The sequence below is a fragment of the Snodgrassella gandavensis genome (genome assembly GCF_914768025.1).
GTDB classification, from domain to species: domain Bacteria; phylum Pseudomonadota; class Gammaproteobacteria; order Burkholderiales; family Neisseriaceae; genus Snodgrassella; species Snodgrassella gandavensis.
Window position 1 is genome coordinate 1 of the sequence record NZ_CAJZCE010000002.1, and the last position, 56,915, is coordinate 56,915.

Annotated in this window: 60 protein-coding genes (1 of these 60 running past the window's edge); 30 read left to right on the top strand and 30 right to left on the bottom strand. The window is 45.4% G+C overall.

The genetic code is table 11. The annotated features are described in order from the left end of the window. Positions 1-380: 380 nt before the first annotated feature. Together MJ764_RS01785 and MJ764_RS01790 are read right to left on the bottom strand one after the other, a co-directional pair. Entirely contained in the window at positions 381-683 is a 303-nt protein-coding gene (locus tag MJ764_RS01785) for a hypothetical protein (RefSeq protein ID WP_239324101.1), read from the bottom strand. Between the two features lie 514 nt (positions 684-1,197). Then, entirely contained in the window at positions 1,198-1,464 is a 267-nt protein-coding gene (locus tag MJ764_RS01790; RefSeq protein WP_239324103.1) for a hypothetical protein, read from the bottom strand. Positions 1,465-1,706: 242 nt separating this feature from the next. On the opposite strand from MJ764_RS01790, the gene MJ764_RS01795 reads away from it, so the two are divergent. Further along, positions 1,707-1,949: a hypothetical protein gene (locus tag MJ764_RS01795; RefSeq protein WP_239324105.1), complete on the top strand. Its 243-nt coding sequence runs from the start codon at positions 1,707-1,709 to the stop codon at positions 1,947-1,949. A gap of 24 nt (positions 1,950-1,973) precedes the next feature. Then, on the top strand, positions 1,974-2,336 hold the full coding sequence (locus MJ764_RS01800) for a GmrSD restriction endonuclease domain-containing protein (protein ID WP_239324107.1): 363 nt from the start codon (positions 1,974-1,976) through the stop codon (positions 2,334-2,336). 260 nt (positions 2,337-2,596) lie between these two features. On the opposite strand, the gene MJ764_RS01805 is transcribed toward MJ764_RS01800, so the two are convergent. Further along, positions 2,597-3,829 carry an MFS transporter gene (locus MJ764_RS01805; protein ID WP_239324109.1) on the bottom strand — a complete coding sequence of 411 codons (1,233 nt, stop codon included), beginning with the start codon at positions 3,827-3,829 and terminating at the stop codon, positions 2,597-2,599. A gap of 486 nt (positions 3,830-4,315) precedes the next feature. Here MJ764_RS01805 and greA point away from each other — a divergent pair, with 486 nt between their 5' ends. Next, positions 4,316-4,792 carry a transcription elongation factor GreA gene (greA, locus tag MJ764_RS01810; protein ID WP_100089410.1) on the top strand — a complete coding sequence of 159 codons (477 nt, stop codon included), beginning with the start codon at positions 4,316-4,318 and terminating at the stop codon, positions 4,790-4,792. A gap of 90 nt (positions 4,793-4,882) precedes the next feature. Here the strand turns inward: greA and yhbY are convergent, their stop codons facing one another. Beyond that, on the bottom strand, positions 4,883-5,173 hold the full coding sequence (gene yhbY, locus MJ764_RS01815) for a ribosome assembly RNA-binding protein YhbY (protein ID WP_239324111.1): 291 nt from the start codon (positions 5,171-5,173) through the stop codon (positions 4,883-4,885). Positions 5,174-5,572: 399 nt separating this feature from the next. Between yhbY and MJ764_RS01820 the strand changes: the two genes are divergently transcribed. The 6 genes from MJ764_RS01820 (at position 5,573) to MJ764_RS01845 (ending at position 13,226) form a co-directional block, all read left to right on the top strand. Beyond that, positions 5,573-6,124: a hypothetical protein gene (locus MJ764_RS01820; RefSeq protein WP_239324114.1), complete on the top strand. Its 552-nt coding sequence runs from the start codon at positions 5,573-5,575 to the stop codon at positions 6,122-6,124. A 268-nt stretch (positions 6,125-6,392) separates the two neighbouring features. Next, positions 6,393-7,013: an RlmE family RNA methyltransferase gene (locus MJ764_RS01825; protein WP_239324116.1), complete on the top strand. Its 621-nt coding sequence runs from the start codon at positions 6,393-6,395 to the stop codon at positions 7,011-7,013. Between the two features lie 137 nt (positions 7,014-7,150). Further along, entirely contained in the window at positions 7,151-9,067 is a 1,917-nt protein-coding gene (ftsH, locus tag MJ764_RS01830; RefSeq protein ID WP_476749655.1) for an ATP-dependent zinc metalloprotease FtsH, read from the top strand. Positions 9,068-10,045: 978 nt separating this feature from the next. After that, positions 10,046-10,906 carry a dihydropteroate synthase gene (gene folP, locus MJ764_RS01835; RefSeq protein ID WP_239324120.1) on the top strand — a complete coding sequence of 287 codons (861 nt, stop codon included), beginning with the start codon at positions 10,046-10,048 and terminating at the stop codon, positions 10,904-10,906. 264 nt (positions 10,907-11,170) lie between these two features. After that, complete coding sequence (gene glmM, locus MJ764_RS01840) at positions 11,171-12,514, top strand: phosphoglucosamine mutase (RefSeq protein WP_239324122.1); 1,344 nt, start codon at positions 11,171-11,173, stop codon at positions 12,512-12,514. Positions 12,515-12,551: 37 nt separating this feature from the next. Continuing rightward, entirely contained in the window at positions 12,552-13,226 is a 675-nt protein-coding gene (locus MJ764_RS01845; RefSeq protein ID WP_239324124.1) for a DedA family protein, read from the top strand. A gap of 74 nt (positions 13,227-13,300) precedes the next feature. On the opposite strand, the gene plsY is transcribed toward MJ764_RS01845, so the two are convergent. Then, a complete protein-coding gene (gene plsY, locus MJ764_RS01850; protein ID WP_239324126.1) occupies positions 13,301-13,903 on the bottom strand; it encodes a glycerol-3-phosphate 1-O-acyltransferase PlsY in 603 nt (200 codons plus the stop codon). Positions 13,904-13,961: 58 nt separating this feature from the next. Here plsY and folB point away from each other — a divergent pair, with 58 nt between their 5' ends. Both folB and MJ764_RS01860 read left to right on the top strand, forming a co-directional pair. Further along, positions 13,962-14,315 (top strand): dihydroneopterin aldolase, encoded by a 354-nt coding sequence (folB, locus tag MJ764_RS01855; RefSeq protein ID WP_100089402.1) that lies wholly within the window; start codon positions 13,962-13,964, stop codon positions 14,313-14,315. 38 nt (positions 14,316-14,353) lie between these two features. Beyond that, positions 14,354-14,974, top strand: a complete 621-nt coding sequence (locus MJ764_RS01860; protein ID WP_239324128.1) for an NAD(P)H-hydrate epimerase — start codon at positions 14,354-14,356, stop codon at positions 14,972-14,974. Here MJ764_RS01860 and MJ764_RS01865 read toward each other — a convergent pair. After that, the gene (locus MJ764_RS01865) at positions 14,963-15,589 is read right to left on the bottom strand and encodes an NUDIX hydrolase (protein ID WP_239324130.1); all 627 of its coding nucleotides are present in this window, start codon (positions 15,587-15,589) and stop codon (positions 14,963-14,965) included. The genes MJ764_RS01860 and MJ764_RS01865 overlap by 12 nt on opposite strands. A gap of 315 nt (positions 15,590-15,904) precedes the next feature. Further along, positions 15,905-17,290 carry an oxygen-independent coproporphyrinogen III oxidase gene (hemN, locus tag MJ764_RS01870; protein WP_239324132.1) on the bottom strand — a complete coding sequence of 462 codons (1,386 nt, stop codon included), beginning with the start codon at positions 17,288-17,290 and terminating at the stop codon, positions 15,905-15,907. 270 nt (positions 17,291-17,560) lie between these two features. Between hemN and fnr the strand changes: the two genes are divergently transcribed. Next, complete coding sequence (fnr, locus tag MJ764_RS01875) at positions 17,561-18,301, top strand: fumarate/nitrate reduction transcriptional regulator Fnr (RefSeq protein ID WP_420853915.1); 741 nt, start codon at positions 17,561-17,563, stop codon at positions 18,299-18,301. Between the two features lie 131 nt (positions 18,302-18,432). Here fnr and MJ764_RS01880 read toward each other — a convergent pair whose 3' ends face one another. The 5 genes from MJ764_RS01880 to MJ764_RS01900 form a co-directional block, all read right to left on the bottom strand. Further along, positions 18,433-19,215, bottom strand: coding sequence for a BUD32 family EKC/KEOPS complex subunit (locus tag MJ764_RS01880; protein WP_239324136.1), 783 nt, complete (start codon positions 19,213-19,215; stop codon positions 18,433-18,435). A gap of 68 nt (positions 19,216-19,283) precedes the next feature. Next, the gene (locus MJ764_RS01885; RefSeq protein ID WP_239324138.1) at positions 19,284-20,597 is read right to left on the bottom strand and encodes an NAD(P)/FAD-dependent oxidoreductase; all 1,314 of its coding nucleotides are present in this window, start codon (positions 20,595-20,597) and stop codon (positions 19,284-19,286) included. 79 nt (positions 20,598-20,676) lie between these two features. Continuing rightward, a complete protein-coding gene (locus MJ764_RS01890) occupies positions 20,677-21,558 on the bottom strand; it encodes an ABC transporter permease subunit (protein WP_239324140.1) in 882 nt (293 codons plus the stop codon). Next, entirely contained in the window at positions 21,551-22,519 is a 969-nt protein-coding gene (locus tag MJ764_RS01895; RefSeq protein WP_239324142.1) for an ABC transporter permease subunit, read from the bottom strand. The genes MJ764_RS01890 and MJ764_RS01895 overlap by 8 nt, the downstream gene beginning before the upstream one ends. Before the next feature lie 19 nt (positions 22,520-22,538). Beyond that, on the bottom strand, positions 22,539-23,669 hold the full coding sequence (locus MJ764_RS01900; RefSeq protein ID WP_239324151.1) for an ABC transporter ATP-binding protein: 1,131 nt from the start codon (positions 23,667-23,669) through the stop codon (positions 22,539-22,541). A 524-nt stretch (positions 23,670-24,193) separates the two neighbouring features. Between MJ764_RS01900 and coaBC the strand changes: the two genes are divergently transcribed. Continuing rightward, entirely contained in the window at positions 24,194-25,390 is a 1,197-nt protein-coding gene (gene coaBC, locus MJ764_RS01905; protein ID WP_239324153.1) for a bifunctional phosphopantothenoylcysteine decarboxylase/phosphopantothenate--cysteine ligase CoaBC, read from the top strand. A gap of 74 nt (positions 25,391-25,464) precedes the next feature. Then, positions 25,465-25,926: a dUTP diphosphatase gene (gene dut / locus MJ764_RS01910; RefSeq protein WP_239324154.1), complete on the top strand. Its 462-nt coding sequence runs from the start codon at positions 25,465-25,467 to the stop codon at positions 25,924-25,926. Positions 25,927-26,067: 141 nt separating this feature from the next. Here dut and ppk1 read toward each other — a convergent pair whose 3' ends face one another. The 9 genes from ppk1 to aroQ all read right to left on the bottom strand — a co-directional run bounded on the left by ppk1 (position 26,068) and on the right by aroQ (position 34,790). Then, positions 26,068-28,131: a polyphosphate kinase 1 gene (gene ppk1, locus MJ764_RS01915; RefSeq protein WP_239324157.1), complete on the bottom strand. Its 2,064-nt coding sequence runs from the start codon at positions 28,129-28,131 to the stop codon at positions 26,068-26,070. A gap of 85 nt (positions 28,132-28,216) precedes the next feature. Further along, positions 28,217-28,834 carry a serine acetyltransferase gene (locus MJ764_RS01920; RefSeq protein WP_239324159.1) on the bottom strand — a complete coding sequence of 206 codons (618 nt, stop codon included), beginning with the start codon at positions 28,832-28,834 and terminating at the stop codon, positions 28,217-28,219. A gap of 6 nt (positions 28,835-28,840) precedes the next feature. Continuing rightward, a complete protein-coding gene (locus MJ764_RS01925) occupies positions 28,841-29,113 on the bottom strand; it encodes an oxidative damage protection protein (RefSeq protein ID WP_239324160.1) in 273 nt (90 codons plus the stop codon). A 61-nt stretch (positions 29,114-29,174) separates the two neighbouring features. After that, positions 29,175-30,512, bottom strand: a complete 1,338-nt coding sequence (argA, locus tag MJ764_RS01930; RefSeq protein ID WP_239324161.1) for an amino-acid N-acetyltransferase — start codon at positions 30,510-30,512, stop codon at positions 29,175-29,177. Beyond that, complete coding sequence (locus MJ764_RS01935; RefSeq protein WP_239324162.1) at positions 30,509-31,309, bottom strand: hypothetical protein; 801 nt, start codon at positions 31,307-31,309, stop codon at positions 30,509-30,511. Before MJ764_RS01935 ends, argA begins: the two co-directional genes overlap by 4 nt. Positions 31,310-31,433: 124 nt before the next feature. Next, a complete protein-coding gene (prmA, locus tag MJ764_RS01940) occupies positions 31,434-32,330 on the bottom strand; it encodes a 50S ribosomal protein L11 methyltransferase (protein WP_239324163.1) in 897 nt (298 codons plus the stop codon). Between the two features lie 90 nt (positions 32,331-32,420). Continuing rightward, positions 32,421-33,779, bottom strand: a complete 1,359-nt coding sequence (accC, locus tag MJ764_RS01945; RefSeq protein ID WP_239324164.1) for an acetyl-CoA carboxylase biotin carboxylase subunit — start codon at positions 33,777-33,779, stop codon at positions 32,421-32,423. Between the two features lie 46 nt (positions 33,780-33,825). After that, complete coding sequence (gene accB / locus MJ764_RS01950) at positions 33,826-34,290, bottom strand: acetyl-CoA carboxylase biotin carboxyl carrier protein (RefSeq protein ID WP_239324166.1); 465 nt, start codon at positions 34,288-34,290, stop codon at positions 33,826-33,828. Positions 34,291-34,331: 41 nt separating this feature from the next. Then, positions 34,332-34,790: a type II 3-dehydroquinate dehydratase gene (gene aroQ / locus MJ764_RS01955; protein ID WP_239324167.1), complete on the bottom strand. Its 459-nt coding sequence runs from the start codon at positions 34,788-34,790 to the stop codon at positions 34,332-34,334. Between the two features lie 1,014 nt (positions 34,791-35,804). Here aroQ and queA point away from each other — a divergent pair. The 6 genes from queA to pntB all read left to right on the top strand — a co-directional run bounded on the left by queA (position 35,805) and on the right by pntB (position 42,123). Beyond that, complete coding sequence (gene queA, locus MJ764_RS01960; RefSeq protein WP_239324168.1) at positions 35,805-36,845, top strand: tRNA preQ1(34) S-adenosylmethionine ribosyltransferase-isomerase QueA; 1,041 nt, start codon at positions 35,805-35,807, stop codon at positions 36,843-36,845. A gap of 11 nt (positions 36,846-36,856) precedes the next feature. After that, the gene (gloA, locus tag MJ764_RS01965; RefSeq protein WP_239324170.1) at positions 36,857-37,249 is read left to right on the top strand and encodes a lactoylglutathione lyase; all 393 of its coding nucleotides are present in this window, start codon (positions 36,857-36,859) and stop codon (positions 37,247-37,249) included. 226 nt (positions 37,250-37,475) lie between these two features. Further along, entirely contained in the window at positions 37,476-37,793 is a 318-nt protein-coding gene (gene sugE, locus MJ764_RS01970) for a quaternary ammonium compound efflux SMR transporter SugE (RefSeq protein ID WP_100120589.1), read from the top strand. Positions 37,794-37,941: 148 nt separating this feature from the next. Then, the gene (locus MJ764_RS01975; RefSeq protein ID WP_239324171.1) at positions 37,942-38,883 is read left to right on the top strand and encodes a siderophore ABC transporter substrate-binding protein; all 942 of its coding nucleotides are present in this window, start codon (positions 37,942-37,944) and stop codon (positions 38,881-38,883) included. Between the two features lie 309 nt (positions 38,884-39,192). Then, positions 39,193-40,731 carry a Re/Si-specific NAD(P)(+) transhydrogenase subunit alpha gene (locus MJ764_RS01980; RefSeq protein WP_239324173.1) on the top strand — a complete coding sequence of 513 codons (1,539 nt, stop codon included), beginning with the start codon at positions 39,193-39,195 and terminating at the stop codon, positions 40,729-40,731. Between the two features lie 12 nt (positions 40,732-40,743). Then, complete coding sequence (gene pntB, locus MJ764_RS01985) at positions 40,744-42,123, top strand: Re/Si-specific NAD(P)(+) transhydrogenase subunit beta (protein WP_239324174.1); 1,380 nt, start codon at positions 40,744-40,746, stop codon at positions 42,121-42,123. A 413-nt stretch (positions 42,124-42,536) separates the two neighbouring features. On the opposite strand, the gene mog is transcribed toward pntB, so the two are convergent. Beyond that, positions 42,537-43,112, bottom strand: a complete 576-nt coding sequence (mog, locus tag MJ764_RS01990) for a molybdopterin adenylyltransferase (RefSeq protein WP_239324175.1) — start codon at positions 43,110-43,112, stop codon at positions 42,537-42,539. 70 nt (positions 43,113-43,182) lie between these two features. Here mog and moaC point away from each other — a divergent pair, with 70 nt between their 5' ends. Both moaC and MJ764_RS02000 read left to right on the top strand, forming a co-directional pair. Next, positions 43,183-43,668, top strand: a complete 486-nt coding sequence (moaC, locus tag MJ764_RS01995) for a cyclic pyranopterin monophosphate synthase MoaC (RefSeq protein WP_239324177.1) — start codon at positions 43,183-43,185, stop codon at positions 43,666-43,668. A 1,068-nt stretch (positions 43,669-44,736) separates the two neighbouring features. Further along, entirely contained in the window at positions 44,737-45,480 is a 744-nt protein-coding gene (locus MJ764_RS02000; RefSeq protein WP_239324178.1) for an XRE family transcriptional regulator, read from the top strand. A 549-nt stretch (positions 45,481-46,029) separates the two neighbouring features. Here MJ764_RS02000 and MJ764_RS02005 read toward each other — a convergent pair. Continuing rightward, positions 46,030-46,302, bottom strand: coding sequence for a DksA/TraR family C4-type zinc finger protein (locus tag MJ764_RS02005; RefSeq protein WP_239324180.1), 273 nt, complete (start codon positions 46,300-46,302; stop codon positions 46,030-46,032). Between the two features lie 653 nt (positions 46,303-46,955). Here MJ764_RS02005 and MJ764_RS02010 point away from each other — a divergent pair. Then, on the top strand, positions 46,956-47,285 hold the full coding sequence (locus tag MJ764_RS02010) for a four-helix bundle copper-binding protein (protein ID WP_239324181.1): 330 nt from the start codon (positions 46,956-46,958) through the stop codon (positions 47,283-47,285). Positions 47,286-47,481: 196 nt separating this feature from the next. On the opposite strand, the gene dapB is transcribed toward MJ764_RS02010, so the two are convergent. Together dapB and MJ764_RS02020 are read right to left on the bottom strand one after the other, a co-directional pair. Beyond that, complete coding sequence (dapB, locus tag MJ764_RS02015) at positions 47,482-48,294, bottom strand: 4-hydroxy-tetrahydrodipicolinate reductase (protein ID WP_239324183.1); 813 nt, start codon at positions 48,292-48,294, stop codon at positions 47,482-47,484. Between the two features lie 4 nt (positions 48,295-48,298). Beyond that, positions 48,299-48,682: an outer membrane protein assembly factor BamE gene (locus tag MJ764_RS02020; RefSeq protein ID WP_239324184.1), complete on the bottom strand. Its 384-nt coding sequence runs from the start codon at positions 48,680-48,682 to the stop codon at positions 48,299-48,301. 129 nt (positions 48,683-48,811) lie between these two features. Between MJ764_RS02020 and fur the strand changes: the two genes are divergently transcribed. The 3 genes from fur to dapD are packed head-to-tail and all read left to right on the top strand — an operon-like array spanning position 48,812 to position 50,890. Then, entirely contained in the window at positions 48,812-49,246 is a 435-nt protein-coding gene (gene fur, locus MJ764_RS02025; protein ID WP_239324185.1) for a ferric iron uptake transcriptional regulator, read from the top strand. Positions 49,247-49,273: 27 nt separating this feature from the next. After that, entirely contained in the window at positions 49,274-50,056 is a 783-nt protein-coding gene (gene aat, locus MJ764_RS02030; protein ID WP_239324186.1) for a leucyl/phenylalanyl-tRNA--protein transferase, read from the top strand. Positions 50,057-50,071: 15 nt separating this feature from the next. Next, a complete protein-coding gene (gene dapD / locus MJ764_RS02035; RefSeq protein ID WP_239324187.1) occupies positions 50,072-50,890 on the top strand; it encodes a 2,3,4,5-tetrahydropyridine-2,6-dicarboxylate N-succinyltransferase in 819 nt (272 codons plus the stop codon). Between the two features lie 113 nt (positions 50,891-51,003). Here dapD and MJ764_RS02040 read toward each other — a convergent pair whose 3' ends face one another. The 3 genes from MJ764_RS02040 to MJ764_RS02050 all read right to left on the bottom strand — a co-directional run bounded on the left by MJ764_RS02040 (position 51,004) and on the right by MJ764_RS02050 (position 52,111). After that, on the bottom strand, positions 51,004-51,297 hold the full coding sequence (locus tag MJ764_RS02040; RefSeq protein WP_239324188.1) for a hypothetical protein: 294 nt from the start codon (positions 51,295-51,297) through the stop codon (positions 51,004-51,006). 2 nt (positions 51,298-51,299) lie between these two features. Then, positions 51,300-51,707, bottom strand: a complete 408-nt coding sequence (locus tag MJ764_RS02045; RefSeq protein WP_239324193.1) for a phage holin family protein — start codon at positions 51,705-51,707, stop codon at positions 51,300-51,302. Between the two features lie 89 nt (positions 51,708-51,796). Next, positions 51,797-52,111, bottom strand: coding sequence for an ElaB/YgaM/YqjD family protein (locus MJ764_RS02050; RefSeq protein WP_239324195.1), 315 nt, complete (start codon positions 52,109-52,111; stop codon positions 51,797-51,799). A gap of 222 nt (positions 52,112-52,333) precedes the next feature. Here MJ764_RS02050 and MJ764_RS02055 point away from each other — a divergent pair, with 222 nt between their 5' ends. Beyond that, on the top strand, positions 52,334-53,197 hold the full coding sequence (locus MJ764_RS02055; RefSeq protein WP_239324197.1) for a phosphoribosylaminoimidazolesuccinocarboxamide synthase: 864 nt from the start codon (positions 52,334-52,336) through the stop codon (positions 53,195-53,197). A 677-nt stretch (positions 53,198-53,874) separates the two neighbouring features. On the opposite strand, the gene MJ764_RS02060 is transcribed toward MJ764_RS02055, so the two are convergent. Next, positions 53,875-54,114, bottom strand: a complete 240-nt coding sequence (locus MJ764_RS02060) for a hypothetical protein (RefSeq protein WP_239324199.1) — start codon at positions 54,112-54,114, stop codon at positions 53,875-53,877. A gap of 505 nt (positions 54,115-54,619) precedes the next feature. Between MJ764_RS02060 and MJ764_RS02065 the strand changes: the two genes are divergently transcribed. The 3 genes from MJ764_RS02065 (at position 54,620) to MJ764_RS02075 (ending at position 56,462) form a co-directional block, all read left to right on the top strand. Continuing rightward, positions 54,620-55,417 (top strand): polyamine aminopropyltransferase, encoded by a 798-nt coding sequence (locus tag MJ764_RS02065; protein WP_239324201.1) that lies wholly within the window; start codon positions 54,620-54,622, stop codon positions 55,415-55,417. 68 nt (positions 55,418-55,485) lie between these two features. Beyond that, entirely contained in the window at positions 55,486-55,821 is a 336-nt protein-coding gene (locus tag MJ764_RS02070) for a (2Fe-2S) ferredoxin domain-containing protein (protein ID WP_239324203.1), read from the top strand. Positions 55,822-55,826: 5 nt separating this feature from the next. Beyond that, complete coding sequence (locus MJ764_RS02075) at positions 55,827-56,462, top strand: alpha/beta hydrolase (protein WP_100138494.1); 636 nt, start codon at positions 55,827-55,829, stop codon at positions 56,460-56,462. Between the two features lie 291 nt (positions 56,463-56,753). Here MJ764_RS02075 and MJ764_RS02080 read toward each other — a convergent pair whose 3' ends face one another. Beyond that, a protein-coding gene (locus MJ764_RS02080) for a TetR/AcrR family transcriptional regulator (protein WP_239324205.1) crosses the window boundary here: on the bottom strand, positions 56,754-56,915 show its end. Its footprint extends 444 nt past the window's final position; only the last 162 of its 606 coding nucleotides appear in the window; its start codon lies off the right edge, out of view — the gene reads right to left on this strand; its stop codon occupies positions 56,754-56,756.

The following is a 56,915-nucleotide window of genomic DNA, read 5'->3' on the forward strand; positions in this document are numbered from 1 at the left end:
CAGCAGAGTAATAGTTTATCCCGCTAACGAGAAATACGCACAAATTCCAGCTCAATATCTTGTAGATGAACGCGGACGTTATATAGATGAAAATGGTAATCTTACTGATCAACCTGTAGAAAATCCTTACTATCGAGATTATATGAAGCATCACAGATAATATCATTCAGAGATGGAATTTAAATAGTCCGGTAGAATAAGACTATCAATTATATGATCTCTCTGATTATGGTGAGAAACTGCAAAAGAACTGGTGCAATGGAATACCGGTGGGCTGATACTGAATGCCATCGGCGCAGGATTGGCCACACCAATCAATATTTTAGGGGATAGTTACAGTACAGCACTATAGGATAAATATTTGATTGCTAAAGTAGAAATTAAAACACAGCATTTTTATCCCAGATGAAATGTGCTACAGGAATCCATTTGTGGTCTTTTTCTTCAAACCAAACAGTAAGATTTTCTTCATTACTGCTAGCCCATGTTACTTCCCTAATTTTTATATCTCTGCTCCTTATTTCTTTTTGTGTAAATTGTTTGGATAGTCCTGCTCTAAATTCGGTAATAAAACCGTCTTTTTTACCCAGAATAAAAGTTTTATCCCATAAGGGCGGATATTTTTTTATCAGGCTATCTACAGGTGTTTGTTCTATCAGATTGAAATTGATAAATTTTTCCATAGTATCTCTATTGGTTCTATTTAACTCTTTATTGACTACTATGTGATTCTCCCGATTATTCTCTTCTATTACTTTAATTTTATTGCACGAAGATAGTAGCAGAATAAATAATATAATGAATATATAGTTCTTCATAATTTTATATTAGATAAAAAGTTGTATCAGGTAACATGGTGTTTAGCTGATTTAGAATATAATCTAAATGACGTTTCCGTAATTCATTTCCTACATTCATTACGCTGGGGTAATCCAGTTTAAAGCCTCCATTAATGCGATTATCATCATGATATTCATCTGAATGTCCAATGATTGGAATATTCCCCACAGTGTGCCCAAATTCATGAGCAATAGGAAATTGATAATACTCTTTCAAACCAAAGTAACCCCTATATTTTGATTTAATATCTTCGGTATCTAAGCTAATTATTCTTTGATCCCAGATTACATAACTTATTTCAAAACCTTCCGGAGCTATTTTGATTACATTTACTGTCCAGTGAGGATTTGTTGATACCTATTTGATGTCAAAATCTACGGTGAAAACACTATTTTTATGTTTTACAGCAAAGCTAGATAGTCCCTTAATTTTTAACTTAAAATAATTTCCCCAAATTTTGCTAATAAGAATATCAGCAGGTTGATGGAATTTTCTTGTTTCCCTTATGGTCCAAGGGGTAGCTCGGGTAGACCAGTTATATTGCCATTTTTCCTGAATAAGAATGGTATTTCTATCTTCTTCTATGAAAATATCTATTCTTGCCGTTCTTTTAATAGTATTCATAATTAGAAGTTTAGTATCATTAAATCAATTTAAATATTTAAATTTGAAAAGCAAAATATATCTAACTTTTGAATTAATACTTATTTTTGAGTGTATGCCATAATTGATATTTGTGTAAAGTAATGAAACTATTAGTATGGTTTAACTGAATTGCTGTCTGACTGGTTTGTTACTAAGTAGCCACAGAGTTGGGCATATTAGTCTTTTAACAATACATTTGAGTAGAAAATGAGCCTATTTTAATGCTGCTCAGTGCACTACATGTATCCACGCCAATGTTGGCGTATAAGCACTGGCTCTATGGGGTTTTGTATGCACTTAATTCGATGCAGGAAATCATGGCTGATCATTATCTGCAACGGCTGGAGCATCTGGCCCGTCAGTTTGTTTATGGCCGTTTTCTCAATAGTGGCACTGGTGCAGATTATTATCATATGATTTATAAAAATGGCAGCTATCCGCTGTTTTTAAAGGACAATCAGTAGGCGCTGGCGTGATTTAAGTATGGCATGATTGAAAACAATCTGGTGTTTAATTGTCTAGATTATCTGATTTGGTGGGAGGCAAAAGCGGCAAGTGATGCTGATGAGGTTATTGAAAGTTTTAAGTTTACCCAGCGTAGTTCTGTTGAGTATTTTTCGCCGCAGTATCCCATGGATGGAAAAGATGGTTTACCGGATACCATACTTCATTATTTTGGTAATCTCTGCTTAATCAGTCACAGTAAAAATATACGCCTGAGTAATTTTTCGCTAATGATAAGGCAGGAATATTTTGAGAAGTCAATACAAGACAACAGTATTGGTTCACTTAAATTATATGAAATGCTTAGCTTAATGAGGGAAGAAAATTCATGGGGCGAGGCGAAATAAAAGCGCACGAACAATGCATGCTGAAATTTTTTGAAAAAGATTCAACAATCAGCCTTAGAGGCCAATCTGATTAAAGTGCGCTTAGCTGAATGGATATTTAAGAATAAATACGGTTAGTATTGCTTATGTGATAAGAACAATTAAATTGTATTATTTAATCGTGATTGATAAGAAAATTTAGTTTGTATGCAGAAAAGATGAAATCAAATGGTTATTGCGGTAAATTGTGCTTAAGGGTTTATTGATTTCAGCCATAGAGATTACAATTTATTTCTGTTTGGGAATGAAATAAAACACAATAGTGCAGCGAATGTCAGTATAGCTACAGCGCACCACACAGCACTCCATCCGTAGCCATAGGCGATACGAGCAATGATAATAGGGGTTAGAAACGAAGTGATAAATACGGTAGTACCAACCATACCCAAGGCTGTCCCTGCACGTTCAATGCCTGCTTTTACTGCTACCTCGGTATAAGCAATACCATGCCATGCATGGCCAAATAAACCAGTTAGCACGACAAATACAACACCCATATATGTATTATTCACCATTAAACAGAGCATCAAGGAGGCTATTCCTCCAAGTATGGCGTAGTATTTTAATAAGGGGATACGATTCTTTTTTCTGTCTGTATAGTAGCCTGACCAAATCCTGAGTATTCCGCCGCCAATCTGCACAATAATGAGAATAACAGAGATTGATGTTAAACCTATATGTAGGATATCGCGCATATAGATACCGCCAAATGTAAGTACTGCCATTTGAGGTACTGTTAGAAAACCCGCGGCCATAACGACCTTCCAGACTTCAATACTTTTCAGTGGTGAGGGAATGGTAAGCGTTGATTTGGATGCATTTTTTGATTCGGCATGTTTGGCGTTGATAAACAACACAACCACAAGACCAACGCTCAAGCCTGCGATGGCTAACACGGTAAACATCAGTTCAAAACCATATGAATGGGCCAACCAAGGCAGTAGTCCTGTACCAATCGCTCCGCCAACCGGGATTGCAGTTTGGCGAACACTCATGGCAAATCCACGCTCACTATCATCAAACCATGACATGACTGTTCTGCCTGATGAGGAGTTAATACTACCGCTGAAAGCCCCAGTTATTGCTAGGGCTGCGCCCAAGTGTAGATACTTGACACCTTCAGGCGAAGCCTCTGGTGTAAGTGATATGGCGATTAAGGCATATACTATCGCTGATGACCATAAGCCGAGAATCAGAACTTTTTTGTCACCTAGTTTATCTGTGAGTAGCCCCCAAAGTATTTCTGAAGCCGCAACTCCTAATCCCATTGAACCTAAAACAAAACTAAGCTCGTATAATGAAAAATGATAAGCATCTCGCATTAAAATTCCGGTAATAGGAATGCCTGCAAAACCCATGGCAAATGTTGCTTGTGCTAGAACGCCAATTGCAAGCACAAACCAACGATAATTATTTTTTTTATCCATTTCTGTTTTGTATTCTTCCAATACCATACGAAATAGTATGTGTTTTTTTATACTATGCCGTTTTTGTATATTGGTAAACGAAATTTGTTATAATTTTTATTATTATGTAAATAATATTTGTGTTACCACGTCAGTTTGTATGTTTTTTTAATATAATGGGCAGTAATAATAGATAATGCAGTTATTAATGGTTTTGGCTGTCTCTCTGTGCGCGCAATACAGGAGAATCTATACGATATCGACATTGCTGCGATCATAGGCTAAACACCAAGCCGATGTTGTACTGGAATTAACGGGTGTATTTAATGATGGTAAGAAAGTACGGCTCATTTTAAAGCATGAAGGTAAGGATGCTTATCTTTGTACCTGTAAAATAAGCATTGCTATTTTACACTGGTCTGATAAAATATCACTTATGGAACAGCGCAAGCCGCCAAAATCGGGCGGCTTGCTTTTTGTTATTAATACGAAATACCGTTGGCGCATTTAGCTGCGGTATCTTGGAGAAATATGATGCAAAAAATTCCGTTGACCGTAATTGGTGCCGATTTGCTGAAGCAGGAGCTGCAAGAACTCAAGAGTGTGGCTCGTCCTGCTGTGATTGAGGCTATTGCTGAGGCACGTTCACATGGCGATCTGTCGGAAAATGCAGAATACGAAGCTGCTAAGGAAAAACAGGGCTTTATTGAAGGCCGGATTGCTGAAATTGAGCATAAGCTCTCACTGGCGCACATTATTGACCCGAAAGAAACCAATGCCGATGGTAAAGTGGTATTTGGGGCAACAGTAAAAATGCAGGATCTGGAAACTGAGGAAGTGGTTAGTTATCAGATCGTTGGTGAAGATGAGGCCGATATTAAACAGGCAAAAATTTTTGTTGGTTCACCAATAGCCCGCGCGTTGATTGGCAAGGAAGAAGGCGATGTGGCCGAAGTTCAGGCACCGAGTGGTGTGCGTGAATATGAGATTCTTGAGGTTTTTTATATTTAAGCAGGCGGTTTTTAATCAGTTGTCTGTTGTCTTAGGTTAAAATGCTAGGACAAAATAATTAAGCGATTCATGGTAATGAATCGCTTTTGTTTATTCAGTTGTTTCAACTTTACGGCGGTACAACACCAGTTGTTTGCCGATGTGCTGTATCAGCTCGGCGCCTGTGGCGGTGCACAATGCTTCGGCAATGGCAATCCGGTGTGCACGTTCGTCACCGGCAACCTGTACTTTAATCAGCTCGTGTGCTTCGAGATTGCGGTTGGTTTCGGCGATTACTTCGGCTGTTAGCCCGTGCTGCCCAATTAATACGACCGCATGCAGTTGATGCGCGCGTGCTTTTAATGCCATTTTATCTTTACTGCTTAGTTTTTCAGTTGCCATTTTGGTTTCCATATTGCTAAAACCTACCTATCCGGTTGGCGGATACGCTGGTTGAATTCAGATTGAGCTATTTTAAATGAGGCAGCCAATTTTTTATAGTTAATATCAAGCTGATTTTATGTAATAGGTATGTTATTTGTGTGTTACTAGCTAATTGACTCTGTCAGAATATGTTGTATAAGTAATATGAGGTTGTGAATACATGTGAGGAACTGGTAAGCAGAAGTTTGTCTGTTGGGTATAACTGAATAGTTATTTGAAATATGTGTTGATTTTATCTTTTTTTGATAATATATGTTTAAATTATTGAAGTTGCTTCAGGTTGAGTGTCATGTATGGCTCTGAACTGTTTCTGTTTTGAATATTTTAAACTTTGATTGATGCTGTTTTGAATTAATAATGATGAAATTTCAGCGTGTATACAGTGGGACATTGTGGGTGCTGGACACCATTTTTTTCAGACTGTTTGCGTGGTACTGGTTAATGGGATTGTTTATACACGTTCTTTCCTATACTGAAGCGCGGGACAGTATGAGAAAAGAATCTATGTTTCCTTTTGATGTGGCGGTATTTCAGGCTGATGGTTCTTTTGAAGGTATCAGTTATACGGCAGATAGAGACGTCAGGTCTGCAAATACCTCCTATCTGGCTCCTGTGCCTAAGGGGCATAAGCAGTATGGTGAATATAGTTCGTTTAGTTATCAGGTGATTGAGCAGCGGTCACAGCAGCAGTTAATCCAGACAGTTTCTAAAGATGATGAGCGCACTACATGGGCAACCTATGTGGCAGCCCATGATTCGATTATGCCGTTAACCACCAGAATATATGCTTTTGATTATATGCCGGCTTCTGCCGCTGCGGCTTTTATTGTAGTGCAGTTGCTGAAGTGTTTTATCCGCTATCTGATTTGGAGAAATCAAATCAGGTTGAGCTGTGCTGCTGAGTATTAACGGCTGAATCAATTTTGTATGCTGAGTAGGTTATTTGTATTTTGTTTTGTTAATCAGTATTTTGCTTAAAGCACTGCTGGCAGTATGATGCAAAGAAGATAGATTCAGGTTTGAGGTAGAGGTGGTGAGTTCGGTTTGTTTTGATGGTTGGCTAGGATAATCTGCTGCTGTTTTAGGCTGCTAAATTTATCAGTTTTGCTGCTGGTATGCTCTGTATTCTGCTGCGATTTCACGATACAATGTGAAGGTTTTTTCAAGAAATTGCATCATGGGTGTTCGTTCTAAATCTTCCAGTGCATGGCTCAATGAGCATGTTAACGATCATTATGTTCATTTGGCTCAGAAAGAAGGCTATCGTGCACGTGCAGCCTACAAGCTGCTGGAAATCAATGATAAGGATCATCTGATACGGCCGGGTGCGGTGGTGGCAGACTTGGGCAGTGCGCCCGGCAGTTGGTCGCAGGTTGCAGCTAAACTGGCCGGTAAGCAAGGGCAGGTGTTTGCGCTGGATATTTTGCCAATGGAACCAGTGCCAGGTGTGCGCTTTATTCAGGGTGATTTTCGTGAGAATGAGGTACTGGTGCAGTTTGAAACGTTACTGGATGGCTGTGAGTTAGATCTTGTAATTTGTGATATGGCACCCAATATGTCAGGCAATAACATTACGGATCAGGCGCGCAGTTTGTATCTGGCAGAGTTGGGTCTGGAGTTTGCACAGGCACATCTGAAACAGGGTGGTGATTTTCTGGTGAAGGTGTTTCAGGGCAGTGGTCTGCAAGAGTTTCAGCAGGTAATGAAAGATAGCTTTGCACAGGTATTGATTCGCAAGCCGAAAGCTTCACGTGACCGTTCCAGTGAAATTTATCTGCTCGGTCGCGGTAAAAAATAGTTATGATGGCCAAGGCCTGAGGGTATTGGCTGTGTTGACTATTCTGAACAACAATTAATTAACCTCCTTAGGAGTTTCTGACAGTGCGGAATACCGTAAAGAATCTTTTTGTCTGGCTGGTGCTGGCGTTAATTTTAATGGCCGCATTCAATGCCATAACTGAGAAAAAAGAGAGTAAACAGAAGATTGAATACTCTCAGTTTATTCAGCAGGTTAACAAGGGTGAGATTGCCAGCGTAAATATTGAAGGTTCGGTAGTTAATGGCTTTCAGTTAAAAGGGTTGCGCAATGATAAATCATCTTTTACCACTAATGCTCCTACGCCACTGGAGAATGGTTTAATTAATAATCTGCTGGCCAAGAATGTTCGGGTTAATGTGATTCCGGAAGAAAAGCCCAGTATTTTAACTAATCTGCTTTACAGTATGTTGCCAATGCTGTTGTTGATTGGGGTGTTTTTCTATTTTATGCGCTCTATGCAGGGCGGCGGCGGTAAGGGCGGTGCTTTCTCTTTTGGTAAAAGCCGTGCCCGTCTTCTGGATAAGGAAGCCAATAAAGTTACTTTTGCCGATGTGGCTGGTTGTGATGAAGCCAAGGAAGAAGTACAGGAAGTTGTGGATTATCTGCGTGCTCCGCAGCGTTACCAGACGCTGGGTGGCCGTATGCCTCGTGGTATTTTGATGTGCGGCAGTCCGGGTACAGGTAAGACTCTGTTGGCCAAGGCTATTGCTGGCGAGGCGCAGGTACCGTTTTTCAGTATTTCCGGTTCAGATTTTGTGGAAATGTTTGTTGGTGTAGGTGCTTCACGCGTGCGCGATATGTTTGAGCAGGCGAAGAAAAATGCACCCTGTATTATTTTTATTGATGAAATCGATGCGGTAGGCCGCCAGCGTGGTGCCGGCTTGGGTGGTGGTAACGATGAACGTGAGCAAACTCTGAATCAGTTGCTGGTTGAAATGGATGGTTTTGATAGCAATACGACAGTGATTGTGATTGCAGCCACTAACCGTCCCGATGTGCTTGATCCTGCACTGATGCGTCCGGGTCGCTTTGACCGGCAGGTGGTCGTACCCTTACCGGATATACGTGGTCGTGAACAGATTCTGAAAGTACACGCAACTAAAGTGCCTTTGGATAAGTCTGTGGATTTGCCGGTGCTGGCACGTGGTACTCCTGGTTTCTCTGGCGCTGATTTGGCCAATCTGGTAAATGAAGCTGCACTGTTTGCCGGTCGTCGTAACAAGACCAAAGTTGATATGAGTGACTTTGAAGACGCCAAAGATAAAATTTATATGGGGCCGGAACGTCGCTCTATGGTGATGCATGAGGATGAAAAGAAAGCCACTGCTTACCATGAATCTGGCCATGCGGTTGTTGCTGAGACGCTGGATTTTACTGATCCTGTGCATAAGGTGACGATTATGCCACGTGGTCGTGCACTGGGGCTGACGTGGCAGCTACCGGAACGTGATCGCATCAGTATGTATGAAGACCAGATGCTCAATAAGATTTCAATTTTGTTTGGTGGCCGTATTGCTGAGCAACTGTTTATTGGTCGTGTTTCTACCGGTGCTTCTAATGACTTTGAACGCGCTACTCAGCTTGCCCGTGACATGGTGACGCGTTATGGTATGTCTAAGAAGATGGGGCCAATGGTGTATGGTGAAAATGAAAACGAAGTATTTCTTGGGCGTTCGGTAACTCAGTCGAAAAATATTTCTGAAAAAACCATGCAGGAAGTGGATGCTGAAGTACGTCGTATCCTTGATGAGCAATATGCTGTTGCTTACAAAATTCTGGATGAAAATCGGGATAAGATGCATGCCATGGCCAAAGCTTTGATTGAGTGGGAAACCATTGATCGTGATCAGGTGCTGGAAATCATGGCTGGCAAAGAGCCTAGTCCACCGAAAGATTTCAGTGAAAATGTGGTTAAGGATGCTGAAGCTGAGCAACCTGTTGCTGAAGAAACTGCTGCAACTGATTCTGAGGCAGAAGCTGTAAGTGATGCTGAAACTAAAGCGTCAGAACCAGAGCAGAAATCACAGCAATAATGTAATTGAGTTTTCAACGGCAGCTATAGCTGCCGTTTTTTATACCTATTTTTTTATGATAATGGGCATGTGGTTGTGATGGTTTGGTTAATATATGACATTCTATAATCTGCATATACGCTTAGTGAAATGGCTTAGGCAGTTAAACAAGCATTGGAAAACAGGCTGGCTGAAAGATGATAATTTTGCCTCAGCTAGCAATAGGGAATGCTAAGGCAATATGATTGTTAGCAGCCCGGATAAATCCGGATAGTTCAGTTATGGTGATAAATTAATAATTTTATTTAATTGTTTGTGGATTGATGCTGCGATTCGATTTGATTGAATATATGCCAATTTTATGGATGAAAGTATTTGGATAGTAGATTCTGGTACTGGTTAACAATAAATAATATTGGCCTGATATATATTATTGATATAAGTATGTAAATCTGTAAATTTAATATTGTTTCTGATATTGGGTATGATGTTGGGGCGATTATTGCACTCAGGCCATGATTTCTTTTTAATCCTGTATCGGCGGTGTTTGCGCAAGCAATCTGCAAGTAAACAACAGTGTTGGCAAAGGTAGTGGCAATAAGATAATAGTGGTTTAAATCAATATTATTGCAGGATTATTCTGATACTATGCTGTTTTTGTATAGGCAGGAAATTCTGGCTGGTATGAAGTAACAGACGGGGAATGTTGGATGTCAGGCAAGTGTTACTTGCTATGTATAAGCATAGGGCTGGTATTTGGTGTTAAGTATATGACTTTGGATGTTTTCTAAATGATTGTTACGCTGATGATTGGCGCTATGTGATATTTAGCCGGGTATGGTTAGCGTCGATTAGGTATTTGTTTAACTCATAACGGATTTGATGCTGAAAAATGCCGCAGGCTGGTTTGAGGTACTTTGCAGTTGATAGCGGTGCTATCAGCAGTGAGTGCAGGCAAATGCAGTTGTATTGGCTATTGTTGAAAGATAATGATTGATTATGGATAGTTCGATGCAAGTCTACTGGCAGTGTGGCCGGTTTCAGATTGATCTGGTTCAACCTAAAATTATGGGGATTGTTAATTTAACGCCGGACTCGTTTTCTGATGGTGGCCGTTACAATGCTTCGTTGACGGTGGCGTTAAATCATGCTGAGCAGTTGCTGAAAGATGGGGCTGATATTCTGGATATTGGCGGGGAAAGTTCACGTCCGGGCTCGGCTTTTGTGTCGCCGCAGGAGGAGTGGGCACGTATTGAACCGGTATTGCGTGAATTGATCACTTGGAATGTGCCGTTAACGGTGGATACGCGGCGTGCATGGGTGATGCGTCAGTTATTCGAACAGCAGCTTGTGGACGGGATTAATGATATTCAGGCACTGGAAGATGCTGATGCTGTGACTTTGCTGGCGCAGCAGCAGGATGTGGGAATATGTCTTATGCATATGCAGGGGCAGCCGGAGAGTATGCAGCATAATCCTGTTTATGAGGATGTGGTGCTAGAGGTTGGTCGGTATTTGCAGCAGCGGGTGCAGGTATGTGAACAGGCTGGTATCACCCGCAGGCGCCTGACGGTAGACCCGGGCTTTGGTTTTGGCAAAACCCTTGAGCATAATATTGCGTTGATGCAGGATTTTGCAGTATGGCAGACACTGGCGGGGTGTCCGGCGCTGATTGGTGTGTCGCGTAAAACGATGATTGGTTTGCTGACTGCTGAAACAGACCCGCAGCAGCGGGTTGCTGGCAGTGTTGTGGCGGCAGTGGCAGCAGTGGCACGCGGGGCTGCGATTGTACGGGTGCATGACGTACGTGAAACCCGGCAAGGTTTGCAGGTATGGGCTGCTTTGGGTGCTCGTGTGTAATGAAAGAATATTTGCTTTCTCTGTATAAGCTGTTTTTATGATTTTGTTATTCTGGAAGTATTCGGATTATAAATAAAGGTGGCTATAAGATATGTATTGGCGATAGGCAGATGATTCAGTGTTCGGGTTCATGCTTTGGCTGGAAAAGTATGCTGTATTTGGGGATGTTGGTTGAATAAGTTTTCAAATAGTATTTTATTTACTGACTGAACGGCTATGCCTGTTCTACAATACCAATCTTGTTTTAATTGGTTGGAGCAGGTGATGGCAAAGAAATATTTCGGTACTGACGGGATACGTGGTGAGGTAGGCAAGTTTCCGATTACGCCTGAGTTTGTACTGAAATTGGCTTATGCCGCTGGTCATGTTTTAGTGCAGCATGGAACTGATCATCAACCTACAGTGCTGATTGGTAAGGATACGCGTATTTCTGGCTATATGCTGGAAGCGGCGATGGAGGCCGGTTTTACTGCGGCAGGTGTGAATGTGCTGCTTACTGGGCCTCTGCCTACGCCGGGGGTGGCGTATTTAACCCGTGCGCTGCGTCTGGATTGCGGGGTGATGATTTCTGCTTCACATAATGCTTATCACGATAATGGGATTAAATTTTTTGCTGAGGGTGGGGTGAAGCTAAGTGACCATCTGGAGCTGGAAATTGAAGCAGAACTGGAAAAACCAGTGCAAACGGTGCCTTCCAGCCAGCTTGGCCGCGCTAGGCGTATTAATGGTGCGGTTGACCGTTATATTGAATTTTGCAAGTCTACTTTTCCCAGCCATCTGAATTTGCGTGGTTTGAAGCTGGTGGTAGATACTGCCAATGGTGCAGCCTATGCTGTGGCTCCCAAGGTTTTCCATGAGCTGGGTGCGGATGTGGTATGCATTGGTGATAAGCCTGATGGCTATAATATCAATCAGAAAATCGGTGCCACCTATACTAAATCATTGCAGGCAGCAGTATTACAGAATGAGGCTGACTACGGTATTGCGCTGGATGGTGACGGCGACCGACTAATGATGGTGGACAAGGTTGGCAAGGTCTATGATGGTGATGCGCTAATTTATGTTATTGCCAAGGCACGTGCTGCAGCTGGTTGTCTGCATGGTGGTGTGGTTGGCACGGCTATGACCAATCTGGCGATGGAACAGGCATTTAAACGGCTGGACATTGATTTTGTCCGCGCTAAAGTAGGTGACCGTTATGTGCTGGAACAGTTGCATCAGCACCGATGGTCGCTGGGAGGTGAGGCCTCTGGCCATATTGTTTGTCTGGATAAACATAATACTGGTGATGGGATTATCGCAGCTTTACAGGTCTTTGCAGCCTTGCAGGATTTACAGCAGGATTTGGCCAGTATACTTACTGACTGGCAGCCTTTTCCGCAAACCATGATTAATGTCCATATTGAACCGGATCAGGACTGGCAGAGTATTGCTACACCGGTGGCAGATGAGGTGACTGCACAACTTGGCGAAAATGGACGTGTGGTACTTCGTCCATCAGGAACAGAACCGGTGGTGCGGGTGATGGTGGAAGCACGCCAAACTGAAGTTGCGCGGCAGGCAGCCGAAAAAATTGCTGATGCAATTGTGGCGGGTTTGGCGGATTAAATCTGTCCGGCCAAAATGAGAGAAGAACGGGCATTTTATGTTTGCATTGCTGGAAGCTTTTTTTACTGAATATGGCTATGCAGCGGTATTTCTGGTATTGGTGGCCTGTGGCTTTGGCGTGCCGATACCGGAAGATGTAACGCTGGTTACTGGTGGTGTGATTGCCGGTCTGGGGCACGCGAATGTGCATACGATGTTTTTGGTAGGCATGGCTGGTGTGCTGGTAGGTGATGGCCTGATGTTTACTGCCGGACGGGTATTCGGTCATCGTATTCTGAAATTCCGTTTTGTACAGCGGGTAATGACGCCGAAGCGTTATGCTCAGGTGCAGGATAAGTTTGATAAGTATGGCAGCCGGGTGCTGTTTATCGCTCGTTTTCTGCCGGGATTGCGTACGCCGATTTATATTACGGCGGGTATCAGTGGTAAGGTTTCCATTCTGAAATTTTTGCTGATGGATGGTCTGGCCGCGATGATTTCGGTACCTGTGTGGGTGTATCTGGGTGAATATGGTGCGGAAAATATCGACTGGCTGATGCATAAGGTGCATCAATTTCAGGCAGTTGTGTATATTGTCATTGGTATTGGTGTGCTGGCTTTGCTGTATTACTGGTGGAAGAAACGCCAGCGTGTGCAGTTTTTTAAACGCAAGATTGCTGAAATTCGTCAACGTCGGCGTAATCGCATGCAGCAAAAGCAAAATTTGAAATAAACTGCTGAATTTTCGTGTTGATAAAAAAGACAGTTGTGATAACTGTCTTTTTTGTTGGCTGTTTGCTGTGTGTTTTATTTGCTTTGGCCGATTTTGCTTTCACGCCCGCTGAATAGGTTTTTAATATTACTTTTGTGCCGGTACAGTACGAGTAAATCAATCACAATAACGGCAAAGACCCAGCTTGTTTGCGGTATAAACCACCAGGCGATAAATGGGCTGATCAGGGTGGCAATCAATGCGGCCAGTGAAGATACTTTGAAGCCGAAAGCGATGACAAGCCAGACAGCAGCGCAAATCAGTGCAGTTGGCCATGATAAGGCCAGTAGCACGCCCAGTGCCGTAGCCACGCCTTTGCCTCCTTTAAATTTGAAAAATACCGGCCACATGTGGCCGATAAGAACCGCTATTGCCACGATGGCAATGGTGCTGTTGTCTAATTGCCATGTGGATTGATAGCGCTCTGCCAGCCAGACGGCCAGCCAGCCTTTGAATGCGTCGCCAAGCAAGGTAAGGGCGGCAGCACTTTTTCTGCCGCTACGCAGGACATTGGTGGCACCGGGGTTGCCTGAACCGTAGCTGTGCGGGTCGGGCATGCCCATGCAGCGTGAAACAATAACGGCAAAAGACAAGGAACCCAACAAATAGGCACCGATAATTGCAAAGTAGTTAGCCATAAAGCGGTTTCTTTAGTCTACAATCTAAGGGTTTGCATTTTAGCCCAGTGAGTTGGACATGGATACTATCTTTTTACATGGCATGAGTGTGCAGACGCTGATCGGTGTGTATCAGTGGGAACGGCAGCAGCAACAGACTTTGCTGCTGGATTTGGATATTGGTACCGATTTTCAGCAGGCTGCGCAAAGCGATAATATTGACGATACGATTCATTATGCTAGAGTCGCTGAGAATTTGCGTGAGGCATTGGCTGAACAGGAATTTCTGTTGCTAGAAGCGCTGGCTGAATATGTGGCGCAATTTATTCTGACTCGTTACGGAGCATTGTGGGTGCGGGTGAAGGTTGTGAAGCCGGGTATTCTGGCCGGAGTCAAAGAGGTGGGTGTGCTGATTGAACGCCAGTGTACCTGAAGTGATCATTGCCTGCCTTGCTTGGAAAAGGACGTGATATGCATACACCGGTATGGACTGTGACGCAGATGAAGGCATGGGAAGATGAGCAGAATAAGGCTGGTTTTAGCTATGCCCGAATGATGGAGCATGCGGGTAGCCGCGCCGCAGAGGATTTAATGAGGCGTTTTCCGTCTCCTCAGCATACGCTGGTGCTTTGTGGTAAGGGTAATAATGCTGGTGATAGTTTGGTGCTGGCACGGAGATTGATACAGCAGCACTGGCCGGTAACTATTATGTGGTTACAGGGACAGCAGTTATCTGTTTTGGCCGCAGTCAATCAAGCAAGTTTACCCGTTACGATAGAGTATGCGGATATCGCGCAGTTGGACACTTTACTGCCATCGGTGCAGGTAGTGGTGGATGCGGTGTATGGCACTGGTTTTCATGGGGAACTGCCACAGATTGTCAGGCAATGCTTTGCTGCGGTGGCTCAGGCTGATGTATTTCGGGTAGCATTGGATATGCCCAGTGGGGTGGCCGGTGATGGAGATACGGTGGCCAGTGGCAGTTTTCAGGCACATCTTACCTATGCTTTTCAGGCGTTGAAACCCGCACATTGTCTGGCACAGGTTCGACAGTTATGTGGAGAGGTGCTGTGTATTAATTTACAGAACTGATGTCATTTGCCGATACCATGCTTCATAACATTGTGCCACGTGCAGTAACATACAGGCGGTGGCACCCCAGATATGCCAGTGTTGGTAATGCAAATGGTAAACGGGAAGCCGGTGTTGCTGATAACGCATGATGCTTTGCTGGTATTGGCTACTATCCAGAACGATGGATAGGGGAATGGCAAATATTTCGCTGACTTCAGCATGGTTGAGCTGCCATTGCAGGTGTGCACTGCTCCAGGCTAGAACTGGGACGACTTTAAAGCCGCTGGGAAGATAGCATGGTGGCAGGGTACCGGCCAGATGCCACTGGCTGCGAATCAGGCCGGCTTCTTCTGCGCTTTCGCGAAATGCAGCTGTGATGCTGTTTTCATTATCTTCCAGTTTGCCGCCGGGAAAGGCGATTTGTCCGCTGTGCTGACGCAGTTGCTTGCTGCGTTGGCTTAGCCAGATTTGTGTGGCGCCATGATTCCAGTCGAAAGGCATGAGTACCGCAGCTCGCCGATAGATAACAGGCAGTTGTTGCAGCAATTGTTGGCGCTGATTGAGTATTGCCGAGGTAGTGGTGGTACTGGCATAATGCAAAAACTGGTTCAGGCTATCTGATGAAGTAAACATATTCATATACTAAGAATATTGGCCGTTTGATGTATTTATATATATATTGATTAGGCGTAATTGACAGAATGATCTATAGGGATAGGGAATTGTGTCTGAAAAGATGTCGGAAGTAAATTGGGCTAATCAGCCGCGGTGTTATAAAAATTAAAACCAGTTCATAAACAGCGGGATTTGCCATAGGAACTGGTTTAGTTTTTAACCGTCAATGTGATTTGTTGTTAAATAAACGGCATAATAGCAGCTTATGCTATTTGTTTGTTTGCACCATTATTTGGTGCAGTTAAACAGGTGGTGGCTAGTGTTATTTAATTGTTATAGTGTGCGCGAATACTGGGCTTCTGTGCGTTTCTGACGTAAATGATAGTCAAATACCATAGCGATATTGCGAATCAGCAGACGTCCTTTCGGGGTAACCTGTAGTTGCTGATCGGTAAGATTGAGCAGACCAAGCTGTGCCAGTTGCTGTAAATCAGCCTGTTCAGTTGCGAAATAGGTTTGAAAAGGCTGTTGCATGGCCGCACTATAGTCATGATAGTTGAGCTGGAAGCGACACATTAAATCCTGTATCACTTGTCGGCGCAATAAATCATCTGCGTTAAGCTGATAGCCACGCATAACTGGCAGGCGGTTTTCATCCAGTGCCTGATAATAGGCGGTTAGTTCTTTTTCATTCTGGCTGTAGATATTGGCTATTTTGCCAATACTGGATACGCCAATGGCAATTAAATCGCAGTCGGCATGGGTTGAATAACCCTGAAAATTGCGTTGCAGACGTCCTTCTGACAGGGCAATAGCCAGTTCATCATCCGGTTTGGCAAAGTGATCCATGCCAATAAAGATATAGCCTTGCTGTAACAGGTATTGTACGGTATTTTGCAGGATATCCAGTTTGACGCTGCTGTCTGGTACAGCTGCGGTATCAATCCGCCGCTGGGGTTTGAACAGGTGCGGCAGGTGGGCATAGTGATACATGGCAATGCGGTCTGGCTGTAATTGCAGTACATGCTCCAGAGTGCAGCGCATGGAAGCTTCTGTCTGATGTGGCAGACCATAGATTAAATCAACGCTGACTGACTGAAAGCCATTACGGCGAGCGGCTTCAATTACGGCACGGGTTTCAGCTTCACTCTGAATGCGGTTGACTGCCTGCTGTACGGCGGGGTTGAAATCCTGAATGCCGACACTCATGCGGTTAAAGCCAAGTTTGCCCAGATGGGCAACTGAACTGGCGGTAACTTTGCGTGGGTCGATTTCAATGGAGTATTCACCCTGACTGGTTAGGGTAAAGTAGCGGCTGATGCTGGCAAAGATGTGGCTTAGCTGGTCATCGTTAAGAAAGGTGGGTGTGCCGCCGCCGAAGTGCAGTTGTGCCAAGAGCGGCTTGCTTTGCCAGTTTTGCGCCAGAAGTGCCAGCTCTTTGTCCAGATACTGGATATAGAGGTCTGCACGGCTGGTATCTTTGGTAATGATTTTATTACAGCCGCAATAGTAGCAGATGGTATTGCAAAAGGGTACGTGCACGTACAAGGATACGGGCTGGCTACCGATGTGCTGCTGTAGGGCAGTCTGTAACTGTGCCGCCGTGAAAGTGGTATTAAAGCGGTCAGCAGTAGGGTAGGATGTGTAGCGCGGGCCCGAAGCGGGTAAGGAAGCAATAAGAGAGCGGTCAAACTCTATGTTGATGTGTGGTGTGTTCATGAGGTAGTAATAATTATTTTTGTTGAATGGCTTAGTGAATGAAATAGATAGGGTGATAACTATTTATGGTAGAATAAGTATATGTAGCAGTAAAGTAAAGCAGGAAATATGTAATAAGCCTATTTTATATTAGAGCAGGGTCTGATATAAAATTCAATTCACTCCGTCAATAATGTGTAAGGTTATTTAGAGAATTTTTGATTTATATCAATGTATTGGTTAGGTGATGATCGTTGGAAAAGTGTAACAGGTAATTATTAATATATTATGATTAAATTGCATAAACAGGGTGAAATAGTACAGAAATTATGTGAGAAATGTTCTCTGTATGTTCTTTGTATGCCGGTAATGCTGAATGAACGGGAATTAACTGATTTAGGTGCTATTATTCGCCAAAGTCGTCGCCTGAAAAAAGGTGAGTACCTGTTTCGTGCTGGAGAACCTTTTAGTGCAATATTTGCAGTGCGTACTGGTTTTTTTAAAACTATGGTGAATAGTCAGGACGGGCGTGATCAGGTAACTGGATTTTTTATGTCTGGTGAGCTGCTGGGGTTGGATGGCATCTGTAATAGTATTCATGGCTGTGATGCTGTGGCTCTGGAAGACAGTGAAGTTTGTGAGTTGCCGTTTAATAATCTGGAAGATGCCAGTAATCTGTTACCTTCATTACAAACACATTTTTATCGTCTGCTGAGTCAGGAAATCCTGCGCACACAGGAGCTGATGCTGATGCTGGGTAATATGCGTGCTGAAGAACGTCTGGCGGCATTTCTGGTTAATTTGTCTCATCGTCTGAGTTTCCGTGGTTTTGCAGCCAATGATTTTATTCTGCGCATGTCACGTGAGGAAATTGGCAGCTATCTGGGGCTGAAACTAGAAACAGTGAGCCGCACTCTGTCCAAATTCCAGCATGAGGGCTGGATTAAGGTTGAACACAAGCACATACAGTTATTACGGCCGTGGATGTTGCAGGAAATGGTGATGCAGTGCCAGAAAGTGGCGGCGAATTAAATCTTGCCTGTATCTGAAACAGGGCTGTAGCATACGATTGTTGCTACAGCCTTTTTTGTTTTGGATAATTGCTGGCTATGTCTGACCTGAGTGCAACCGCATTATCATCAGTTTACTGATATGCGGTTGTATCAGGCATAACTGGCCATGGCTGCCAGCTTGAGGGTGTCCTTGCCATAAAATCTGGCGGTGAGGTAGCGCATCCAGCGGATTTTACGCAAACTGTTGGCCACAATGGTGTGGACTTCGTGGGGTTGATTATGCAGCATAGTGTCCCACAAGGCTTTGGCCTGACTGGCTACGCTGTATTCCTGCATCAGGCGTGCGCCTGAGTGCAAGTAACACAGCCAGTCGCGGGCATGGCAGTGGGGTAAGGTCATGACTGACCGTGGGTCGTCTTCAAAATCAATAAAGCCTATGCTGTGCTGATTCACGTAAATCATGTTGCGGGCAAAGGTTTCACTCAGGTACTGCTTGCGTTTGTGTACATCCGCGATAGCGTTAAGACCAAGCTGCCAGCGTTGCAGCAGGATTTCTGGCTGGTGTTTGTGCTGTTTCCATTCGTTTTCCAGATTGTGTTCGCCAATATGGCTAATCATCAGTGCATCCGGCTGCTGTGCCAGAATGGCCGGTACCTGAACGCCTGCTGCGGCCAGAGCCTGCAATCGGGCTGCTTCGGTTTGCAGGGAAGGGGTACCGCCTAGATTGGGTACAGGCTGAAGCATGTGAATGCCGCTGATTTGCTGGGCTATTTTTAACAGACGATAACGCCAGGCACTGTTGCGTGCGCCAGCCTGTCGTACCCATACTTTCTCTCCATTTGCCAGTGTGTGGCTTTGCATCAGGCCGGTTTGTATAAGCAGGCACTGCTGTAAGGCATGTTGATAAAAGGCAGTGGAATCGGAAACAGTCATGTAACTTGTTGCTGAAAATTCAAAACAGAATGTTGATTGTACTATAGTTGTGTTTGTTACTCTTAAATTTAAGGTAATAAATCTTTCAGACGGTAATAACCGACACCAAGCCATTGTGCTGGCAGGCGCAACAGCTTGCCCCCCGGAAAATTGTGATGGCTTATTTTTTCAAACAGACGCAGACGACTGTCATCACCGCCGATGGCTTCGGCAATAATCTGTCCGCCCAGTCCGGTAGCAGCCACGCCATGTCCGGAAAATCCCTGTAAAAAGTATAGCTGCGGATTAAGCCGGCCAAAATGGGGCATACGGTTCATGCTGATGTCAACTTGTCCACCCCAGGCATAGTCAATGTGTACGTCTGCCAGTTGCGGAAAAACTTTTAACATATCACGGCGCATGCCCTGAATTAATTGCTGCTGGCCGGGCTCACGGCCAGAGTAGTTAACTTTGCCACCAAATAACAGGCGTTTGTCTGCGCTGAGGCGGTAATAATCAAGTACGAAACGCGTGTCACAGACGGCCATGTTGTTTAGTATGAGTTGCTGCGCACGCTCACCTAGTGGTTCTGTTGCAATCATATAAGTGCCTACCGGCAGAATTTTGGCTGCCAGTGACTGGATGGGTGCGTGTTGCAAGCTGCGGGTAAAGGCGTTAACGGCGATAACAAGATTTTTGGCCATAATCCAGCCATTCGGTGTGGTAATCCGGTAGCCATGCTGCCAAGGTTTAAGGGTGAGCATGGGGGATTGTTCGAATAGCAGTGCGCCGGCTGCTGCCGCAGCACGTGCCAGTCCCAGTGTGTAGTTGAGTGGATGTAAATGGCCGGCCTGCTGGTCAAATATGGCACCTACATAGCGTTCGCTGGCCAGTTGTTGTTGTAGTTGGTGTTGATTCCATATCTGGTAATCGTGAAAATGATAATGTGTGGCGGCTTCTTTTACCCATTCAGTTAGGGCATGCAGATGCCGTGGCCGGATGGCAACATGGGCATAGCCACGGTGCCAGTCGCACTCTATCTGGTAAGTTTGTATCTGTTGTTCTACCAGAGCAACGGCTTGGCGACTCCACTGCCACAGGGTCTGGGCATTTTTCAGGCCAAGCATATTGGCTATGCTGCTCATTTCGGCAGCGTAGCCATAAATCACCTGACCACCATTACGGCCGGAAGCACCGTAGCCAATCTGCGCTGCTTCGATAAGTGCCACACTGCGCTGCTGCTGTGCCAGTGGCAATGCCGTGCTGATACCACTCAGGCCACCACCGATAATACACGTTTCAACTTCTACCGTACCCTGTACACTGGGGTAGTGAGTGTGGTCATTGCGGCTGGCGGTATAATAGCTGTGAATGGGTTCTGTATGTGTGAATGATGTAGACATGGGCGCTGGGTGAGACAGGGCTGAAAGATGAAAAATTGGCAGTTATCGCGAATCAGATAACTGCCATTGTAAATGAATATTATTTATTAGCCTCAAGCAACTGGCTCTGGCGGTAGGCTTCAGCCATTTCTCGTTCGCGTCTGGTGTTTTGTCGCATCATGCAGTAGTTGATGCCGATAGCCAAAGTACCTACCAGTGCGATAATGATGGTGGCCAGTACGTTCATTTGTGGATCCAGTCCCAGTTTGATTTTGGAGAAAATAATCATGGGCAGGGTGGAAGAACCCGGGCCGGACAGGAACGAAGTAATCACCAGATCATCCAGAGATAGGGTAATGGATAACAGGAAGCCAGAAGCAATTGCCGGTGCAATAGAGGGCAGGGTAATCAGGAAAAATACTTTTAATGGACGTGCTCCAAGGTCTTTGGCCGCTTCTTCCAGTGACTGGTTCAGTTCGGACAAGCGCGAACGGATAATAACAGTCACGTAAGCCATGCACAGGGTGGTATGACCGAGCCAGATGGTAAAGAAGCCACGTTCAAAATACAGGAAGCTTAAAGCACTGTTTTGCAGTAGCATTTGCACCTGAATAATCAGCAGCAGCATGGACAGGCCGGTGATGATATCCGGCATAACCATCGGTGCAGACACCATGCCGGCAAACAGGGTATTGCCGCGAAAGCGCTTGATGCGTGCCAGTGCATAACCGGCCAGTGTGCCCAGAATAACGGCTGCTGCGGCTGAACATAGGGCGATGCGTACGGACAACCATGCTGCATCCAGTATCTGTTCGTTCTGTATCAGCTTGCCATACCATTGGGTTGAGAAGCCGCCCCAGACGGTAACCAGACGCGAGCTATTAAATGAGTAAATAACCAGAATCACCAACGGCATGTACAGAAAGGCCAGTCCTAGAATCAGCATGCCTCTGAGAAACCAGGATGATTTTTGGTTATGCATGGCCGGCTCCTTCTTTAATTTCGCGGGTTTCGTAGCGATGGAACAAGGTAATCGGAATCACCAGTAACAGCACCATAATTACGGCTACGGCTGAAGCCAGAGGCCAGTTATTTTCGCCAAAGAATGCTTGCCACAATATTTTACCAATCAATTGGTTTTCAGGGCCGCCTACCAGTTCGGGAATCACAAATTCGCCTACTGCCGGAATGAACACCAGCATTGAACCAGAAATAATACCGGCCTTGGACAGGGGCAGGGTAATGGAAACAAAAGCCTTAATCGGGCCGGCACCTAAATCAGCTGCTGCTTCCAGCAAACGGTTATCCAGCTTCACCAGTTGGGTGTATAACGGCAGAATCATAAAGGGCAGATAGGCGTATACCATCACCAGATTCACAGAAAATGAGTTATAGAACATATCCAGCGGATGGTCGATAAGCCCCCATTTCAGCAGATAGGTGTTGATGATGCCGTTATGGCCGAGCAGGCTCATCCATGCATACACACGCAACAGGAAGGAAGTCCAGAAAGGCAGCATAATGGCAAGCAGCAGACCATTGCGGATTTTTTCTGGGGCCCGGGCAATGGCGTAGGCTATCGGATAGCCCGCCAGAAGGCAGATTAGTGTGGTGGTAAAGGCAGTTTTGATCGATAGCCAGTAAGTCAATAGGTAAATATTGTCACCACGATTGCCAGTTAGCATCTGTCCGAGAGAAAGCCAGAAATCGTTAAAGATGTCAGCATAATTCTGATAGCTGACCAGAATATTGATGTGCCCCAAGTCGGTATCAAGGTTGTATAGCGGTGTATAGGGCGGGATGGCAATGTCCTGTTCGCCGAAACTGATTTTGAGTACGATAAAAAACGGTATCAGAAACAGTCCCAGCAGCCAGGTGTAGGGGATGCCAACTACTAGCCCCTGAGTGGGGCGCAAGCCTTTGAGGCGGTTAAACCAATTCATGTTTAAGCTCCCACGGCTGTTAATGGGTCAAAGGACTGGCCTGATTGTCCGGCCAACTGATGTAAACTTTTTCTTCCCATGTGGGCATGGGGATGTTGGATTGTTCCCAGTATGAGGATAAAACCTGACTTTTGATGATTTTGCCGGAAGGGAGCTGGATATGAAAAATACCAAAGCTGCCCAGATAGGCAATTTCTTTCACGATGCCTGCTGACCAGTTATATTCCTGCGTTGGCTGTTCGCGATAGATGTTAATGTCTTCCGGACGAATGGACAGCCAGATGTTCTGGTCTTCCGGTCCGCTGATGCCATGACCAAGATAGACTTGCTGTTGCAGTTCAGGACACTGAATAATGGTGTGATCGGAACCATCTTCTGTAACTTTACCGGCCAGAATATTGGTTTCACCCATAAATTCAGCGGTAAAGCGGCTGTTTGGATAGTCGTAAATGTCAGAGGGCGTACCTACCTGTTGCAACTGCCCGTCAGACATGATGGCTATGCGCGAGGCCATGGTCATGGCTTCTTCCTGATCATGAGTAACCATGATGCAGGTGGCACCTACTTTTTCCAGTGTATTAACCAGTTCGAGCTGGGTTTGTTGCCGTAATTTTTTGTCCAGTGCACCCAGTGGTTCGTCCAGTAGCAGTAGTTTTGGCCGTTTGGCCAGACTGCGCGCCAGTGCAACACGCTGCTGCTGTCCGCCGGAAAGCTGGTGTGGTTTACGCTTGGCGTATTTAGTCATTTGTACCAGACGCAGCATTTCTTCGACACGAGCGCTGATTTCGCCTTTCGGAAGTTTGTCCTGTTTCAGGCCGAAAGCGATATTCTGTTCGACACTCATATGCGGAAACAGGGCATAACTCTGAAACATCATATTGATGGGACGATCATAGGGTTGCAATTTGGTGATGTCCTCTCCATCAAGGATAATTTGTCCCTGAGTCGGTGTTTCCATCCCGGCCAGCATGCGTAATAGGGTTGATTTACCGCTACCGGAGCTGCCAAGCAAGGCGAAAATTTCATTTTTTTTAATGGTGAGATTGACATGGTCAACGGCGTAGTTGTCGCCATAGGTTTTGACGATGTCTTTAATCTGTAAGTAATGTGCGGGATCGGCACCTAGCTTGGTGGTTGCGTTTTCGCTCATGATAAGGGTTACTCCAGAAAAATCGTTCCAGCCAATGCTCGGCATATGGATGTTTACTGTAATGTGTAAAGAACGGTGCAAAAACGATTCTGCTCCTGCTTTAGGGGGGGCATTGTATGCAAGCATTTTGCGTGGGGCAATGAAATTTAACTGTTAATACATTTAAATTCTCCACTTGGTGTATAACTTTGCATGTAAACAGGTATTTAGGGCTGCTTTCTAACTTGAATTAATTTTTGTTAGGATCACGCTAAGATACGGGTTTTAAAGTATGACCTGTCTGGCAAACTGAGTAATGCCTAGTGTATCATGTAATAATTGTCTGTTATATTCGTTCAGGTCTGGCTTTGTCTGATAACTGAACTATGCTACTTATATGCATGGATGTCTATTTACCATATAAGTGGATTATGCAAAAAATTTTCCATTTAATCAAAAAGTTTTCGCCATTTTACTGAATTGGTAAAGTGAATAGGATGTGATTGTCTGCTATAAGCTAGTTTTAGCTATAGGTGGTATAGGTAATGAAAAAAAAGGTATTGCTGGGTATTTGTGGTGGTATTGCTGCATATAAAAGTTGTGAGCTGGTGCGGCTGCTGAAAAAGGCAGGGCATCAGGTAAATGTGGTGATGACTCAGGCAGCTACTGATTTTATCAGCCCAACTACCTTTCAGGCTCTGAGTGGGGAACCAGTATTGCTGGATACACACGATGGGTCTGGTGGCAATGGCATGGCACATATCAATTTAAGCCGTCAGGCAGATGTGATGCTGATTGCGCCGGCTTCTGCCAATACGCTGGCAAAAATAGCTCAGGGTATGGCAGATAATCTGCTCACTACGCTGGTGGCTGCACGTAGCTGCCCGCTGGCTGTTGCACCCGCTATGAATGTGCAAATGTGGAATAATCCGGCCAATCAGCGCAATCTGGCTTTATTGCAGCAGGATCAGATAAAAATACTGGGGCCGGCAGTTGGCGAACAGGCCTGTGGTGAAGTTGGCAGCGGGCGCATGCTGGAAGCGGCAGAATTGGCTGATATGTTAGTTGATGTCTGGACACCGCCTGTTCTGGCGGGTAAAAGGGTATTAATTACTACCGGAGCCACTTTTGAGGCCATTGACCCCGTACGCGGTATTACCAATATTTCCAGCGGGCAGATGGGGATGGCGCTGGCGCGTGCATGCCGCGCAGCCGGCGCTAATGTCTCTCTGGTGTATGGGCAGGTGCAGACGGCGCTGGCCGCCGGGCTGGCTTATACTGAACAGGCCATCAGTACGGATGCGATGTTGGCGGCGGTACAACGCTTATTGCCTGAGCAGGATGTGTTTATATCGGTAGCTGCGGTGGCTGATTACAAGGTTAGAAACCGCAGTGAACAGAAACTGAAAAAACAGGCCGGCCAATCCGTACCAGTGATAGAGCTTACTGAGAATGCTGATATTCTGGCTACTGTGGCTGCCCGGGCTGATGCGCCGTTCTGTGTCGGTTTTGCCGCAGAAAGTGAGCATGTGCTGGAGCATGCACGTGCCAAACGGCTGAAAAAAGGTGTGCCGTTATTGGTGGCCAATGAGGTGAGTCGGGCAATGGGTAAAGCCACCAATCAAGTGATACTGCTTGATGACGAGCAGGAAGCTGCCTTACCGCAGATGAGTAAAGATGATACGGCTACTGCAATTGTTGCCCGGCTGGCGCAACTGCTGGCGCAGCAGTGCTGTAATTAAGACTATATTTATGTATTGGGAGCTTACTGCCCCGATATTTGTTAACTGTAAATTATATAAAGACTGGTTGGTTTATGAGTGCTTCTGAGTTATCTGTACAAATTAAGGTATTGCATCCGTTAATGGCGGAACAGTTACCACAATATGCAACTGTTGGTTCGGCTGGTCTGGATTTACGCGCCTGTATTGAAGCACCGGTTACTTTACAGCCGGGCGAAAGCTTTTTGTTGCCAACCGGACTAGCCGTATATCTGGCCGACCCGGGCTACGCAGCCTTAATATTGCCGCGTTCCGGTCTGGGACATAAGCACGGTATTGTACTGGGTAATCTGGTGGGGCTGATTGATTCTGATTATCAGGGTGAATTAAAAGTATCGCTGTGGAATCGTAGTCAGGAAACATATGTAATTGAACCACTAGCACGGATTGCGCAGATGATTATTGTGCCGGTGATGCAGGCGGCTTTTAGCGTTGTGGATGAGTTTGTGCAAAGCAGCCGCGGAGAAGGTGGTTTTGGCAGTACTGGCCACCAATAATTTTTGGTGTTAAATAAACGAAAAGCAAGGTATCCGGATGGATTACCTTGCTTTTTTTTGCCATGGCACTGGCTAAACTGCTTACTGCATATTTGCCTCAGTATTCTGACCGGCCATACGGATTTGTGATTGATAACCACACTATTGTTGGCGATAACGCTCAATCAGCATATTTTGCATATTGGATACAGATTCATTGTCTGCTGCTTTAACACGCTGATACCGGCCGTCCGGCTGCATCAGCCATGCACACTGATTATCAGCCAAAGCGAGCATCAGCGTTTCCTTGATTATACGTTGTTTTAGCTCAGGTGTTTCAATTGGTGTGCAAATTTCTACACGGCGGAACAGATTGCGCCCCATCCAGTCGGCACTGGATATCCATACTTTGGTGTCACCACCATTTTCAAAATAAAATACCCGCGCATGCTCCAGCAAGCGGCCGACAATGGAACGAACCCGAATATTTTCCGATAGCCCTTTAACGCCCGGGCGCAGTACACACATTCCGCGCACAATCAGCTCTATCTGCACGCCAGCCTGACTGGCTGCATACAGGGCATCCACCATAGTGGGTTCGACCAGAGCGTTCATTTTGGCAATAATACGTGCTGTTTTGCCGGCTTTTGCCTGTTCGATTTCATTATTAATGCTCTCGAGCAGCATTTTGTGTAGTGTGAACGGGCTTTGGGCTATTTTATTCAGGTGATTGGGTTGCCCCAGCCCTGTAATTTCCATAAACACAGTATTGACATCAACACTGATGTCCGGGTTGCAGGTCATGAGTCCCAAATCGGTATAAATGCGGCTAGTACCTTGATGGTAGTTACCGGTGCTGATATGTGCATAGCGTTTCAGTTTGCCGTCTTCGCGGCGCACAATCAATGCCATTTTTGCATGAACCTTGTAGCCGAATACGCCATAGACTACGTGAGCACCAGCAGCTTCTAGCTGGCTGGCCCAGTTCAGATTGGTTTCTTCGTCAAAACGTGCCATCAGTTCAACTACTACCGTAACCTGTTTACCGGTCAGTGCTGCTTTCATCAGTGCCTTCACCAGATCGGAGTTGCTGCCGGTGCGGTAGATAGTCATTTTAATGGCAATAACCTGAGGGTCATCTGCTGCCTCCTGAATCAGACGCACTGTTGGTTCGAAAGACTGATAGGGGTGGTAGAGCAGAATATCGCGCTGGCTGATAATACTGAACAGGTCGCGATTTTTATTCAGCATGGCCGGCGTACCGGGAATAAATGGTGGAAATTTTAAATCGTTGCGTTCAACCATGTCCGGTACGGCCATCAGGCGTACCAGATTCACCGGTCCATTCACCCGATACAGCTCATCACGTCCCAGATGGAAATGACTGAGGAGGAAGTCGTAAACATGTGCCGGACAGTTGTCTGCTACTTCTAAGCGCACACCCTCTCCATACTGGCGTCCCTGCAACTCACCGGCAATGGCGGTGCGCAGGTTTTCTAAATCTTCTTCGTCCACGCTTAAATCGCTGTCGCGGGTAATACGGAACTGGTAGCAGCCTTTGACAGTCATACCTGTGAACAGCGTATGTACATGGGCATGCAGGATTGAAGACAGAAAAACAAAACCATCGTGGCCATTGCATAATTCTTTGGGCATTTTCAATACCCGTGGCAGAATACGCGGCGCCTGAACAATTGCCATGCCTCCAGTCCGGCCGAAAGCATCTTTACCTTCCAGCTCTACAGCAAAATTCAGTGATTTATTAAGTAAACGTGGAAAAGGGTGAGATGGATCCAGTCCAATGGGGGTAAGGATGGGTAGCAGTTCATACTGGAAATAATCAGCCACCCACTGGCGTTGCGCCTCACTCCATGCGCTGCGCGGATAAAACGATATACCTTCATTGCGTAAGGCCGGAATCAGCTCGTCGTTAAACAGGCGGTATTGTTCGGCAATGATGGCATGTGCCTGTTTGGTGACATTGGTGATAACAGTATCCGGCAATTCGCCATTGGCCAGCGGAATATGGGGCGAGAGCTGGCGGGTACGGCGCAGCCATGCCATGCGTACTTCAAAGAATTCATCCAGATTGGAAGAAACAATGCATAAGAAACGTAAACGTTCGAGCAGGGGTACCTGTGTATCCTGTGCCTGTGCCAGTACACGACGATTGAATGCCAGCAGACTAAGTTCACGGCAAAGTAAGTGTGGCTGAATTTTGGACATGGGACATACCTGTGTCTGTTATTAGGAGTAAGGGTGTGTCAGTTTGGTATTATTTTACTAACCTTGGCACTGTTTCGTGCGCTGGTCAAGCGTCGTGTGTGTTCTTTGGTGGCCAGCGATTGTGAATAAACTGGCCTGGATTTTGATAATTCAATACTTTAGCGTAATTACCTGCAGCAGTTGCATTTGCCGGAATATTTTTGGTGACAACACTACCGGCACCAATGGTGGCATTATCACCGATGCAGACATTTTCAATCAGATTACAATTGGGGCCGATATAGACATTGTCACCAATAACGGCAGCCAGTCCATTGTTGGCGCCAATTACGGTATAGGGGGAAAGATTGATATTATTACCCAGCCGGGCACTGCTATTAATAATCAGTGGCCCGCCGTGGCCGATATACAACCCGTAGCCAATAGGAGTGCGCGGGCTGATGATGATTCCACTGCGGCGTTTCTGCCAAACATACATCGGATAGGCCAGTTTGCGCCAGATTCCCGGTGCAGCAGCCAGTCTTAGCCAGCAAGAAAAGCGAAAGCCCCGGTTACAAAAGTAGTAGCGTATAAGTGTGCGCCAGTCAGTACGGCCGCTATAACGAAATAAATCACTTTTAATAAGCTGTATAACCATAAAAGCTGTAACAAGGTATTGGACAAATAAAAAAAGCTGTTCATCTGCATACAGTCGAACAGCCATTAGATTTTATTCCTGTGGCGGAGTATAGCCGCTGATTTGGTCGGCACCCGCGCCGAAGAAATAATTTTCCATTTGTTGGGTAATATACTGGCGGGCACGTGGGTCGGCCAAACTGAGGCGGTTTTCATTAATAATCATGGTCTGATATCGTAACCAGCCGTCCCATGCTTCCTGTGATACGTTATCGTAAATGCGTTTACCCAGTTCATTGGGAAATGGCGGAAATTTCAAGCCGGGTGCTTCTTTGCCCAGTTTGACGCAATGCACTGTATGACTCATGAGTCTTCCTTAGTGGCAATCAGAGAAAAGGGTAGATTGTAAAAGATTTTGCTGCTAGCGTTCAAAGCTGGCGGCGAAATATTTTCGAACGGCGTTTATTGCTGGTGTACTGCTGCTGCCGCTCTGCCGGTAATTGTGCCAGTGTGGCACTGCTAAAGCCGCGTTCGACAAACCAGTCGCCGGTATGGGTGCTCAGGGCAAACAGTTCCTGTAGCTGTAACTCTTGTGCCTGTTTGATGACATGTGCCAGCAGCAGATCGCCGTAGCCGCGCGCACGCGCATCTGGGGAAACAATCAGGCAGGCCAGCTCACCAGCATTTTCCTTGGGATAAACATGCAGAGCTACGCAGCCATAAACATAGCAATCCTGTTCCAGCACGGAAAATTCATGGATATGGTTTTCCATGTACTCACTATCGCGCGACAGTAGAATACCGGCAGTTTCTAATGGAGCAATCAGTTGCAGAATTTCGCCGATGTCCTTGTTTTCAGCCGGGCGGATACGCATGAACGGCGCTTTGGCCATAGCAGTGCCACTGCCTTCGCGGGTAAATAATTCCTGTAGCAGGCTGCCGTCTTGTAGGCCGGAAAGAACGTGCACGCGTTGCACGCCATGTTCAAGTACATGTGCCGCAGTCTGCAACAGTTCCGTCTGGCGTTTATCGGTGATGTTTCTGGCCAGAAGCTGACCGATTTCAATACAATTCAGTTCACTGATGGTTTGCTGCTGTTCATCCAGTAAGCCTTGTTGTGTGCCCAGAAAAATCAGTTTTTCTGCACTAATCGCTTCGGCAACAGCCTGAGCAACTTCATTTACCTGTAAACGATAAGACTGGCCACTGAGTGAGTGGCCAATCGGGCTGATTAATACTAGCTGATTGTGTGCCAGACGCTCCTCAATGGCAGCAGCATCCACCTTGCGTACACAGCCGCTATAGCACATATCAATACCATTAATCACGCCTAGTGGTTTGGCGCGCAGAAAATTGCCACCAGCAATGCGTACATTGGGTGCGCTGTGTTCCATTACCTGTGTCGGTATCATCGACAATGCTGCTTCCAGATTAAAGCGTGCTATGCCACTGGCCTGTTTTACCAGTTCGAGAACGGTTCCATCGGTAATAGGATTTTCATCGATGCTCACGGCAGTGCTGCGACCGGCTATGGCCTGAATATATTGACTGCAACCGTGAATGATGACCAGACGCATGCCCAGACTGGTGAGTAACAGTATATCGGCCGCCAATGCCGCCAGTTTGTCACTTACCAGAACATGACTGCTGATGGCCAGCACCAGAGTCTTGCCGTTAAGGTGGTGAATATAAGGAGAAGCCTGACGAAAATCGTGAATAAAACGGTTATTGTGAAAAAATTCTCGATTACCTACAGGCATACTCATTTTACTGCCATTAAATAAAATAACTGCATCATCAGTACCGTTAACGCAACAATTGTGGCCAGAGTCCAGTTAAATTCTTTGGATAATTTGTCCTGCTGGTGGTGCAGGAATTCTGTTTTGGCATGGATGGCATCGGTTTTTTCGATAGCATCATTAAGCAGCAATGGTACATCTGCCTGATTTGTGTTGTCATTAGGCAGTAAGGTAAAAACAAGATTATTCAGGTTATTCACATTACTGTTCATGGATATATTGGTCGTGCTTTCCTCCGGCACATGTACCGGTGTATTGGTAGTAGCCGATGTTTCTTTTACCGAAACCTGTGCAAAAGCAGGATTACGTAGCAGTTCACTGCTAGCTAATTGTGGCTGCGGCGTTGATAAATGTTCTGGTTCCGGTTCTGCTACTGTAGGCTGGCGGATTTCAACTTTATTGGCCACCTGATTTAACAAAGTATTCAGATTCGGCCGCTTATCGATAACAGCGGTATTTTTGGGTGTGGGTGCACTGGTATAAATTTGCGTCTGCGCGCGTTTGGGGGCGACGGTCTGGCTCAGTGCGTTGCTCAGCATATCTATGACTTCCTCGGCACTCAATACCGGCTGGTCAGAATCAGAATGACCGTTTTTGCTGGGCGCAGGCTGCGGGGTAACATTTTTGTTGGTGCGGATTTTGGATACAACAGTAAATTTGTACTGACACTGACGACACACAACACGTCCTCCATCGCGTGGCGGTGTCATTACGGTATTTTCTGCATGGCATTTGGGACAAATAACAGTAATTGTTTTAGACATGATTATTTCAGCAAACCAAAATAGTTAAAAAAGGAGGAAATTCAGTACTGTCAAAAGCGGATAGCCGTTAAATTGCGTTAGCGTGTCGTATCAGTGCTGTTAGACAAATGGCAGTGCCGGGTGATTATGCCCTTTTACGACCACTAATGCATACCCAGCCATCCAGTGTTCTGGGTGGATTTAAATCAAACCACTGGCAATAAATTTCACTCAGCTCTTCCGTTTGTTCAGCCAGAATACCTGATAATACAATTTCGCCACCAGTACGGGTACGCTCAGCCAGCATTTGTGCCAGCAGGCGCAGCGGATTGGCCAGAATATTGGCGATGACAATATCGAACTGCTGTTCGGCGGGCAGGTCATCCGGTAGAAAAAACTCGGCATCTACCTGATTCTGTAGCGCATTATCCTGACTAGCGCGTATGGCCTGCGGGTCGATGTCTACACCACAGGCTCGGCCAACCCCCAGTTTCAGTGCTGCGATTGCCAGAATGCCGGAACCACAGCCATAGTCAAGCAGGGTTTCACCACCACGCACTTGTTTATCTAGCCATTGCAGACACAAGTGGGTAGTGGGGTGGCTGCCCGTACCAAACGCCAGCCCGGGGTCCAGTTGCAGATTAATCACATCTGGCTCGGTTGGCTGATTGTGCCACGACGGCGTAATCCACAAGCGGGAAGAAATCTGAATCGGATCAAACTGTGATTGTGTCAGTCGTACCCAGTCCTGCTCGGGAATGGTTTCCAGATAATAATGTGGCATGTCAATGGCACAATCGCGTGCAGCAGCAGATACGATGGCTTCAATATCGGCATTTTCATCAAATAATGCCACAATATTGCTTTGCAGCCATACCTGCTCGGTGGGCATATCTGGTTCGCCAAAAATAGGCTGCTCATTATCATTACCGGCATTGGCATCTTCAATAGCGGTACTCAATGCGCCATTTTCAATTAGTGCATCGGAGAGCTTATCGACCTGCCCCTGTGTAACTGTGATAACAACTTGTTGGTAGTGCATGGCTTTTTACCGTGTGTGGATTTTTTATAAAACTTCAGGCAGCCACTGCGGCTGCCTGCAGACAAAAGCGCAATGTACGCATATTGTAAATTATTTTTGTGCTTCTTTGTGTTTTTGTAACCATTGTTCAAGATAATGAATACTTTCACCACCCTGAATAAAGCCCGGATCAGCAAAAATATCGCGATGCAGGTTGGTATTGGTTTTAATGCCCGTAATGGCCAGCTCCCGCAGCGCTACACGCATTTTAGCAATGGCTTCTTCGCGGTTACGCCCGTGAGTACAGACTTTACCAATCATACTGTCGTAGTAGGGCGGTACGGTGTAGCCTTGATAAATATGGCTGTCGATGCGCACGCCATTGCCGCCGGGCTGGTGGCAACTGGTAATCAGCCCCGGGCTGGGGACAAATGTGTACGGGTCTTCAGCATTAATCCGGCACTCGAAAGCATGTCCCTGTAAGCGAATATCAGCTTGGGTATAGGATAACGGCAGGCCGGAGGCAACACGGATTTGCTCCTGCACAATATCCACACCGGTAATCAGCTCGGTAATAGCATGCTCTACCTGTACACGGGTATTCATTTCAATGAAGAAAAATTCGCCGTCTTCATACAGAAATTCAAAAGTACCTGCACCACGGTAGCCAATGCGCTTACAGGCAGCCACACAGGCAGTACCAATACGTTCCCGTTCTTCTGGTGTGATAAACGGCGCTGGCGCTTCTTCAATTACTTTCTGATGGCGTCGCTGCATAGAGCAGTCACGTTCACCCAGATAGATGGCATTGCCATGCTCATCACATAATATCTGGATTTCAATATGGCGCGGTTTTTGCAGATAACGCTCCATATACACGGCTGGATTGCCAAAAGCTGCGCCAGCTTCGGTGCGGGTCATTTCTACCGCAGCCAGCAGGTCTTCAGCTTTTTCCACCACGCGCATACCGCGACCGCCACCACCACCGGAAGCCTTAATAATCACCGGATAGCCAACTTGCGCACCGATTTTTTCAATTTCATGCGCGTCTTCGGGCAAAGCACCGTCTGAACCGGGTACACAAGGCACCCCCGCAGCCTGCATGGCCTTTTTGGCAGAAACCTTGTCACCCATATGGCGGATGGTTTCCGGACGTGGGCCGATAAATACAAAACCGGACTGTTCCACCTGTTCGGCAAAACCATCATTTTCAGCCAGAAAACCATAGCCCGGATGAATGGCATCCGCATCGGTAACTTCGGCTGCGGAAATCAGGGCAGGAATATTCAGATAACTCTGAGCAGAGCTGGCCGGGCCAATACACACAGATTCATCTGCCAGTTTCACATGTAAGGCATCACTGTCGGCTTCCGAATGCACAGCTACTGTTGCAATACCCAGCTCGTGGCAGGCGCGCAGAATGCGCAGTGCAATTTCGCCACGATTGGCAATAAGAACTTTTTTTAACATAAGGCAATACCTTGTAAGAAACGGGAAATATTACTGATATTAAGGATTACTCAATAATAAACAGCGGTTCACCGAATTCAACAGGCTGCCCATTAGCTATAAGAATTTCTTTCACTACGCCACTGTGATCAGCTTCGATTTCATTCATCAGTTTCATGGCTTCAATGATACACAGGGTATCACCAGCATTAACCGTCTGACCCACTTCAACAAACGGTGCGGAAGTGGGGCTGGCTGCACGGTAAAATGTGCCGACCATCGGTGATTTTACCGCTTTGCTCAGGTCGGGGGCGGCAGCTTCTGGTGCAGACGCAGTTGCTGTCGTTTCTGTGGCTGCTGCCGGTGCTGCCATCATAGCAGGCTGTTGCTGCATCGGCGCCGCATATATTGGCTGGGTTGCCGCAGTAGTACGGGTAATGCGTACTTTTTCCTCACCTTCGGTAACTTCGATTTCGGCAATGCCGGATTCTTCTACCAAATCAATGAGTTTTTTCAGTTTACGTAAATCCATATTATGAACCCTTGTGTGTTTGGACTTGACCGCAATAGGTATTAGTGTTGGCGGCTGGTCTCTTGAATGTATTCAATTGCCCGATGTAATGCCGCTTCGTAACCGTATACGCCCAGACCACAGATTACGCCCATGGCAATATCGGACAGATAGGAATGGCGCCGGAAAGCTTCGCGGGCATGTACATTGGAAATATGTACCTCAATAAATGGTTTACCGGCAGCAGCAAAAGCATCACGGATGGCAACACTGGTATGAGTAAATGCCCCCGGATTAATGATAATGAACCGGGTATCATCAGTTAAAGCCGCCTGAATGCGTTCTGTCAGAACATGTTCAGCATTGCTTTGCAGAGTTTCCAGCGTCATGCCGGCTGCCTGTGCCTGTACCTGCAGCTTCTGATTGATGTCTGCCAGTGTGGTATAACCATATATATGCGGTTCACGCACGCCCAAAAGATTAAGATTGGGGCCGTTTAAAACCAGAATAGAGGCACTCATAGATTTATTGATTTTAGCAAAATTGCGTCATTTTTGCCGAAAATGCGCGCAGATGTCCAGTGTTTTCGTATTTATTTCGCTGTGTAAATGCAGTTCTTCTATACAGATTGTAGTCTGGCAGCCTTATTCTGCGTGCACACTACTTAAATTTTTGTCTGAAATGATGGCAGGAGTTGAGAGGGTAGAAATATAAATGTCAGGCAAGCTGATAAATGCAGAATAATCGAATCTTCTTTTATCAAATGATAATTTGATCATCTATGGTTTAGTCATAATAATAAACAAAACCTTCTGCAATATTCTTAACTGCTAACTCGTTCTCAGTTAGAATTTTTCCGTCCCAGATATAATCAGGTTTGTCTTTTAGTATAACTTTACCAACAGGATTATTGTGAAAATAAAAATATCCGCTATTAATAAATAATGATTTTGTCATTATTAAAATACATCAACCTTTTAGAGCATGAACAGTAACAGTTTTATAATTTGCCAAGTTTTTTCTGTCTTCGCGCCAGATAATGTTTGTAATTTCATCATAACCAAGCTGCATTAAATAATATATTAGCGATTTTAAATAGATAATAGAGTAAGAAGTAAGGAATAAAACAATGATTAAATATAATATCTTTGTTTACTGTTCAGGTAGCTTATTGAGTCAGTTTAAATTTCGTCTTTCCATGGTTTCATACTTGCTAGCGGTATTGAGTGGATGAATAATATAATTAAATCATGTTGTTAATTTAAGAACCTATCGTTTTTTTTGTGATGATTATTTAAAAAAATAATTAATATTTGGTGGTCTGTTATGGTGTCAGCTACGATAGGATAAAGCTATGATTTAAGAATAAATTTCAAAATTAAAAACAATATTAATTATAAAAATACTTTAGATAACATTGATTTCTGGAAAACCGGCTAATTGGCCTCTGGCCAGCATACTATCGGGTGCTACTGCTTCGCAGCTTACCGCAGCAGGCATATAATACGTCTTTTGCCGTTTTCAGGCACTAGTACATGCATATTAATGATTTTGATTTTGATTTGCCGCCAGAACTGATTGCGCAACATCCGCCGGCCGTGCGTGGCAGCAGCCGTTTGCTGGTTGCCCTGCCCGGGCAACAGCCGGCAGACAGTGAATTTACCCGGCTGGCTGACTATATTGCAGCCGGTGACGTATTGGTATTTAACAATACCCGTGTAATGAAAGCCCGTCTGTTTGGCCACAAGGCCAGTGGCGGCCAGATTGAAGCGTTGATTGAACGCGTGCTGGATGCGCATACCGCGCTGGCACATGTGCGTTCATCCAAATCGCCCAAACCGGGTACGGAGCTGATTTTTGAAGGTGGCCTACATGCACAGATGCAGGCACGTCAGGGTGAGCTATTTGTGCTGCGCTTTGCCGGCAGCCAGACAGTATGGGAGCTGCTGGCCGCTCACGGGCATCTGCCTTTACCGCCATACATTACCCGTTCAGCCGATAATGACGATGATGAACGTTACCAGACAGTGTATGCCAAGCATGAAGGCGCGGTGGCTGCGCCGACTGCCGGTTTGCATTTTACTGATACTATTATGCAACAATTGCGCAATAAAGGCGTGCATCTGGCCGAAGTAACCCTGCATGTGGGTGCAGGTACTTTTCAGCCGGTGCGGGTAGAGAATATTGCCGAGCATCATATGCACAGTGAATGGTATGACGTGAGTGAAACGGTCGTGGCAGAAATAGAAGCTGCGCATGCACGGGGTAATAAAGTCTGGGCAGTGGGTACCACCGCAGTACGCGCACTGGAATCTGCTGCGCGCAGTGGGAAATTGCAGGCCGGGCAGGGGGATACCAGTATATTTATTACCCCCGGTTATCAGTTTAAAGTCATCGACCGCATGATTACCAACTTTCACCTGCCCAAATCAACGTTACTGATGCTGGTGAGTGCTTTTAGCGGTTATGATGAAATCCGTGCCATTTACCAGCATGCCATAGCAGCACAATACCGTTTTTTCAGTTATGGCGATGCCATGCTGCTGGGTAATCTGGCGCAAACAAAAACAGAATAAAGGAACAAATCATGAGAATGTTACACACTATGCTGCGCGTAGGCGATCTGGATAAATCACTGGCGTTTTACCAGGATGTGTTAGGCATGAAGCTGCTGCGGCGCGAAGATTTTCCCGGCGGCCGTTTTACTCTGGCCTTTGTCGGTTATGGTGAAGAATCCAATAGCACCGTGCTGGAATTAACCCATAACTGGGATACCCATGCCTATGAGCTGGGTAGCGGATACGGCCATATTGCTATTGAGGTAGATGATGCTTATGCTGCCTGTGATGCTGTGCGCGCCAAGGGCTGTCGGGTAACACGCGAGGCCGGTCCCATGCAGCATGGCACGACAGTAATCGCGTTTGTGGAAGACCCGGATGGCTATAAAATTGAATTTATCCAGAAAAACAAACCTGCATAATCAGCCGGCGGTGCTTTAAGCCCTAAAGTGCCACCAACTGCTAAGATTACGCCAGATGGCCGTGCTGCCGTCTGTTGCTGCATCACCATGGTTTTTCAGTGCTTGACGCTGGTTTTGTCAGCCTACTATGATGCGGTTATTCACATGCTTATGCATCCGGTCTGGGACGACCCGGCCGGTAAATTCTCATGCAGGACGGCCTGCATTAGCCTGTACAGGAACAATCATGGCTTGGCTGTCATTATTACTGGCCGGATTACTGGAAGTAGTCTGGGCCATTGGTCTTAAATACTCACAGAATTTCACTAAACTGACACCCAGCATCATTACGCTGGTGGCTTTGGTTGGCAGTTTTCTGCTACTGGCACAGTCGATGCGCTCCTTGCCGGTAGGGACCGCCTATGCGGTATGGACAGGGATTGGTGCAGTGGGTGCAACCATTGTGGGTATTATCGTTTTTAGGGAACCGGCCGGCGTCATGCGTCTGATTAGTTTGGGACTGATTATTATCGGTATCATCGGGCTGAAATTTGGTGCCCACTAAAGCATTGCCGTGTTTGGCTGTTTGCCAGTATCTGCTAAAAATCATCTGTTTATAGCCTATAGCCATTAATGACGACCAACAGGCTGGACTTTTGCCTGAATATAAATAATAATTATTATCATTATTTAACGCAAAGAGGTGGTTTGTCATGAAAAAAATCTTGGCGATGGCTGTGTTATCTGCATTAGCTTTGGGGCTGAGTGCCTGTCAAAGTACAACACCAGTTACGGTAACGCAGACAAGTGGGGAAATTAAGCTGCCGGCTGAACCACAAAAAATTGTGGTAATGGATTTTGGTGCACTGGATACCTTGGATGCACTTCGTGTCGGTGACCGGGTAGTTGCTGTGCCAGAGCAAAGCATACCCAGTTATCTACACCAGTATCAGAACGATCAGGTACAAAATGCAGGCCAGATGAAAGAGCCGGATATTGCCGCCATTCAGGCACTCAAACCAGACCTGATTATTATGAGCGGACGCCAGAATGCTTTCTATAAAGATTTAAGTGCCATTGCTCCTACCCTGAATTATTCAGTTAATGCCGCAGATGGGCATTATTATGAAGATGTGAAAAAGCAAATCCGCCTGTTGGGAAAAATTGCCGGTAAGGAAACACTGGCGCAACAACACGTGAAAGCATTAGACTTGAAAATGAGTGCAGCCCGCGAGCTGGCACAGCATTCAGACCAAAAAGCCATCGTGGTGCTGCATAATGACGGCCATGTTATGCTGATGAATCAGGGCACTTATCCGGCACTGATTTTTGATGAACTGAAAATTAAACGTGCTGTGGCTGCGGATGCGCTGCCCACACCTGCTATCGCTGATAATGGCAGGCCTGCGCCAGTAATGGTGGATAGCCAGTTTATCAACCAATACCATCCAGATATCATTTATATTGTTGACCGCAGTAAAGCCATCGGCAAAACACCGCTGCGCAATGACTATTTTGATGACAAGGTATTGCAGCGTATCGGTACAAAAGTAGTCTATCTCAGTGCCGATTTATGGTATTTGTCTGGTAATGGGCTGGAAAGTTTGAACCAGCAGATTGATGAAGTCGTGAAACCTTTGAACAACATTAATTAACATCACAAAATACCAAGCAAAAGCCAGCCATTACTACTAATGGCTGGTTTTTTTGTATTATGTACGTGTCTATTCTTCCTGAAGCGGATATTTGACTTTTATCTGCGTCAGTTTGATGTTATTGTTAAATTTTTTAAATCAGACAGAAATAACGCCATCATTGCGGTTTTATTGCCCTGTTTTCGATACTATAGCGGTTGTAAAAACAGCATAGAATATTGCTGGTCTGGCCTGCCAGTGGCCTGATGGCATATCACTTACTGTCAAAAAAATTGATTTTTACGGCACCTTCCTCGGAAAGGAATAAGAATGAAGATAGGTATTCCACGCGAATCTCTTGCCGGTGAAACCAGAGTAGCGGCTACGCCGAAAACCGTTACCCAGCTAATTAAATTGGGGCATGAAGTTGTTATTGAACATGATGCCGGCAAAGCGGCCAGTTTGTCTGACGGACTGTACCATGAAGCCGGTGCAACCGTGGCTGATGCTGCAACCGTCTGGCAGTGCCCGCTGATATTTAAGGTAAACGCGCCCAATACTGATGAAATTGCGGCCATGAATGAAGGTACGATTCTGGTCAGCTTTATTATGCCGGCACAGCAGCCAGAACTGCTTGAACAGTTGCAGGCGAAAAAAATTACCGTGCTGGCCATGGATATGGTTCCACGCATTTCGCGTGCGCAGGCAATGGACGCACTGTCTTCAATGGCCAATATCAGTGGCTATCGCGCTGTTATCGAAGCTGCGGAAAACTTTGGCCGTTTTTTTACCGGTCAGATTACTGCTGCCGGTAAAGTACCACCGGCTGAAGTACTGGTCATCGGCGCCGGTGTGGCTGGTCTGGCCGCCATTGGTACTGCGCGCCAGCTTGGTGCCGTAGTCAATGCTTTTGATACCCGACCGGAAGTGGCTGATCAGATTGAATCCATGGGCGGTAATTTCCTGCATCTGGACTATCAGGAAGAAGAAAGCAGCAGTGGTGACGGCTACGCCAAAACCATGAGTGCTGCCTACATTGAAGCAGAAATGAAACTGTTTGCCGAACAGGCCAGACAGGTTGATATCATCATTACCACGGCCGCGATTCCGGGCAAACCAGCTCCAAAACTGATTACCCGCGACATGGTAGACAGCATGCACGAAGGTTCGGTAATCGTTGATCTGGCTGCTGCAACTGGCGGTAACTGCGAATATACCGAGCCCGGTAAAATTATTACCACAGCCAATGGCGTGAAAATAATCGGCTATACCGATATGGCCAACCGGCTGGCTGGACAGTCCTCACAATTATATGGCACCAATCTGGTTAATCTGGCTAAATTACTCACGCCGAATAAAGATGGCGAATTAGCACTGAACTTTGAAGATGTGATTATCCGTAACATGACTGTTACCCATGAAGGCAACAGCATGTATCCGCCACCACCAATTCAGGTGTCTGCCGCACCCAAAGCGGCAGCAAAAGCCGCAGCATCTACCACTACTGCGCCGGCAGTGCAGCCGGATACGGCAAAGAAAAAAATCATTTGGGCGGCCATTGCCGTTATGCTGGTGTTATGGGTTGGCGCGGTGGCGCCGGTGGCCTTTCTCAACCACTTTATGGTGTTTGTACTGTCCTGCGTCGTGGGCTACTTTGTGGTATGGAATGTGAATCATTCCCTGCATACGCCGTTAATGTCGGTAACCAATGCCATTTCCGGCATTATTGTACTGGGGGCATTGCTGCAAATCGGGCAGGGACATGGTTTTGTGTCATTGTTAGCCTTTATTGCAGTGGCCATTGTCAGTGTCAATATCTTCGGCGGCTTTGCTGTTACCCGTCGTATGCTCAATATGTTTCGTAAGTAAGGGAGAAACAGGATGTCTCAAGGTATCGTAACTGCCGCCTACATCGTTGCTGCCGTATTGTTTATTCTGAGTCTGGCCGGACTGTCGCAGCAAGAAAGTGCCAGACGTGGCTGCTATATGGGGATAGCCGGCATGGCCATCGCCCTGATTGCTACTGTTTTCAGCCAAGATGCGCACGGATTGGGCTGGGTGATTATTGCCATGGTGATAGGTGGTGCAGTTGGCCTGCAACAGGCTAAAAAAGTAGAGATGACCCAGATGCCGGAGCTGATTGCCATGCTGCACAGCTTTGTTGGTCTGGCCGCTGTACTGGTAGGTTTCAATAGCTACATTGACCCGCACGATGTAGATTCGGATATGTTCACCATTCACCTGATTGAAGTTTTTCTGGGCGTATTTATTGGTGCGGTCACATTTAGCGGCTCTCTGGTGGCGTGGGGCAAACTGAATGGCAAAATTGCCAGCAGCCCCTTGCAACTGCCACACCGCCATCTGCTTAATCTGGCAGCTCTGGTATTGTCTTTCCTGCTGATGCTGTGGTTTGTGGGTGTGGATGGTTCTGGCTTTGCGCTGATTGTGATGACCCTGATTGCACTGGCCTTTGGTTACCATCTGGTAGCTTCAATTGGCGGGGCGGATATGCCAGTAGTGATTTCCATGCTCAACTCCTATTCAGGCTGGGCTGCTGCCGCTGCCGGTTTTATGCTTGACAATGATTTACTGATTGTTACCGGTGCACTGGTGGGTTCTTCCGGTGCTATCCTGTCGTATATCATGTGTCAGGCCATGAACCGCAAGTTTCTGGCGGTGATTGGCGGTGGCTTTGGTACAGCGCCCGTAGCGGCCAGTGGCGACAATACCCCTGCTGGTGAAGTGCAGGAAATCAAACCGGAACAGGTAGCCGAAGCATTAAAAAATGCGCATAGTGTTATCATTACCCCGGGCTATGGCATGGCTGTGGCACATGCTCAGAATGCAGTGGCCAGTATCACGGCCAAATTGCGCCAGCAGGGTGTGAATGTGCGCTTTGGCATTCATCCGGTAGCCGGCCGTCTGCCCGGACACATGAATGTGCTGTTGGCTGAGGCCAAAGTACCCTATGATGTGGTACTGGAAATGGACGAAATCAATGATGATTTCAATGATACCGACGTGGTACTGGTGATTGGTGCCAATGATACCGTTAATCCGGCAGCGGTTACTGATCCGGGCAGCCCCATTGCCGGTATGCCGGTACTGCATGTCTGGAAAGCCAAAAATGTAATTGTCTTCAAGCGTTCCATGCAGTCTGGCTATGCAGGTGTAGATAATCCGCTGTTTTATGAAGAAAATGTCAGAATGTGTTTTGGTGATGCCAAAGCAACACTGGACGAAGTGGATAAAAATATCTGAGCAGTAGTTAAAAAAAAACAGTCTGGAAACTATCCAGACTGTTTTTTTATTGCTAAAAAAATTATCCGTAGTGGCTACAGTACAGTCACAGCTTTAATATACAACATGACCACTGTGCGACTGTCACTACTTTATGTAAAGCCAGACTACACAGCTCCTGTAACAAACCAAAAGGGGCTTACACATAAGCAGCAGTCTGCCACCATGCCATTAGTTTTGGCATTTTATTACTACCATGTCATGTTCAAGCAACTGATTATGCAAATCTTCTACAGACTTGATGACATGCGCTCGCTGGTGGGTAGCAAAAGCCAGAATAAGCAGTCAATCATCTTCTATAATACGCTAATTCACCAGAAAACATCAGATTGTTAATTGAAAATCAGTTCTTGGCCGCTTTCAAAAGCTCAACGTCAGCGCTTGGGCAACACCACCGGACAGAAATCCGCATCAGTCTGAATCAGCGGGCCACCAACGGCATCCACCGCAATCGGTATCGAAGCAAAAATCCCCGGAATCAGTGTTTTACCGTGCTCATCCTTTACCCCGCCCAGCGTTTCGGCAATGGCAGATGGTTTACCGGGTAAATTCAGAATCAGACTGTTACCACGCAATACGCCTACCTGACGCGACAGAATAGCCGTGGGCGTAAAGTGTAAACTGATTTGCCGCATCAGTTCGCCAAAGCCGGGAATTACCCGGTCAGCCACTGCCAGCGTTGCTTCCGGTGTCACATCGCGCAGATAGGGGCCAGTGCCACCGGTAGTAAGAATCAGCGGGCACGCTTCCTTGTCCGCTAGCTGCGTCAGCGTACTTTCAATCAGAGCCTGCTCATCCGGTATCAGATGTTCGACCAGCTCCAGCGGATTCAACACCGCCCGCTGCAACCATTTTTTCAGTTCCGGCAAACCCTGATCAGCATAGACACCAGTAGATGCCCGGTCACTAATAGAAACCAGACCGATTTTTAATAAAGGTAGTGTACTCATATCAAACCATCCCCAGCAGCAAAAAGGCAATTATTGTAATATAGACCTTTTAGCCTGTCAGTGAAGCAAGATGAATTCAGACGAGTTAACTCATTTCAATAGCCGTGGCGAAGCTCATATGGTAGACGTAGGTGCCAAGCCACACAGCAAGCGCATTGCCATTGCAAGCGGCACGATTAGTGTCAACGATAACGCCTATAGCAAAATACTTAGCGGTAACAGCAAAAAGGGCGACGTACTAGGCGTTGCTCGAATTGCTGCCATACAGGCGGCCAAACAAACCAGTAATCTCATTCCCTTATGTCACCCCATCGCCCTGACCCGGGTGAATGTGGATTTTAATCTTGATGACGAAAAGCGCAGTATAACCATCTGCGTACAAACCGAAAACACGGGACAGACTGGCGTGGAAATGGAAGCCTTAACCGCTGCCAGCATCGGCCTGCTAACTATCTACGATATGCTCAAGGCAGTAGACCGCAGCATGACCATCAGTGACATTTGCCTGCAACATAAAGAAGGTGGTCAGTCAGGCAGTTGGCAGCGTCAATCTTAGAATAATCATCAGCATTTGCAGTTAGTGAATATCACTGGCTGCATCTGCCGCTAATCATTTAGCTGTAACGGTAATTTATTGAACTTAAAACATTCCGTAACCGGAAAAGCCGTTTAATCTTTCAAACTTTCGTGAATAAAATATCTCGATAATCCAGAAGCTGTCTATTCATCTGAGTATTAACTACAGAGCATTCAATGACTAATAAGTTTTAAATATATCATACTGCTACGCAGCGCACTGTTTTTAACTTTGAAGTAAAATTTTTTTAATATCTGTATTAAAAAAGATAAGTAAAACTAAAATGAAGATTTAATAATATTCCAATTCAAATTAAAATAACCATAAATCTTAATAATTAATTAATGATATAATCAAATGTATTTACAAATTAATTTGTATAAATAAATTTAAGTTTTTTGTTGTACAAATTGAGTTTAGATTTAGAATATCGCAAATTTTATGAACTGAAAGGATAGTAAGTACCAAGTTAAACCAGAAAAATCAGTTTTAAATAAATAACTATTCAAGTTTAGTTATAGAATAACTTATGTTTATTTTATAAAAAAAGGCTATAAGATTAACACAAGTTCACATATAATAGTTTATAGCTTGCCCCTTATATAAAGCAAGCTTTACCAATGGTTGTAATATTACGTGTTAATTTACGATTGCCTGATTGCATATACGGTGATTTAGGCGCAAATTAACCCATGTACAATCATTTTCTTGTACATGACGACATGGTATCATCAACGTTTACCCTATAGAGATATCATATTGAGCAGTTGTAGTGTAGTGCTAGTAGTTGATGTTGCACCAGTAAGCTTAAATAGCAACTTTGGCTTAAATTTATAATGTTAGTTTGGAATATATTTAATGTGTTGAATTGCTACTCCTAATATATACACATACTAGATTATATCGCAAAAGTTATTTTTAGCAAGGTTTAATTTAATTTTATGTAGCTAAATGTTGTATCTAATTAAACTTTAAATTGTAAATGATTGTTTAATAATAAATTTTAAATTAAACCTTACATTGTTTTTATTTGAAGGTAATTCAAATATGGAAAATTTTAACGTTGGCTTTGCCTCCAGAATGCAGGAAGTAGTGGATATTCTCGGCAGTGTTTCTGAGTTGTCCAGAAGAGTAGAGGTAGCGTACCCAACAGCATCAAAATGGGTTAGAGATGGAGCAGAACCCAGTACTACCAATCTGATTAAAATTGCTCGTGTTGCACAGGTAGAAATAAAATGGCTGGCAACAGGCATAGGGCCAAAAATTGATCAGAAAAGTGCAAAGTATTATGCAGAACTGCCTAATCCACTGGCAAAGAATACTCCTATCGGTGAAGCAGATTGTGGTTATGGTAACCATCACCATGCAGTTTGTGCCAGCGATTATGCATTTATTCCAGTATGTTCAACCGAAAACCCGGATAATATTGAAGCCACGGAAAGCAAAGCAATGTGTACCATTGCCTTTAACCGTAACTGGCTGGAAAATTATCTGAATGTTGATCCGCAAAAACTCAGTACCCTGATTGTCAAGGATGACAGCATGACCGGTGTACTCAACGATGGCGATCATGTCCTGATTAATCACAGTAAAAAAGCTGGAGGCGATGGCCTATATGTGTTACGCATAGGAAAGAATATTTTGGTAAAACGCACCCAGCTCAAACCAAATAATCAATTGCTGGTAACATCAGCCAATAATGCTTATGAACCATTCACCATCGATTTAGCTAATAGCGAACAGGATTTTGAAATTATCGGCAAAGTAGAGTGGTTTGGTCGCAAAATCTAAACCGCTAAAGTACATCATATCTGGCTGTATGCATTGTAGCTGGTAAACCAGAAACCACTAATTAAACCAGAATAAAGTCTGTTTATCGGTTATAGCGACTTTTATACAATTAGAAAAATACAGCATAGCGCTAGCCTGCAACGAAAAGCAGATGCATGCAGATAGGTGCTAATAAATGCATGTTCATAATGTAGACAAATCAGGCTAGTAGTGTTTCAATCATCCATATTGCTGTTAGCGGCAACGGATAAAACTAATATACTTCGTGGCCTAGTTAGTTATGATTATCAAACCGCTTTTCTATCGGGCTGATTGAGCACTTTCCGCAGATCAGACTAATTGTGCCAAGCAAGTTTTGCAAATTCAAATACAGAAATAACACCCGTATATCAGTTGTAGGCTTAAAGCTTTATACTGACTTCAAACACTAAATTTCTAGCCATTACCATCGCTTTGTTCAATAAATCTTTATCATTTAAATAGCAATTGTGTGAATTTTTGCATGGTGCAAGCCATTCAATCTGTGCCAGATAGCCCAATTCAATTGGCCTAGCGTAGCTGACTGTCCTTACTGCCACGCCGGTTATATAGACTGAATGCTTTCTGTATTTCCTTATCGCGTTCGGTTTGGCAGCCAACACAAAAGCGCACGCCCTGAATGGCCTGACGGCGTGCTAATGGAATAGCTTCACCACATTCTTCACAAAATTCTGCACTTTCTGTTGCATACTCCATCTGCTGACGTACATGATTGAGGGCATCTGCTATTGTGCTCTCTATCTGCTGATTCACAGCATCATCTGAAGCCCATCCACTGGCCATAATAAATTCCTTTAAATATCAGTATATTGAAATGGAGATTGTTCATTTGATTTTCAATATGCTGCTGATTAATATCATTATGGTTAGACTGGATGGTTAGATAAAATCACTGCCACAGCCATCCAGAAAAAACACAAGATAAACGTACATGCCGGCTGCGAGTAATGATTGAAATGCGAGCGGAAAAAAGGCTCTTGTTATAGTTGAAAGCGCTTGTAACTCATTTGTCCGCGCGATAGTTATAGTGTTGTGTACAAATTTTATTAAATAATATTTAGTATACAACAATTTACATCATATTTTGTATTGATTGTCATATTGCTGCGTTACTTTGTAATGAATCAGCACCTGTTAATTATTCAATCCATTTGCTTACAGGGCGAGCTTGAAAGACCAATATGTATATTTAGAAAATAATCATTTAACCATCAGCTTTGAAATTATTCCTGAATTTTCCATTGATCAGTTTACAGTAACAGGCAGTTGGTATTGTGTATTTGGCATATATTGATTATTTACTACTAAAATTAAATTAGCCTATCTAAATCATATATTTATTTACTTCTGGCTGGATTGCAATATGCGCTATGGTTTTATAGACTGATTTTGATTTCTCTTGTTAAATCAAAATATTGTTGAAAAGGATGTGAATCATGGATGCACTGAAATTTAAGGAATGTGTAGAAGCATGTAACTGTTGTATAGCCTTGTGCCAGTATTGCTCAACAGCCTGTCTACAGGAAGATGATGTCAAAATGATGGCTAAATGCATCAGTCTGGATCTGCAATGTGCTGAAATGTGTGCACTTGCAGTTAATTTTATGTGTAAGAACAGTGATTTTGTCGCACAGGTATGCCAGCTATGTGCTCAAGTATGTCGCGCTTGTGCGCAGGAGTGCGGGCGGTTTGATATGGGGCACTGCCAGCGCTGTGCCGAAGCCTGTAACGCCTGTGCAGATAAATGCATGGCTATGGCAGCCTGATTTATTTAGAGATTATCTGGCCATTGTTGCAGACAATGGCTTTTAATATGTGCCACATAAAATTGTTGCCAGAAAACACATCAGCCGGTGAGCTTAATCGACTAAATTCCAATGATAGCGCCTTGTATGGATTACAAAGCATACAAGGTTAGCCAGATTAATGGCTAACCTTGTCGTAAAGATACTCCGGCTATGTTTATTTCAAGCCAAGCACATCCTGCATATCAAATAATCCCTGCTGATGCTGGCGCAGCCATACTGCTGCACGGACAGCACCATTGGCAAAGGTAGCGCGGCTGGAAGCTTTGTGACTGATTTCCACACGTTCGCCATCGGTAGCAAACAGGGCAGTGTGGTCACCAACAATATCACCAGCACGAATAGTGGCAAAGCCGATGGTTTGCGGGTCGCGCGCGCCGGTGTGGCCTTCGCGGCCATAAACCGCACAGGTTTTCAGGTCACGGCCAAGGGCATCGGCAATCACTTCTCCCATGCGCAATGCAGTGCCGGAAGGGGCATCTACTTTGTGACGGTGGTGCGCTTCAATGATTTCAATATCGTAGCCTTCGTTTAACACGCGTGCCGCGGTATTAAGCAGGGCAAAGGTCAGGTTTACCCCCACGCTGAAATTGGGCGCAAATACAATAGCCGTTTTTTCGGCAGCCTCAGCAATGCGTTGTTTACCTGCGTCATCAAAACCGGTAGTGCCGATAACGTCTTTAACACCAAGGCGTTCGCAAATAGCCAGATTACTAAGTGTGGATTCCGGTTTGCTGAAATCAATCAGTACATCGGTATTGTCTAGTACTTTTTCGGGGTCGTGACAAATGCTCACGCCAAGTTCCAGCCCGATAGCAAAACCGGCATCCATACCGATAGCCGGTGAGGCTTTGTGTGTCAGTGCACCACTTAATACACAATCTTGCCGCTGGCTGATACTTTGAATCAGGGCTCTGCCCATGCGGCCATTGGCACCGGCAACAGCTACTCTCAAGCGGGATGCAGACATATGATTACTCCGTTTTTTCAGGCACAGCGGTAGATACTGGCTGTGGTTGGGCAGTGATGACATCACCTTCGGCATGAATCAGCTTGCCATCAGCATCAAAATAAAGAGTCAGCTTTCTTTCTTCCTTAATCTCGCTGGCGCGGGTAATCACATACAGATAATCCCAGCGATTGGCATGAAACGGGTCGCGCAGTAGTGGTGTGCCAAGCAACATTTGTACTTGTTCACGGCTCATGCCGGGCTGTAATGAGTTCACCACATTCTGGTCAGGTAGTTCATTACCCTGAATGATTTTGAGTTTGTACGACGGGATTTGTGCCAGTTTGGCTGTAGAGCAGGCACTCAGGCCGAGAACGGCCACTGCTAGCAGGCAGTATATTTTTTTCATGCTGATACCTCGGAGCTGGGACGAAACAGTTAGCAATGGCGATGGCGGCATTGTATGACACCCAGTGGGCAATTGCCTTAAAAGTGCGTATTATAGCGAGTATTATCATCTAGTGGTGAAATAAGCATCATGAATAACAATGTAGCTCAACTGAAAGATAACGGTTTAAAGGTGACAGGGCCCAGACTGAAGATTCTGGAGCTATTTGAGGCTCAGCCCGAGGAGCACCTGAGTGCAGAGGATGTATACCGGCGCCTGCTGGATGAAGGGGTTGAAATCGGCGTAGCCACCATTTACCGCGTACTTACCCAGTTTGAACAGGCCAACATTCTGCTGCGCCATCATTTTGAAACCGGCAAGGCAGTTTATGAACTGAATCGTGGTGGCCATCATGACCATCTGGTTTGTATTAAATGTGGCAAAGTAACTGAGTTTTGCAGTGAAGAAATTGAAACACTGCAAAAGAAAATCGCCGACGATAACGGCTATCGTATTGTTGACCATGCGCTGTATATGTATGGCGTATGTGGCGAATGTCAGCAGTTTGACAGTAAACACTTCTGAACTGAATAAGGGTCAGGGTGTGCGTGTATGAATCAGCCTGAATACCGGCCATGTATTCCGGTACTGTGTAGTGAAAATCTGGATTTTCCTGATATAGAATCTGCACAGCGCCAGCGTGATGGTCTGGTAGCTATCGGTGGTGATTTAAACCCGGCACGAATACTGGCCGCCTACCGGCGGGGTATTTTTCCATGGTATGCGCCTGATGAACCAATTATGTGGTGGGCTTTTGCTCAGCGGATGGTATTGTTTCCGGCTGAACTGAAAATCAGCCGTTCACTGGCCAAACATCTGCGCAATAAACCGTATGCGGTAACGATGAATTATGCTTTCCGGCAGGTTATTGCCAACTGCGCGCAAACGCCACGTAATGGCCAGAACGGTACATGGCTGGTACCGGAAATGCAACGGGCGTATTACACGCTGCATCAACAGCAGCATGCCTGTTCATTTGAATGCTGGTATCAGAACACGGACGGGCAGGCCTTTCTGGCAGGTGGTTTATACGGCGTGCTGCTTGGGCAGATATTTTATGGGGAATCCATGTTTGCCCATGCTGGCGACGCTTCCAAAATTGCCTTTGTCCATGCTGTACGTTATTTGCAGCAGCAGGGCGTGCCGCTGATTGACTGTCAGGTTTATACCAATTATTTGGCCAGTTTCGGTGCGCGGGAAATTCCGTTTACTGATTTTGCCGCCTGTCTGCATCAGTTTAATCCACAGCCGCTGCCACAGCCCGTTAAGCCACAAGTACTGGCCGACAATGGTGTCATCCCCTTACCCAGCGATAACCCTTACCTGAATCATTGATTATAGGAATACTTTATGTCTTTACAACAAGTGATTGAAACTGCTTTTGAAAATCGTGCCGAAATTACCCCGGCTTCTGTAACTGCGGAAGTAAAGGAAGCGGTAACAGAAACTTTGCAACAACTGGATAGTGGCCGCCTGCGTGTGGCTGAAAAACAGGGCAATCAGTGGCAGGTTAATGAATGGGCGAAAAAAGCAGTATTACTGTCATTCCGAATCAGTGACAATGTCATTGCTGATGATGCGGTGAACCGCTATTTTGACAAAGTGCCCACCAAGTTTGCCGGCTGGAGCGCGGCTGATTTTCAGCAGGCTGGTTTTCGTGCTGTGCCGGGCGCAGTGGTGCGTGCAGGCAGCCATATCGGTAAAAATGTGGTGCTGATGCCATCATTCGTAAATATCGGTGCGTTTGTTGATGAGGGCACCATGGTAGACACATGGGCAACAGTAGGTTCCTGTGCCCAGATTGGTAAACATGTTCACCTCAGTGGGGGCGTGGGAATTGGCGGCGTACTGGAGCCTTTACAGGCTGCACCAACCATTATTGAAGATAACTGCTTTATCGGTGCCCGTTCTGAAATTGTTGAAGGGGTGATTGTTGAAGAGGGCAGTGTGATTTCCATGGGCGTGTTTATTGGCCAGTCCACTAAAATCTACGACCGTGAAAGTGGTGAAATCACTTATGGCCGTGTGCCAGCCGGTTCTGTAGTCGTGTCTGGCAGTCTGCCGGCCAAAGATGGCAGCCATAGCCTTTACTGTGCTGTGATTGTGAAAAAAGTGGATGCCAAAACCCGCGCCAAGACCAGCGTGAATGAATTATTGCGTGGTATTTAAGCTTTAATCTGCTTGCAATAAATAAAAGCCTCTTACAAGCAGTAAGAGGCTTTTATTTTGGAATGCGGCAGATATTGCATCTCTGGCAAAATCCAGGTATTGATTTTATCAAATTAAGACCGGCGACTGGACTGATTGATTTTGCTGGCCATCAGCGTGGCAACAGTCAATAACGCACCTACTAATATCTTGTTACGCCAGCGTTTGGGTTTATTGGCCAGTTTCAGAACCAAACCACCAGCCGGAATTTTATCCACGATATTCAGCGAACGCTGCCACAGATTTGACTTAGTGGCATGATTACCATTTTTAAGCTGCTCAGCCAATAGTTTTAATCGTGCTCCCTGAGCCTGTAGGTCAAGCAGCTCACGTTGCTGTGCTATATTCAGCTTACCGAATTTACTCATATTCAGTGTTCTCCATTAGCCTTGGCATTGCTTGTGTGTTTAAGATAGCTTATATCTTTATTTATGGCCGCAAGTGTCTCAGTCATAAACTGACTTTGTTTGCGCAATAATTTAACAATCAAAATGGTCAGAAGCAGGATTAAAAGCAAAAACAGAATGGCAATGCCAAAAAATACCCATACTTTGGCCTGTGGTGTGAGTAGAGTATTCAGACCGAATAGCAGACTGATAAAGCCCAGAAAAAACACCACTCCAGCCAGCACCACAAGTACCATCAGTACAATAATACTTTGTAGCTGGGCAATGGCATCCAGCCGCAGCATACGTGCACGAATCCACAATAACTCACTGCCATATGTCAGCCAGATTTTTAGCTTGCGCAAATCGCGGCCAAGATTACCTATACTCATGCCATGGTATCCGTTTAAGAGTGAATCATATTCAGGCAATTGGTATATTTACCGCATTGCCTGAATGTAGCCTGTGCTGGTGGCACTGTTCAGCGTTTGCAGCGTCCCAGCATAACACCGGCAATAAAGCCCGCCGCAGCGGCAATACCCATAGCGTAATATGGCTGTTCACGTACCAGCTCATCAGTGCGTTCGGCTGTAGCACGGGCTTTTTCAGCCAGTGTACTTTCCAGATCGCTCAATTTGGATTTGGTATTACCCAATTTTTTGCGTAGCTGGTCTTTCAGCTCCTTGGCCTGATCAGAACCATTGTCACTGGCGTTGTCATATAAATTTTCAACTTCATCCAGCACAGAGCGTACTTCTTTCATCAAATCTTCTTTTTGGGAATCAAAATCAGCCATGATCATTCTCCTAACAAGTGGCGTGAAAATACTGACAACATCAAAATCAGCAGCCAGCTTAACCTGTGTCATGCAACAAACAGACTGCCAGTTTTGTTGCAATATCGGTTAAAATCATTATTGGCTGCTAACATCTGTTACACAAGAACTACCTTAGCACAAGGATATGTTTTTGCACAGATATTGATCTGTTAGCAATTGACCGTTTAATGGGGATGGATAATGAGTGAGCTGGCGTTAGAGAAAATATATTCGGGTAAAGTACGGGATTTGTATGCAATTGACGGGCAGCACATGCTGATGGTCGCCACTGATCGCTTATCCGCTTTTGATGTAATTTTACCTGAACCTATAACAGGAAAAGGTGAAATTCTTACCCAGATATCCAATTTCTGGTTTAAAAAACTGCAACATATCATGCCAAACCATTTTACTGGTGCAACAGTTTATGATGTGCTGCCACGCGAGCAGGCGGATAAAATTGCCAAACGAGCAGTCGTAGTGAAAAAGCTGACTCCGCTGAAAATCGAAGCCATTGTCCGCGGTTATCTTTCCGGCAGTGGCTGGCGCGATTATCAGCAGACAGGTGCGGTTTGCGGCATTAAGTTACCGGCGGGATTGCGCGAAGCCGAACAGTTGCCGGAAGTGATTTTTACCCCATCCAGCAAAGCTGCTGTAGGCGACCATGATGAAAACATCAGTCTGGCACAATGCACCACCTTGCTGGGTGAAGAACTGACCAGGCAGGTAAGCACCAAAGCCATTGAGCTGTATACCGAAGCAGCCACTTATGCCCGTAGCAAAGGCATTATCATTGCTGACACAAAATTCGAATTCGGTTTGGATGAGAATGGTACATTAACTTTAATGGATGAAGTGCTTACTCCGGATTCCAGCCGTTTCTGGTCGGTAGATAACTATCAGGTTGGTACCAATCCACCTTCATTTGACAAACAGTTTATCCGAGACTGGCTGGAGGCATCCGGCTGGAATAAACAGCCGCCAGCACCGCAAGTACCGGCCGATATTATTGCCAAAACACTGGCTAAATATCAGGAAGCACTGCATTTACTCGCAGAAGTGTAAGTATTTATTCAGAGTGGCAGATAAAACAGCCCGGCCAGTAACTGTTTGTGATGTGATAAATTGCTGACAGGAATATTCCGGTTGGAATATAACAGCACCAGTACGTGAAAATAGCAGACACAGCCTTGACTGGGCGAAATGAGCATTAACTGCTGCTATCCATGACTAATGAAATAAGTGATTGGCCATGCAAGCCAGCCATCATCACTGATTTCTTTGAAGGAAATTCTGCTTTAACCAAACAGGTATTATCCGTATGCTTACTAGGCTTTAACATTTACCAGTGTTAAAAGCATAGCTTACGCCTTAGCAGGAAGCATTTGTATTAAACAACACCCGTGTTAGCCGGCCACGCGCCGGTTTTTTTTATCTGTATTCCGGCAGATTGAATTCATTAATATTTACTTAATATAAATCATGATTAAAGAAAAAGAGTAAAGAATATTTCTGCAACAAAAGAATTACGGTTACAAATGTGTACCGTGCGCAATTTCAAAGATCCGCACTGACAAACGAGTAATATACATACGCGCACCTGCATCAGATTTTTTACCACAATGTACAATTATCTGCGTTACCGATTCACCATTGTGTGACCAGATTCGTACTGTCTGGTAGCAGGAGGGAGCACAACGGCGACTTACTGGCTTTTGTGTGTTTGACCCGTATCGCAATCATCACATCTGTGCCCAGCTTGGTTTGGCCGATGATGGCATAATCTGTACTGATATTTTTATTCTGTGCGTGGAAAATACCATGATTGCGACACGAAGTATGACCATCGCCGCTGAACGCATGGAATTGGGTAGCGTAAGCTGGGCAGCATTCAAAACAATATCCGCCCGAGTATCCAGATGCTGCATCTGCCCAAACAGGCTTTTACACTGATGGCCATGCTGATAAGCGTTGCCACACATCTGTTCTGAACACCAACCCCTATAGCACTGGCAATGTGTTCATTTCAAAATCAAAAGCAGCACATATTCAATCTGGCCGATTTTGCTGCATACAATGAAATTGTGCAGATTTATGAAGATGTGTGCGGTAGGGAATAGCACATTGATGTATAGACTACGCAAATGGCCAGCAAGTTAGCATGTAAACATGACGAATGTAGTGATATATTAGCCGTCATTCACAAGCAGGGTTTTTTGCGCTCTTTAAATAAAACATAAATCCTGCCATACATATATAATACGCCTGCACAGACCACACTGTGTCGGTCTGTTCAGTAAGCTTTTATTTTTGCCAGCAGCTCCTTACAGTACAGTACTGGCTTACTTATCCACAATACCAGCTTATTCAGCAGATTGCTGATACTGTGTTGATTAACGCTGGTGTGAACAAATATACGTAGCCGGCGCTTATCCAGTTACCAAGCAGGCACCCACCAACCCATGTTATCTGATGATGGAAACCACCATGCCACAACATCCTTATCGCCGTTTACGTCCTGCACGCCATGAATTACCGGAAGTAGGCATATCCGAATCAGGTAACATCCGTTCCTTGCATCTGGGTACGCCTACCATTCAAAGCTCAATGAATGTAGATAATCCGGCCGAGCTGGTACTGTCATACAGCCGAGCCATGATGGCCTGGCTGCTGTTTATCGATGATATGCCGCAGCATATTACTCAGATCGGGTTGGGCGGTGGCTCATTTGCGCGCTGGATTGATGCCTATCTGCCTGATACCAGCCAAACTGCTGTTGATATCAATCCGCAGGTCATCAGCATTGCGCGCAGCATGTTTGAATTGCCGTTTGAAGGTGAAAAATTCGAAATTATCGAAGACGATGGTGCCGAATACATCAAAGTATTACGAGGTAATACCGACATCATTCTGGTAGATGGCTTCGATGGCGAGCAGATTATAGACAGTCTGGTAGCTGAACCATTTTTTGCTGATTGCCGTCAGGCACTCAGCGAACATGGCATCTTTGTCACCAACTGGTGGCAGGGTGACAAACGTTTTCAAACCTTTGTACGCCGCCTGCGCGAAGTATTTGACAACCGTGTGCTGATGGTGCCGGCAGAAACCCATGGCAATATTGCCGTACTGGCCTTTCAGCAGCCACCAACACTGCGCGACTGGGATAAGCTGAAAAAACGTGCCGGGCAGCGCGCCAGCCAGTTTAATCTGGATTTACCCGCCATGCTGGCTGCCATAAAAGCCCAGCAGGTACACAGCAATCGTCCGCTGTCATTTAATGATTAAATAACCTCACGCTGGCGCACCAACTCGCACTGCCAGCGTAAACAGGCAGAAAGAATAAAGGAAAACCCGTGAGTTATTATGCCAAACATCTGTTTGTCTGCACCAATCGCCGTGATAACCCGTGCCGCCAGAGCTGCGGTGACGATAACGTCGGTGCCGATGCAGTTGATTACCTCAAAGGCCATGCTAAAGCAATGGGGCTGATGGGCGTGGGTAAACTGCGCATCAGCAGTGCCGGCTGTCTCGGACGCTGTGATGAAGGGCCAGTTATGGTACTGTATCCGCAAGGGCGCTGGTATACCTATGTAGACGAAAGTGATTTACAGGAAATTCTTGATGAAGAACTGGCTAACGACCGTGTCGTTACCCGTTTATTAATGGATAAACCCAAAAGTAGCGAGTAAACCCGATGCTAAAGCAACAACCCAACATCTGGATTAACGGGCCGGCAGGACGGCTGGAAACCATCTATCTACCGGCACAGGGCACCGCCCGTGGTGTAGCCGTGATTAATCATCCTAACCCATTACAGGGCGGGCTGAATACCAACAAAGTCGTACAGACTGCTGCCAAAGCACTTACCGGACTGGGCTTTCACTGCTATCTGCCCAATCTGCGCGGTGTGGGCAATAGCGACGGCGAGCATGATTATGGCCGCGGTGAAGTAGCAGACTGCCTTGCTGTAGTTGATTTTGCCCGTTCCCAGCATCCAGAAGTGAACAAACTGGTGTTGTCCGGCTTTTCCTTTGGCGGCTATGTTGCCTTATTCAGTGCCTTAACTGCCCGTCCGGATGCCTTACTGCTGATGGGTCCTGCGATTGGCATGTATCCTGTTGATGCGCCCAATGCCTACAATCCAGCCACTACCTTACTGATTCATGGTGAAAAAGACGAAGTAGTACCATTGCAAAACAGCATGAACTGGGCAGAGGCGCAGGATTTACCTGTACTGGTTGTGCCCGGCTCCGGCCATTTTTTCCATGGCAAACTGATTTTGCTGCGCCAGTGGATTGAGCGGCTGTTTCCAGCGTTACTGGTTGAATAATAAAAATATTACTACCCTGAATGCTTAAATAAAATATAAGTAATTAAATATCAATACACTAATTTTAAAAGAGTTGTTCAGGGTAAATCAGAATTTACCTGCTCAGAATCTTATATTGGCAAGCACACCTATTAAACAATATAGCCAACAGCTGAAAATAGGCAAGCCAATATAAAATTAATAAAGCGCGCTATCAGTTGATTACAGAATGTGCAGTACGCATCAATCCCTGATTGAAAATCACATCTGTACAAAATTGACGATTACATAGATAAACGGCTATTAATTATTTCATGCATTAGCGTTACCAATAGCGTCAACTATATCATATATATATATCTTTTCTCGTTCAAAATCATGCCCCTCAACGCCAAAAACCGATGTGTAGGCGATCATACCTTCAAGTATTAACATAATCAGGCAAGCCGCCTGCTCAGATGCTGCGGTTGCGCC

Bases quoted from the DNA above. Each gene is read 5' to 3' on its own strand.
- MJ764_RS01785 (WP_239324101.1), bottom strand. From the start codon at position 683: ATGGAAAAATTTATCAATTTCAATCTGATAGAACAAACACCTGTAGAT.
- MJ764_RS01790 (WP_239324103.1), bottom strand. From the start codon at position 1,464: ATGAATACTATTAAAAGAACGGCAAGAATAGATATTTTCATAGAAGAA.
- MJ764_RS01795 (WP_239324105.1), top strand. From the start codon at position 1,707: ATGCTGCTCAGTGCACTACATGTATCCACGCCAATGTTGGCGTATAAG.
- MJ764_RS01800 (WP_239324107.1), top strand. From the start codon at position 1,974: ATGATTGAAAACAATCTGGTGTTTAATTGTCTAGATTATCTGATTTGG.
- MJ764_RS01805 (WP_239324109.1), bottom strand. From the start codon at position 3,829: ATGGTATTGGAAGAATACAAAACAGAAATGGATAAAAAAAATAATTAT.
- greA (WP_100089410.1), top strand. From the start codon at position 4,316: ATGCAAAAAATTCCGTTGACCGTAATTGGTGCCGATTTGCTGAAGCAG.
- yhbY (WP_239324111.1), bottom strand. From the start codon at position 5,173: ATGGCAACTGAAAAACTAAGCAGTAAAGATAAAATGGCATTAAAAGCA.
- MJ764_RS01820 (WP_239324114.1), top strand. From the start codon at position 5,573: ATGATGAAATTTCAGCGTGTATACAGTGGGACATTGTGGGTGCTGGAC.
- MJ764_RS01825 (WP_239324116.1), top strand. From the start codon at position 6,393: ATGGGTGTTCGTTCTAAATCTTCCAGTGCATGGCTCAATGAGCATGTT.
- ftsH (WP_476749655.1), top strand. From the start codon at position 7,151: ATGGCCGCATTCAATGCCATAACTGAGAAAAAAGAGAGTAAACAGAAG.
- folP (WP_239324120.1), top strand. From the start codon at position 10,046: ATGGATAGTTCGATGCAAGTCTACTGGCAGTGTGGCCGGTTTCAGATT.
- glmM (WP_239324122.1), top strand. From the start codon at position 11,171: ATGGCAAAGAAATATTTCGGTACTGACGGGATACGTGGTGAGGTAGGC.
- MJ764_RS01845 (WP_239324124.1), top strand. From the start codon at position 12,552: ATGTTTGCATTGCTGGAAGCTTTTTTTACTGAATATGGCTATGCAGCG.
- plsY (WP_239324126.1), bottom strand. From the start codon at position 13,903: ATGGCTAACTACTTTGCAATTATCGGTGCCTATTTGTTGGGTTCCTTG.
- folB (WP_100089402.1), top strand. From the start codon at position 13,962: ATGGATACTATCTTTTTACATGGCATGAGTGTGCAGACGCTGATCGGT.
- MJ764_RS01860 (WP_239324128.1), top strand. From the start codon at position 14,354: ATGCATACACCGGTATGGACTGTGACGCAGATGAAGGCATGGGAAGAT.
- MJ764_RS01865 (WP_239324130.1), bottom strand. From the start codon at position 15,589: ATGTTTACTTCATCAGATAGCCTGAACCAGTTTTTGCATTATGCCAGT.
- hemN (WP_239324132.1), bottom strand. From the start codon at position 17,290: ATGAACACACCACACATCAACATAGAGTTTGACCGCTCTCTTATTGCT.
- MJ764_RS01880 (WP_239324136.1), bottom strand. From the start codon at position 19,215: ATGACTGTTTCCGATTCCACTGCCTTTTATCAACATGCCTTACAGCAG.
- MJ764_RS01885 (WP_239324138.1), bottom strand. From the start codon at position 20,597: ATGTCTACATCATTCACACATACAGAACCCATTCACAGCTATTATACC.
- MJ764_RS01890 (WP_239324140.1), bottom strand. From the start codon at position 21,558: ATGCATAACCAAAAATCATCCTGGTTTCTCAGAGGCATGCTGATTCTA.
- MJ764_RS01895 (WP_239324142.1), bottom strand. From the start codon at position 22,519: ATGAATTGGTTTAACCGCCTCAAAGGCTTGCGCCCCACTCAGGGGCTA.
- MJ764_RS01900 (WP_239324151.1), bottom strand. From the start codon at position 23,669: ATGAGCGAAAACGCAACCACCAAGCTAGGTGCCGATCCCGCACATTAC.
- coaBC (WP_239324153.1), top strand. From the start codon at position 24,194: ATGAAAAAAAAGGTATTGCTGGGTATTTGTGGTGGTATTGCTGCATAT.
- dut (WP_239324154.1), top strand. From the start codon at position 25,465: ATGAGTGCTTCTGAGTTATCTGTACAAATTAAGGTATTGCATCCGTTA.
- ppk1 (WP_239324157.1), bottom strand. From the start codon at position 28,131: ATGTCCAAAATTCAGCCACACTTACTTTGCCGTGAACTTAGTCTGCTG.
- MJ764_RS01920 (WP_239324159.1), bottom strand. From the start codon at position 28,834: ATGGCTGTTCGACTGTATGCAGATGAACAGCTTTTTTTATTTGTCCAA.
- MJ764_RS01925 (WP_239324160.1), bottom strand. From the start codon at position 29,113: ATGAGTCATACAGTGCATTGCGTCAAACTGGGCAAAGAAGCACCCGGC.
- argA (WP_239324161.1), bottom strand. From the start codon at position 30,512: ATGAGTATGCCTGTAGGTAATCGAGAATTTTTTCACAATAACCGTTTT.
- MJ764_RS01935 (WP_239324162.1), bottom strand. From the start codon at position 31,309: ATGTCTAAAACAATTACTGTTATTTGTCCCAAATGCCATGCAGAAAAT.
- prmA (WP_239324163.1), bottom strand. From the start codon at position 32,330: ATGCACTACCAACAAGTTGTTATCACAGTTACACAGGGGCAGGTCGAT.
- accC (WP_239324164.1), bottom strand. From the start codon at position 33,779: ATGTTAAAAAAAGTTCTTATTGCCAATCGTGGCGAAATTGCACTGCGC.
- accB (WP_239324166.1), bottom strand. From the start codon at position 34,290: ATGGATTTACGTAAACTGAAAAAACTCATTGATTTGGTAGAAGAATCC.
- aroQ (WP_239324167.1), bottom strand. From the start codon at position 34,790: ATGAGTGCCTCTATTCTGGTTTTAAACGGCCCCAATCTTAATCTTTTG.
- queA (WP_239324168.1), top strand. From the start codon at position 35,805: ATGCATATTAATGATTTTGATTTTGATTTGCCGCCAGAACTGATTGCG.
- gloA (WP_239324170.1), top strand. From the start codon at position 36,857: ATGAGAATGTTACACACTATGCTGCGCGTAGGCGATCTGGATAAATCA.
- sugE (WP_100120589.1), top strand. From the start codon at position 37,476: ATGGCTTGGCTGTCATTATTACTGGCCGGATTACTGGAAGTAGTCTGG.
- MJ764_RS01975 (WP_239324171.1), top strand. From the start codon at position 37,942: ATGAAAAAAATCTTGGCGATGGCTGTGTTATCTGCATTAGCTTTGGGG.
- MJ764_RS01980 (WP_239324173.1), top strand. From the start codon at position 39,193: ATGAAGATAGGTATTCCACGCGAATCTCTTGCCGGTGAAACCAGAGTA.
- pntB (WP_239324174.1), top strand. From the start codon at position 40,744: ATGTCTCAAGGTATCGTAACTGCCGCCTACATCGTTGCTGCCGTATTG.
- mog (WP_239324175.1), bottom strand. From the start codon at position 43,112: ATGAGTACACTACCTTTATTAAAAATCGGTCTGGTTTCTATTAGTGAC.
- moaC (WP_239324177.1), top strand. From the start codon at position 43,183: ATGAATTCAGACGAGTTAACTCATTTCAATAGCCGTGGCGAAGCTCAT.
- MJ764_RS02000 (WP_239324178.1), top strand. From the start codon at position 44,737: ATGGAAAATTTTAACGTTGGCTTTGCCTCCAGAATGCAGGAAGTAGTG.
- MJ764_RS02005 (WP_239324180.1), bottom strand. From the start codon at position 46,302: ATGGCCAGTGGATGGGCTTCAGATGATGCTGTGAATCAGCAGATAGAG.
- MJ764_RS02010 (WP_239324181.1), top strand. From the start codon at position 46,956: ATGGATGCACTGAAATTTAAGGAATGTGTAGAAGCATGTAACTGTTGT.
- dapB (WP_239324183.1), bottom strand. From the start codon at position 48,294: ATGTCTGCATCCCGCTTGAGAGTAGCTGTTGCCGGTGCCAATGGCCGC.
- MJ764_RS02020 (WP_239324184.1), bottom strand. From the start codon at position 48,682: ATGAAAAAAATATACTGCCTGCTAGCAGTGGCCGTTCTCGGCCTGAGT.
- fur (WP_239324185.1), top strand. From the start codon at position 48,812: ATGAATAACAATGTAGCTCAACTGAAAGATAACGGTTTAAAGGTGACA.
- aat (WP_239324186.1), top strand. From the start codon at position 49,274: ATGAATCAGCCTGAATACCGGCCATGTATTCCGGTACTGTGTAGTGAA.
- dapD (WP_239324187.1), top strand. From the start codon at position 50,072: ATGTCTTTACAACAAGTGATTGAAACTGCTTTTGAAAATCGTGCCGAA.
- MJ764_RS02040 (WP_239324188.1), bottom strand. From the start codon at position 51,297: ATGAGTAAATTCGGTAAGCTGAATATAGCACAGCAACGTGAGCTGCTT.
- MJ764_RS02045 (WP_239324193.1), bottom strand. From the start codon at position 51,707: ATGAGTATAGGTAATCTTGGCCGCGATTTGCGCAAGCTAAAAATCTGG.
- MJ764_RS02050 (WP_239324195.1), bottom strand. From the start codon at position 52,111: ATGGCTGATTTTGATTCCCAAAAAGAAGATTTGATGAAAGAAGTACGC.
- MJ764_RS02055 (WP_239324197.1), top strand. From the start codon at position 52,334: ATGAGTGAGCTGGCGTTAGAGAAAATATATTCGGGTAAAGTACGGGAT.
- MJ764_RS02060 (WP_239324199.1), bottom strand. From the start codon at position 54,114: ATGTGTGGCAACGCTTATCAGCATGGCCATCAGTGTAAAAGCCTGTTT.
- MJ764_RS02065 (WP_239324201.1), top strand. From the start codon at position 54,620: ATGCCACAACATCCTTATCGCCGTTTACGTCCTGCACGCCATGAATTA.
- MJ764_RS02075 (WP_100138494.1), top strand. From the start codon at position 55,827: ATGCTAAAGCAACAACCCAACATCTGGATTAACGGGCCGGCAGGACGG.